Genomic DNA, 57,671 nt, shown 5'->3' on the forward strand with positions numbered 1-57,671 from the left:
GCGCTCGGCGCCGCGGCCGAGCGCGCCGACGCGCTGGCGCAGGCCGAGCTCAATCGCACGCAGGAGCGTGCGCAGGCCTCCGCCGCGCTGCTCGACACGCTGCTCGAGCACCACCGGCGCTGGGAAGACGAGCTCCTCCCCCGCCACCTCGCCATGCGCGAGCGTTACCTGGCCGCCTACGAGGCCGGCGCCCTGCCTTTACGCGAGATCCTCACCCTGGAGCGCGAACTCAGCGAGGCCGAAGACGCCCGCACCGCGCTCCTGGCCGACCTGCTCTCGGCCACCACCGAGGCCCTCGAACTTCTAAACTTTCATCATCCTGACGCCGCCGGCGCCGAGGAGGTTGTATGCGCACGCTGATCTTTTTGTTCATGCTCACCACCCTGTTGATTGCGGGCGGTTGTGAGTCTTCCGAGTCTTCGACGTCTTCCGAATCTGGCGAAAACGCGCACGATTCACATGATCATAGCAAGGCCGCGTCGCAACCGATCACCGCACACGCCGACGACTGGTGCGGCGGACACGACATCCCCGAGTCCATGTGCACCAAATGCAACCCCGAGCTCATCGATAAGTTCAAGGCTCAAGGCGACTGGTGTGAGGCCCACGGATTCCCCGAGTCCGCATGCCCGCAGTGCAACCCCGTCTCGCCACCTGGCGAGCAGGCCTCGGCGAACACCATCACCGCACACGCCAACGACTGGTGCGGCGGACACGACATCCCCGAGTCCATGTGCACCAAATGCAACCCCGAGCTCATCGATAAGTTCAAGGCTCAAGGCGACTGGTGCGAAGCCCACGGATTCCCCGAGTCCGCATGCCCGCAGTGCAACCCTGTGACGCCACCTTCCCGCAGCACCAGCACCAGCGCGGGTCACGATCACGATCACGACCACGGTGGCCAGACCCAGAGCTCCGGCGCGCATCTCGCCACCGCCCAACCCGGCGACTGGTGCGCCGGCCACAACATCCCCGAGTCCAAATGCACCAAATGCAACCCGGAGCTCGCCGAGGGCTTTCAGGCCGAGGGCGACTGGTGCGCCGAACACGGCTTCCCCGAGTCGGCCTGCCCCTACTGCAACCCGGTGGCCCCTCCCACCGCCGGCGTGGTCCTGCACACCGCCGACCACGAAGACCTGGCGGGCTTAATGACCGCCCCGGCCCGCGCCGATCAGCGCAGCGAGGGCCTGAGCGCCCCGGCCCGCTTTAGCTTTAACGCCGACCGCGTCGCCGAGGTGCGCACGCTGCAGCCGGGCATCGTGCGCGAGATCCTCGTACAGCCCGGAGAGCGTGTGGAGGCCGGCCAGGCGCTCATCAAGGTGGAGAGCGCCCAGGCCAGCGACCAGCAGGCCGAGCTTCTGGCCGCCCGCCAGGCCCTGCGCACCGCCGAGTCGCATCTGGAGCGTCAGCAAACACTGCGCGAGCAGGGCATCAATGGCCAGCGCGACGTGGAGCTCGCCATGACTGAAGCCGAGCGCGCCCGGGCCCGTGTGCGCACCGCCGAGGCCGCGCTGCGCTTAAGCGGCTCGGTCGATGCCCGCGGCCAACTCACCCTGCGCGCCCCCATCGCCGGGGAGGTCGTCGAGCGCAACGTCATCGCCGGGAGCTATACGTCGGCGGAGATGGCGCTGATGACCATCGCCGATCGGAGCGCGATGTGGGCGGAGGTCTTTGTGCCCGCCTCACAGAGCCGAGCGCTGGCCCTGGGCCAGCGCGTGCGGCTAAGCCCCGAGCAGGCACCCGAGGTCGAAGTCACCGGCCAGGTGGCGCAGATCGCCACCCGCGTCGATCCCGCCACCGGCAACCTGCGCGTGCGCCTGGAGCTCGACCCCGCCGATCTTCCCCTGCGTGACGGCCAACTCGCCCATGCCACCATCGAGACCGGCCAACCCACGCGCGCCATGCGCATCCCCCGCGAGGCCGTGCAACGCTTCAACGACCAGCGCATCGTCTTTGTGCGCGAGCGCCAGGGCGTCTACCAGACCCGTAAGGTGGAGATCGTGGCCTCCGAGCGCGACACCCTCTGGGTCGCCGGCGAACTGAGCCCCGATGAGCCGGTGATCACCACCGGCGCCTTCGTGCTTCTCACCGAGCTTCGCGCCGACGATATCGGCGTGGGCTGCACCCACTAAAGGAGCGGCCTATGCTCAAAAAACTCATCGATCTCTGCCTCACCCACCGCCCGGTGGTGCTCTTGCTCACACTCATCGCCGTGGCGTTCGGGGCGCTGGCGCTGCGCGATCTTCCCTTTGACGCCTTCCCCGAGACCGCCCCGGCGCTGGTCAGCGTCAACACCAACGCCGAGGGCCTCTCCGCCGAGGAGGTCGAACTTCAGGTCACGCGCCCCCTGGAGCAGGCCATCGGCGGGATGCCCGGCCTTGTGCACGTGCGCTCCATCTCGCGCTTTGGCTTTTCGCAGGTCACCGCCCTCTTCGACAACGAGTCCGACCTCCTGGAGAGCCGCCAGCTCGTGGCCGAGCGCGTCGCCGCCGTCGAGCTCCCCGCCCACGTCGAGCGCCCCGCGCTCGGGCCCATCTCCAGTGGGCTCGGCGAGGTCTTTCAGTATGTGCTGGTCAGCCCCGGCCGTGAGTTGGGGGAGCTGCGCACGCTGCATGACTACAAGATTCGCCCGCGCCTCTTAAGCGTGCCGGGCGTCGCCGAGGTCAACACCTGGGGCGGCAACGAGCCGCAGATCGAGGTGATCGTCGATCCGCTCACCCTCCAGGCCCGCGGGCTGACCCTCGACGACATCGAGCAGGTCCTGCGCGACAACCACCTCAGCGTGGGCGGCGGGCTGATCACCGAGTCGTCGGAGTCGATGGTGGTCCACGGCCGCGGACGCCTCCGCTCCACAGACGCCATCGCCAACCTCCCCATCACCACCGACGCTTCCGAGGGTGGCGCCAACCTTTTGCGCCTGGGCGATGTGGCCGACGTTCAGCGCGGCCACGCCATCCGCCGCGGCGCGATGACCGCCTTCGGCCAGGGCGAACACGTCATGGGCCTGGCCTTTGCGCTCCCGGGCGAAAACACCCGCGAGATCGCCCGCGCCCTGGAGGCGCGCCTTGGCGAGGTGCAGGCCGACCTGCCCGACGACATCGAGCTGCGCGTCGTCTACCAGCGCACCGAGCTCATCGACAACGTGCTCGACACCGTGCGCAACAACCTCCTGGAAGGCGCGCTCCTGGTCATCGCCATCCTCTTCATGCTCATGGGCAACCTGCGCGCCGGGCTGATCGTGGCGCTGGCCATCCCCCTCTCGATGCTCTTTGCTTTCAACCTGATGCTGCAGTTCGGCGTGGCCGGAAGCCTGATGAGCCTGGGCGCCATCGACTTTGGCCTGATCGTCGACAGCTCGGTCATTATGGTCGAGAACGCCGAGCGCCGCCTCTCGGAGGCCCCCGAGGGGGCCGACCGCCTGGAAGTCGTGCGCGACGCGGCCACCGAAGTGCGCCGCCCGACCCTTTTTGGCGAGCTGATCATCGCCAGCGTCTATCTTCCGATCCTGGCGCTCGAAGGGGTTGAGGGCGCGCTCTTTCGCCCGATGGCGCTGACCATGATCTTTGCGCTGGCCGGCTCGATGCTCCTCTCGCTGACGCTGACGCCGGTGCTCGCGAGCTACGCGCTGACCCGCGGCGCGCATCGCAAAGAGCCGGCGTTGGCCCGCGGGCTCAAGCGCCTCTACGCCCCGATTTTGGAGCGCGCGCTTCACCGCCGCTGGACGGTCATCGCCCTGGGCGTGGGCTGCATCCTCGGCGCCGGCGCCCTCTCCACCACCCTGGGCGCGCGCTTTATTCCGCGCCTCGATGAGATGGCCATCACCGCCAACACCGTGCGCCTGGCCGGCGTCTCGCTCGATGAGACCCTGCGCTACAACCAGCGCCTGGAGCAGCACCTGATGGAGGCGTACCCCGACGAGATCCGCCACGTCTGGACCCGCACCGGCACTGGCGAGGTCGCCACCGACCCGATGGGCCTGGAGGTCAGCGATGTCTTCATGGTGCTGCACCCCCGCGATCAGTGGACCCGCGTAAGCACCCAGGACGAGCTCACCGAAGAGCTGCGCGTCTTCTTTGAGAACGTCCCGGGCATTCGCACCACCCTCTCCCAGCCCATTGAGCTGCGCGTCAACGAGCTCAGCGCCGGGCTGCGCAGCGAGCTGGGCATCCGTCTCTTCGGCGACGACCTGGAAACCCTGCGCGACAAGGGCCAGGAGCTGATGACAGTGCTGGCCAGCGTCGAAGGCATCGCCAGCCTGAGCACCGAACAGCTCCTGGGCCAGCACGTGGTCGACATTGAAGTCGATCATGTGCGCGCCGCCCGCGCGGGTCTAAGCGCCCGCGAGGTTTTAAAGGCCGTGGAGCTCATCGGCGGCCGCCCCCTTGGCGAGTTCTATGAAGGGGAGGTGCGCCAGCCGCTCGTGCTGCGCGTCGACGAGCGCCTGCGCGAACAACCCGAGCTTCTGGAAGATGTTGTGCTCAACGCCCCCACCGGTACGGTGCGCCTGGGCGATGTGGCCACGATCACGGTGCGCCCCACCGCGTCGGCGCTCAACCGCGACTGGGGCCAGCGCCGCCTGCTCATCCAGGCCGAGCTGCAGACCGAAGACGTCATGAGCGTCGTCCAAAACGCCCGCCAGGCCGTCGCCGACAACTTCGACGCTCCGCCCGGCTACCACGTCGACTTCAGCGGCGAGTTTGAGAACTACGAGCGCGCCAAGACTCGCCTGATGGTGCTCATTCCGCTTACGTTGCTGCTGGTGCTCACGCTCCTCTACCTGACCTACGGTCGCTTGAGCGACACGCTGCGCGTCTTCAGCGGCGTGCCTTTTGCGGCCGTCGGCGGGGTGCTGGCGCTCTGGCTGCGCGGGCTTCCCTTTAGCATCTCGGCGGCCGTGGGTTTTGTGGCGCTGATGGGCATCGCCGTGCTCGGCGACATCGTGCTCGTCTCCACCATCCGCCGCTACACCGCCGAGGGTCTGAAAACCCTGGAGGCGGTCCGCCAGGCGGCGCTGGTGCGCCTGCGCCCGGTCATCATGACGGGCCTTGTGGCAGCGGTTGGCTTCATTCCCATGGCGCTCAGCGTGGGCGTGGGCGCGGAGGTGCAGCGCCCCCTGGCCACCGTGGTCATCGGCGGGGTGATCACCTCCACCCTCTCCACGCTCATTGTGCTGCCGGTGCTTTATCTGGTGTTTCAGTCGGCGCGTTCTCGAGAGCGTTAACGTTTTTGATGTCGGATGTCTGCACCCACAAACGCCAGCTCGGAGCCCCGAGCTGGCGTTTTTTGCCACCACGTCCCCCGACTCAGCCCCCTGAGCTTGCGCACTCACCACCTGAGTCCGGCCACTCAGCCCCCTTAGCTCCCGTTCTCGATACCCAGATCCCCAACTCAGGCCCCCTTAGCTCCCGTTCTCGATACCCAGATCCGCAACTCAGCCTCCTTAGCTCCCGTTCTCGATACCCGAGTCCGGCCACTCAGGCCCCTTAGTTCCTGTTCTCGATACCCAGATCCGCGACTCAGCTCCCTGACCTCCACTTCTCGGCACCCGAGTCCGGCGACTCAGACCCCTTAGCTGTGGTTGGGTGGTTGGGTGGTTGGGTGGTTGTGGAGCGCCGGGGTTCGCGACGTCGGTCGATTCGTGAGTGCGGTCAGGGGTTCCCGCAAAATAAAAAACCCGAGCGCATCCAGGGCCGACGAAACGTTCTTCGCAAAATAAAAAACCCGAGCGCATCCAGGGCGGGGCTGGCAAGGAGATAGGGATGAAGCTGTAGCAGCGCCCCCTTAACTCCTCGAATTTGTTGCACACGAAAAGGCGGTGGTTACAGCTTTGAACCCGCAGTCACACTTCAATGAGAGGGGAAATAGGCCGCGCTTCATGCGGGCCCCCCGATTCGAACATCAGATCACACTGGGAGGAAATGAATGAAAAATTCGCTCAGTCGTAGGTCGTACCCTGTCGCGTCATCGCCCCGTCACGTCACCTGGCTCAAGCTCTGGAGTGTGAGCTGCCTCTCTCTGGCCCTGATGCTGATGGTCAGCTGCTCCTCAACAAGCCCCAACGTCACGCCGCAGGGCCGCCAGGCCAGCGCCGAGACCCGCGCGCTGGGCGCGGGCGCCGAGGTGCTTCAGGGCGCCGGCGCCCCCTCCGCCCTCGACATTCACCTGGTGGGCTTTCACCCCATGGCCGACGACCCCTCGATCCAGATGGAGGCCCACCACTTCTGCCGGCAGGTCAACGAGGACTTTGCCCAGTGCGCCGTCTTCGACAGCGACGGAGGCGACGCCAACTTGAACGGCATCGAGTACATCATCTCCTCGCTGCTCTACGAGCAGCTGCCCGAGGAGGAGAAGCAGTACTGGCACCCCCACAACTACGAGATCCTCTCCGGCCAGCTCGTCGCCCCGGGGCTTCCCGACGCCGCCGAGACGGCGCTGATGGAGGGCAAGATCAACAGCTACGGCAAGACCTTCCACCTCTGGAACACCGGCAGCGCCGCCGTCGAAGGCGATGAGCTCCCCATGGGCGCCCCCATGCTCGCCTGGTCCTTCAACGCCGACGGGGAGATCGATGAGACCCTGCTCGTAGCCCGCGACGAAGCGATGAACATCGACACCAACCAGATCCGCCAGGAGCGTGCCGTGCTCATCGACATGGCCGAGCCTCAGGAGGGCGTCGACATGCTGGCCGGTGCCTTCCCCGACCGCGAAAAACCGGTGGGCATCGAAGACCGCGAGAACAGCCGCCAGGGCCGCGGCGGCGGACCCATCACCCCCTCCGAGGAGAAAAAAGACTCGGAGGAGAAGAAGGACGAGTCCAGAGACACGCAAGAGAACAGCGACGAGAGCTCCGGCGACTGAGTTTTTCGATCTGGGTCGCTCGGCACTTCTCGCAAAATAAAATACCCGAGCGCATCCAGGGCGGCGATGGCAAGGAGCAAGGACAAAGCTGTAGCAGCGCTACCGCGAGGACGCAGCGACACAGCCAGCGTCGTCCTGGGAGCGCTCAACACCCAACCCGAGCGCATCCAGGGCGACGCCTGACAAGGAGATAGGGATGAAGCTGTAGCAACGCTACCGCGAATCCCTATCGACGCCGTCAGCGTCGTCCTGGGGCGCTCGGCGCTCAGAAGTCTTCGTCGAACGTAACCTCCCCCCCGACCGCGACCTGATAGGCGGAGACGCGGCGCTCAAAGAAGTTGGTCACCTCCTGAACGTCCTGCAGGTCCATAAAACTCAGCGGGTTCTTCGTGCCAAAGATCTCGGGCATCTCCAGGGTGCGCAGGCGCTGGTCGGCGCAATGCTCCAGGTAAGCGCGCACATCCTCCACGCTGAGCCCGGCCACCCCACCTCCGAGCAGATCCTCGGCGAAGAGGGCCTCGCAGTCGACGGCCTCCCGGATCATCGTCTGCACTTCCCCGGTGAGCTCCTCGTCAAAGAGCTCCGGCTCCTCCCGGCGAACCGTGCGCACCACCTCGAAGGCAAACTCCATATGGGCGCTCTCATCGCGAAACACCCAGCTCGTGCCGGCGGCAAGCCCGTGCAAGAGCCCCCGCGAACGCATGAAATACACGTAGGCAAAGGCCCCGAAGAAGAAGAGCCCCTCGATGCACGCCGCAAAACAGATCAGGTTGAGCAAAAACTGCCGCCGATGCGCCCGTGTCTCCAGCCGGTCGAGCCCTTCGATCGAGTCCATCCAGCGCATGCAAAAATCGGCCTTAGCTCGAATCGAAGGAATCGTTTCAATGGCCGCAAATGCCTGGTGACGCTCCTCAGGATCCGGCACATAGGTGTCGAGCAAGGTCAGGTAAAACTGGACGTGAAGCGCCTCCTCGTAGAGCTGGCGGGCCAGATACATCCGCGCCTCCGGGGCGTTGATGTGCTGGTAGAGGTTGAGCACAAGGTTGTTGGCCACGATCGAGTCCCCGGTGGCAAAAAACGCCACCAGCCGCTGCACCATATGCGTCTCGGCCTCGGTGAGCTTGTCGCGCAGGTCGTTGACATCGCTCGAAAAATCAACCTCCTCCACCGTCCAGGTGTTCTTAATCGCGTCGCGATACATCTGGTAAAAACTCGGGTACGTCATCGGGCGAAGGGTCAGGCAAAAGCCCGGATCCAGAAGATTGGCGGGTCGTTGAATGCTCATTGGCAGGCCTCACAGATCTCGGGGTTTTCCAGGGAACAGGCGATCGCCTCGCGCGAAGGCACCTCGACGGTCGTCTTGGTGATCCGCGTGGCCGGACGCGAGCGCAGGTAGTAGGTCGTCTTCAGGCCACGCTTCCAGGCATAGAGGTACATCGAGGAGAGCTGTCCCAGGGTGGGGCTCTCAATAAAGAGGTTGAGCGACTGGCTCTGGTCGATAAACGCGCCGCGATCGGCGGCCATCCCGATAAGCGAGCGCATCGGGAGCTCCCAGGCCGTGCGATACACCTGCCGAAGCTCCTCGGGCAGCTCGTCGATAGCTTGCACCGAGCCCTCCGAGTTCTTGAGGCGAGCGCGCATCCGCTCATCCCAGAGTCCCAGCCTCTGGAGCTCGGCGACCAGGTAGCGGTTGACCTGAACAAAGTCCCCCGAGAGCGTCTCCCGCTTAAAGAGATTCGATACCTGGGGCTCGATGCACTCGTAGCACCCGGCGATCGAGGCGATGGTTGCCGTCGGCGCGATCGCGCAGAGCAGCGAGTTTCGAAGCCCCACCTCCTGAATCCGGGCCCGGAGCGCCTCCCAGCGCGCGGGCTCCTCGGGGCTCACACCCCACAGATCAAACTGCAGCTGCCCGCGCGCAGCCCGCGTCTCTTCAAACGCGGCGTGCGCCCCGTGAGCCTCGGCCAGATCGGCCGAGGTGGCGAGGGCATGGTAATAGATCTCCTCAGAGATCCGCTTCGAGATCGCCTGCGCCTTCGGGCTGTCGAAGGGAAGCTTCATCTGAAAAAACACATCCTGAAGCCCCATCAACCCCAGCCCCACCGGACGCCACCGATCATTGGACGCCGCCGTCGATGGGATCGGGTAGTAGTTAAGGTCGATGACCCGATCCAGACCTACCACCGCGGTGCGCACCGACTGCGCAAGCTTGTCGTAATCGACCACCACCTCCCCCTGATCGTTTTTCAGGGTGTGCCTGGCGAGGTTGATCGAGCCCAGGTTGCAGACCGCTGTCTCCTTTGCAGAGCTCACCTCAATGATCTCGGTGCAGAGGTTGGAGAGGTGAACCCGCGCGCCCTCCTCGACAGTCTGATTGCAGGTCCGGTTGCTCGCGTCCTTAAAGGTCATCCACCCGTTGCCGGTCTGTGCCAGCGTTCGCATCATCCGCCCGTAGAGATCTCGCGCACGCACCTCGCGCACCGCCAGCCCCTCCTTCTCAGCCTGCTCGTAGCGCCGATCAAACGCCTCCCCATAGAGATCCGGAAGCTCCGGCACCTCCTTCGGATCAAAGAGACTCCAGGATTCATCGGCCTCCACCCGTCGCATAAAGAGATCCGGGATCCAGTTGGCGATGTTCAGGTTGTGGGTGCGCGCGGCTTCATCGCCGGTGTTATCCCGTAGCTCCAGAAACTCCTCGATATCGGCGTGCCACGGCTCCAGGTACACGCAACACGCTCCCTTGCGCTTGCCCCCCTGATTGACCGCCGAGACCGACGCATCCAGCGTCTTAAGCCAGGGCACAATCCCGTTGGATCTTCCGTTGGTGCTCGCAATAAGAGAGCCCCGCGAGCGCACCCGATGAAACGCCGTGCCAATCCCACCCGAGAATTTTGAGAGCAGCGCGATGTCGGTATAGCGCTGGTAGATCGCTTCGAGCTCATCGGCCGGGGAGTCGAGCAGAAAACAACTGGAGAGCTGCTCAAAACATGTGCCGGCGTTAAAGAGCGTCGGAGAGCTCGGCAGGTACTCCAGCCTGGAGAGCAGCGCGTAGAGCTTTTTGACCTGCGCCATATCCTCACTCAACGCGCACGCGATCCGCAGAAAGAAGTACTGCGGCTCCTCCATCACTCGCCGACTCTGTGGATGCCGCTGCAGGTAGCGATCGTAGAGTGTTTTGATCCCAAAATACTCAAAATATGCATCGCGGCTGCGATCGATGAGCGCGTCGAGCTCGTCGTGATGGGCGTCGACAAAACCTTTGAGCCGCGCGTTGTAGCGCCCGACCTCATAGCCCCGCTCCACACAGCGCGAGAAGCTGGTGATCCCCTCGCTCTGCAGATCATCCCCAATCCGCTGCGCCAGCAGCCGCGCGGCCAGCTTCGAGTACTGCGGCTCCTCCAACATCATCGACGAGGCGACCTGGATCGAGAGATCGTCGAGCTCCCGGGTCGACGCCCCATCAAATAGACCGCCGATCGTGCGCACCGCCACCCGCGTCGGATCCACGCGGCTCAGTCCGCCGGCGCAGCGGCCGATCGCGGCGACAATTCGCTCCAGGTCAACGCGTTCATAGCTGCCGTCGCGCTTGACGACACGCATCCCTCCCTCGTCTTTTCCCCCCTTAATCTCGTCGCTCTCTTCGGGCACTGTTGCTGAAGTGGTGGTCATCTCTCATCCCTCGCTGCTCGGGTCATACGCGGGAACGACCAACCTCTTCAGAGCTCTCGGGTGCTGGACACAAAAGCTCCTCCAAAGTCGACCAGCGCTCCCGCGAGCGAAATGGGGCTTTTAGAAGCGTCGTAACGCTCACCTCTCTAAAAGCTCCCGAGTCGAACTGACGTGGGATGTCTCCCCGACGTCAGGCGCTGGCAGGTCTTCGGGCTCTTGAGCTCGCCATTGAAACATGGCTCCTACTGCCCACCGCTTCCCAGGCTTTTTAGCCCAGTGCCATTGGTGGGGGTCGTTCTCAAATACCGCTGCGGGGCAGCTCCGGAGTCGCACCGGATTCCCTCTTCGGCGTCGCGATCATCTCGCGACACACCAGCACGCGAACTACATATAGGGGATACCCCCGGGGGTCAACCACATGATGTTGTGGATTGAAGGCATATTGGCGGCACGTGGGCTTAGACCATCAGCCTCCATATAGATGGGCGTTCCAGCGCGTGGCGACGCGTGAGTCTTTGCGGCGAGTCGTTTTGAAAAGAACGACGCCCCCCTGGACTTCGGCCTTCACCATCACGCGGGAAGAGCTCGAAAAGGAGGGGGGCGTTGTCTGATCATGGAGATGTTTCTGGCCTGCTCAGCGCGCTCCGCTGCTGCGCAGCCAGGGCCTAAAACTCCACCCGGTCGCCCGGGCGCAGGTTGCCGTCGTAGCCCGGATCGGCGTCTTTCTTCTGGCGCGCCTTGCGCGCGTTCCACGCCGCGCTCCCCAGAAAGGCCGGCGCGGCCACCACACATAAGGGGCACATCACCGTGCCAAAAGCCGCCAGCCCCGCCACGCTCAGCGCTCCCATCGCACCGCCAAAGAAGGTGTGCTCGCGCGCCCGGCGGCTGTACTCACACTCGGGCTCTTCGGCTCCCTTCACGTGGATCCTCGACCCGTCTTCATTCGTCGCGTTTCGCTTCACCATCTCTGCCTCCTCATACCGCACCTTGTCATATCCGAACGCAGCCAGGGCGATGCCTGACGGCGTCCTGGGGCGCTCGACACCCCACACGCAGCTCTCACTGAGAAAACAACGCCCACCCCACGAACCTTCCGCTACGCATCCTCACGTGTTCACAGACTTCTTGCCCTCAACAACTCACCCGACTCCCCTGAACAAAACACCCTCATTTAAAATAAATGATCCATTTACGATCGACCCTGGACAAAAGAGGCTGTGGAAAACTCTGTGAGAAACCCTGTGTTTAAGCTGTTAATCCACATTTGGAAAACCTGGGGCCTACGTCGCGCTCAGACTCTCCCCAGAGCTCCCACACACTTTCCCCGATCCGAATGTGGATAAATAGTCGAAGTATTTTGGCCCTTTAGCGCACCTCTCCACATTTCCACAGGCCCTACTTCTTCTACGTACCTCAAACACACCAAACCTTTTTTGTCTTTTGGTAGAAGATCCGTGTCTGTGGAAAACTCCCGGACCTCGAAGGGGCGCAAGCTCGCGAGTTACAAGGGCGATTGCCACTTGAAACCCTCTCCAACCTGTGGTGGATTGTCAGGGCTTACGAGCCGGGAAATTTATAAAGAACCCAAACCTCTCCGCGGAGACGCGCTCCATGAAGATTCGCATTTCCAGCAAGACGCTCACCGACGAGCTCTTCAAACTTCAAGGCGTCGTCAGCCACCGCAGCACGCTGGCCATTCTGTCCAACGCGCTCCTGGTGGCCGAGGGCAACACGCTGACCCTGCATGCCACCGACCTGGACATCTCCGTGTCCACCTCCTGCGAATGCGAGGTGCTGGAGCCGGGCAAGGTCACCCTGCAGGCCCGCAGCCTCTTCGACATTGTCAAAAACCTCGAAGAAGACACCCTCTCGCTGGAGACCGAGGAGAACCACTGGGCCAAGCTCAAGAGCGGTAACGTCAACTGCCGCATCGTCGGCACCCACGCCGATGAGTTCCCGCACCTGCTCGACATCGCCGGGGTGGAGCTCTTCCCGATTGGCACCCGTCGCCTGCTCGACATGATCGAGAAGACCCTCTTCAGCGTCTCCACCGACGACGCCCGCGCCAACCTCACCGGTGCCTTCTTCAAGGTCACCAACGAGAAGACGCTTCTGATGGTCTCCACCGACGGCCACCGCCTCTCGAAGATCGAGACGAAGCCCGAAGAATTCGACGCCGGCGGCGACATCCCCTCCGCGCTCAACAAAGGCATCATCATCCCCCGCAAAGGGCTCGCCGAAATCAAACGCACCGTCGATGCGAAGAGCGATGAGCTCAGCTTTGGCATCATCGACAACAACATCGTCTTTAAGAGCGGCCCGATGAGCCTCTCGGTGCGCCTGATCGAGGGCAGCTTTCCCGACTTCACCCAGGTTCTGCCGAAAGAGAGCGAGCACCGCGCCATCGTCGAAAAAGACGTCTTCCAGCAGGCGCTCAAGTTCGTGAGCCTCTTCGCCAGCTCCAAGACCAACAACGTGCGCATCTCGCTGAGCGACGACGGCCTGGAGCTCTACGCCTCCGACCCCGACCGCGGCGAAGCCACCAAAGTCGTCCCGATGCAGTACAGCGGCCAGGCCGTCAAAGCCGGCTTCAACTACCGCTACCTCAACGACGTCGTCAGCGCGCTGGACGGCTCCGAGGTCTCCATCGAGATCATCGACACCCTCTCCCCCACCCTCATCCGCGACACCCAGCGCGACGAGATGCTCTTCGTCGTCATGCCCATGCGCCTCTGATCTTTTCGATTAGGGTTTTTCAATTAAGGGAGTTGTTCCGAATCTGGAAGCTTCCTGAGTAAATGAATTAGCGCGCGCCTCCGACGACCTTCGCCGGGGGCGTTCGCGTTTTCTGCTCAGGGCATCAGCGCTCTCTTTGAATCCACTCGCCACATCACCCCCGAGATGTCTTAACGATGCTTCTGGAAGCCCTTCGACTGCGCGATTTTCGCAACCTGCAGCACGTGATGTTGACGCCCAACCCGCGTTTTAACGTGATTGCCGGTCCCAACGGTCAGGGCAAAACCAACCTCCTGGAAGCCATCTACCTCTTGAGCGCGGTGAAGAGCTTTCGGCCCGGCACGACCAACCGCGCGCTGATTCATTTCGAGCGCACCGAGGCCACCCTGGAAGCCCGCGTGGAGCGCGGAGGCCACGAGCGCCTGGTGCGCCTGGAGATCTCCGAGCGCGGCAAGAAGGTGTTTTTGAATGAGGGGCAAGTCCGCAATATCTCGGACTTTTTCGGCACCCTGAACGTCGTGATCTTCGGGCCGGATGACATCGGCATTCTGCGCGGCTCACCCTCGGAGCGGCGGCGTTTTATGGACCGCGCCATCTTCAACGCCCACCCCGCTTTTGGCACCGAATCCACCCACTACGAGGATGTGCTCAAGCACCGCAACGCGCTCTTAAAAGAGCCGCGTCAGGACGCCGCCCTGCGTGCGGTCTACGACGAGCAGCTCATCACCTACGGCGCCCAGATCCTGCGCCGTCGCCTGGACTTCATCACCCACTTTCGACCCGTGCTCACCCGCACCTTCGCGACGATCTTTGACCCCTCGCTCGCTGCCGACCTGCGCTACGCCCCGAGCTGGCTTGAGGAGGGGGACGAGCGCTTCGATGAGGCCGAGGCCTTAAGCTCCCCGCAGTACCTGGAGCGTGCCCTGGAACAGGCCTTAAGGCGCACCGAGCGGGACGAGCGCGAGCGCGGCTACACCCTGATCGGCCCCCACCGCGACGACCTCCACACCACGCTCGGCGGCCACGACGTGCGCACCTTTGGCAGCCAGGGCCAGACCCGCGCCTTCGTGCTCGCCATGAAGATCGCCGAGATCACCTACCTGGAAGAGCGCTACCATTTTGCGCCCATCCTCCTGCTCGACGACGTCTCCAGCGAGCTCGACCGAGAGCGTAACCGCCTGCTCTTCGACTTTCTGCGCGCCCGCACTCAGGGGCAGGTCTTCATCACCACCACCCACCGCGATTTTATTCTGCTCGACCAGAATTTGAGTATTTTTGACGTGCAGGGCGGTCAGGTCATCGAGCGTGTCTCGGACGACGCGTGATTACCCCGACCGAAGAAACCCTCGTACCGCTCAATACGATGGTCCGAAGCGAGCGACGCGGCTTTCACCGGTTGAAACACCCCTGTCGAAGTGAACGACGCGGCCTTCGCCGGTTAAAACACCCGTGTCGAAGCGAACGACGCGACCTCCGCCGGTTGAAATAGCCTTCGTGAAGCGAGCGAGAAGGTCTCCGCTGGTTGAAATAGCCTTCGCCAGGCGAGCGTGATGGCTTTCGCCGGTGAACATAGCTTTCACGAAGCGAATCGCATGCCTTTCGCCGGATAAAAGAGGTGTTACGAAGCAAGTGACGCCCCTGTTTGAAACGCAACGAGCCCCGTCGAAGGGAATGGCGTGGCTCGTTCATCCGGCGAGACACGCGTCGAAGGGAATCCCTCACCTCTTTTAGACGGGCCATGACGCGTTGAGCGCTTTGACAAAGGTGCTTCAACCGGCGGACACCTCGACACAGCGAATGTCAGGGCGCGTTCAAAACGAAATCACGTGCCGGACTGCCCGACACTGCTATTTTAATTTAAAACCATCGCGTCGAAGCGCATCGAATAAGGCGATCGACGCTTTTGAGCCTCAACGCCTGAAGAGAGCAAAACCATGATTCTGGAGCTTAGCCGGGGATTTCGACACGGCGACGAGGTCGAGCTGACCATCGACAAAATGAACGAGCGGGGCCTGGGCGTCGCCTTTGTCGAGACGGTCATCGGCCCGCAGAAGATGGAGAAGCGCTACGAGGTCTTTGTGCGCAAGGCCATCCCCGGCGACCGGGTGCGCGTGCGCATCGACAAGACGCGCCGCAAGCGCGCCTCGGCCACCCTGCTGGAGATCCTGGAGCCCTCGTCGCTGCGCATCGAGCCCCGCTGCCGCCATTTTGGCACCCGCGAAGAGGCCGGTAAGGGCTGCGGCGGCTGCACCCTGCAGTCGATGCGCTACCGCCATCAGCTCGCCATCAAAGAGCGTCTGATCAAAGAGAATTTTCAGCGCGTGGGCCTCGATCCCGGCCTGGTGCTGCCGCTCAAAGGCATGGAGGAGCCCTGGTACTATCGCAACAAGATGGAGTTCACCTTTGGCGACGACGCCGAGCGCCACTTCGCGCTGGGGCTCTACCCCTCGGGCTACAAGTTCGAGATCCTTCATGTGCAGGAGTGTCACCTGCAGTCGGAGTTCGTCTCGCGTTTTGTGCCGGCGATGGGAAGTTTCTGCGCCTCGGTGGGGCTGGAGCCCTACCACAGCCGCCGCGATGAGGGGTGGCTGCGCAACCTCACGATCCGCGAGGGCAAACGCACCGGTGAGGTGATGGTGGAGCTGATGACCAGCCCGGCGACGGAGGTGCGCCTGGGGGAGGAGGCGGTCGATGCGGAGCAGGCCGCGCGCGCGGTGATGCAGGAGGCCCAACGCCTGGCCTCGGAGCTCGGGCGGCCCGTCACCTCCTTCTACTGGTCGCGCTACATCGCCGAGAAAGGCAGCCCCACGCGCATCGAAGAGACGTTGCTCGCCGGCGCCCCCGTCTTGAGCGAGGAGATGCACCTGCCGGGAGAGCAAAGGTTGCGTTTTGAGATTCATCCCCGGGCGTTTTTTCAGCCGAATACTCTGCAGGCCGAGCAGCTCTACACCGAGGTCATCGAGCGCGCCGGGTTGCTCGACGCCGACAACCCCCGTCGCCCCAAAACCGTGCTCGACCTCTACTGCGGCACCGGCACCATCGGTCTCTGCCTCTCGCCATACGCCGAGCGCGTGTTGGGCATTGAGCTGCAGCCCGACGCCGTCGACAACGCGCGCAAAAACGCCGTCGACAATGGCATCGATAACGCCTCCTTCTTTGTGGGCGATGTGGGCAAGGTGCTCGCCAGCCCCGAGTTCATCAAGGCCCGCGGCGACGCCATCGACCTGGTGGTGGTCGACCCGCCGCGCTCCGGGCTTTTTGACCAGGCCATTGAGCAGATTCTGGAGATTGCCGCCCCCACGCTGGTCTACGTCTCCTGCAACCCCAAAACTCTGGCCGACAACCTCGTCGCCCTCACCGAAGGCGGCTACCAGCTGGAGGTGGTGCAGCCGGTCGACCTCTTCCCGCAGACCTACCACGTGGAGAACGTCGCGCTTTTAACGCGTAAACCTTCACCCTGAGATGTTCGAGCGGGGAGGCGCACCCACCGCAATCGCAAAGCGGGTGCCCACCACCCGCCACCGTAGGGGGACCCCTTGTGGGTCCCCGCCCTGGGAGTTCCGGAGGGGCACAAGACCCCTCCCTACGGATTGGGTGGGTTTTCCATAAAAAAACCTTGTGGGAATTTGCGATTGCCCTGGAGGCGCACCCACCGCGGCTTTGCGGCGCGCCCGGGCGCTGGTAGCGTGGGCGCTCGCCAGGCAGCTCGCGTCGCTTGAGTCTGCGTGGCCGAAGAGGCCCCGAGAACTCGCCAGCGCGACGGTTTTGGTGGGAGTGGAAACGTTGATGAAGATGAGGTCGCTATGAACTTCGAGCTGCTCGTTATTCTGGTGATCGTGGGCTTCGGGATCGCCGCTTTTTTCGTGGTGTTTCAAAACATCTCGCGCATGCAGGAACTTATGAAGACGAAATCCTACTGGCGAGCGCTCGCCGAAAGTTTCAACCTCAAGCATGACACCACGGGTTCCTCGCATGTGGAGCGGCTGGTGGGCTCGCACCGCGCCTGCCCGCTGATCCTCACGGGCACGGGCGACCCCCTGAGCGAGGGGTACGAGCTGGAGGCGGAGATCGATCTCGTCAAAGCGCTGCATAAGACGCTGACGCTTATCAGCGAGCCCGACCCGCAGCAGCCTCCCACCATCAACACCGTCTACGCCGAGGGGCCTTCGCAGGCCCACGAGCTCCTGCAGGCCCCCACGCTTCGCACGGCCTGGGATGAGGCCGCCGCCTTCGCCGGTCACATCGAGCTGCGCGACGCCACCCTGCGCCTCAAGCGTCGCGGTCCGCTCAGCGACGCGACGATCCTCGAAGAGCTCACCGAGCTGGCCGTCAGCCTGGCCATCGTGCTGGAGAATCAGGCCGGCAAGTTCCCCACCCTCGCTGCCGAGGGGCGCAAACTCCCCGGCCCCGCCGCCCAGGCCGGCCGTTTGCCTGTATCCGGCGAGCTGCACTCGCGGAGTACGAGCCCGATGAAGGGGGACTTTTTTGAGGAGAAAGCGGGCTTCCCGGTGCGCGGTGAGTGGGACCGTTCGGAAGAGTTCCGGGTGCCCGCCGAGGGCAAAAAAGAGGCGGAAGCGAAGCGCAAGAAAGCGGCTGACGACGATCTGAAGCTTCTCGATGAGGATGATGGCGACCTCTTTTGAGGTTATGGGAGCCCGAGCTCGGCGCAACCTCACCCGCCCCCACCTCAGACGACTGGACAGCGCCCCGCGCCCCACTACACTGAGCGCCGACTTCGGGTTTCTCTTGCAGGCAGTCGGCCCATGACCTCATCCCCCCCTTCATCGCAGCTCATCGACCGTTTTGGACGCGCGCACCGCTCGCTGCGCGTCTCGGTCACCGACCGCTGCAATCTGCGCTGCTCCTACTGCATGCCGGCCGAGGGGCTGCCCTGCGCGCCGCGCTCCGAACTCTTAACCTTTGAAGACATCACCTTTGTGGTGGGCGTGGCCTGCGAGCTGGGCGTCGATAAGATTCGCCTGACCGGCGGCGAGCCGCTTTTGCGCCGGGATGTGCCGGAGCTGATCAGGATGCTCAAGGGGGAGACGGCGGTGGCCGATGTCGCGCTGACGACCAACGGGCTCCTGCTCGATCGCAAGGCCGCCGAGCTCAAAGCCGCCGGGCTCGACCGGGTCAACATCAGCCTGGACTCGCTCGATCCGCAGCGTTTTCGCGAGATCACCCGCAACGGCACGTTTGAGAAAGCCTGGGCCGGGCTGGAGGCGGCGCTTTCGAGCGGCTTTGATCCGGTGCGCGTCAACACCCTGCTCCTGGCCGGCGTCAACGACGATGAGCTCGACCGCTGGATCGAGCTCACCCGCACCCACCCGGTCGATGTGCGTTTTATGGAGATCATGCCCATTGGCGAGGGGGCGCTGCACGCCAGGGCCGGCCGCTTTGTGAACCTCACCGAGCTCATCGCCGAGCTGATGGCCACGCGCGGTCTTCAGGTCGATGAGGCGAAGATCGGGAACGGTCCGGCGCGCTACTACCGGGCGCCCGGCGCGCGGGGTCGGATGGGCTTTATCACGCCGATCTCCAACCCCTACTGCGACACCTGCGCGCGGCTGAGGCTGACGTCGACCGGCGAGTTGCGGGCGTGCCTGGCGGTCGACGATCAGCATGAGCTTAAAGAGGCTACCCGGCTTCGGGATCGTGAGGCGTTGAAGGCTATCTTTGAGCGCGCCGTCTTCCAGAAACCCGCCGGCCACCAGTGGCGCAAAGGTCACGTGACCGCCGCGGGCATGTCGGCCCTGGGAGGTTGAGATGAAGATCCACGTGCGATTTTTCGCCGGACTCGCCAGCCGCGCCGGCTGCCGCGAATCTTTTATTCAGGTTGCGCCGCAGGGCGATGAGGATGGGGAGGTGTGTGTGGCCGACGCCCTCTCGACCATCGAGCACGACTTTCCCTCCCTGGCTTCGATGCTCGCGCGGGTGGCGGTGGCGCTGGATGACACGATCGTCTCGGCCTCGGCGCCCCTTTATGAAGACGCGACCCTCGACCTGCTTCCGCCCGTCAGCGGGGGCACCGACCTCCCCGCCAGCCCGTCGCGCTGGCTCTCCGAGACCCCGCTCGATCTGAGCGCCTTGTTGGCCGAATGTGAAGATCCGGCCGGCGGCGGCCTGGTGGTTTTCAGCGGCGATGTGCGCAACCACCACGAAGGCCGCCGGGGGGTCACTGCCATCACCTATGAGGCGCACCCGGCGATTGCCGCGCGCGTTTTAAGCGAGCTCGAAGCCGAGATTTTGCAGCGTTTTGAGGTGCTGCGCTGCCGCATCCAGCATCGCACCGGGCGAGTGGAGGTGGGCCAGGCTTCGGTGCTCGTGGTCTGCCGCGCCGCCCACCGCGCCGCCGCCTTTGAGGCCGCCCGCTACGCCATCGATACGCTTAAAGTAAAAACCCCCATCTGGAAGCTTGAGCATTACACCGACGGCTCGGAGCGCTACCTCGACGGCACCCCGCTTCAGCCCGAGGACGAGGGTTAACACCACCCCAAAACGCTACGGCCTCGACCCCTTGCTTCGCGCCGAGCTTCTTCAACTCGCCGGATCGCACTCGCTGCTCGGCGGATCGCCGACGGTATCGACTTACCTGGATTGAGAATCTGCGTATGAAAGACATCACCCACAAACCCACCAGTGAGCGGTTTGCGCGCGCCTCGGCGATGCTGCGCATCGACGCGGCCATTCTTGAGGCGACCGACCACGGGCGTAAGACCGATAAGGGAGACGCCATCGAGGCCTCGCGCGTGGCGGGGATCATGGCCGTCAAACGCACCTGGGAGGCGCTGCCTTTCTGCCATCCGCTGCCCATCACCGCCTGTGACGTGCATTTTGAGTTCTTGCCCGAGGGCATCTACCTGGAGGTCACCGCCACCACCGTCGGTCAGACGGGCGTGGAGATGGAGGCACTTTACGCGGCCAGCGTCGCGGCGATGAACCTCTATGACATGCTCAAGCCGCACGCGTCTGCGGACACCGGGCTGATCAGCGTCACCGACATCAAGCTCGTCGAGAAACGCGGAGGAAAGAGCGATTTTCGCGATCCGGTCAGCGTGCGCGCCGCCATCGTCGTCACCTGCGATGCGGTGGTGCAGGGCTTTAAAGACGACAAAGCCGGGCGCATCGTGCGCGATCGTCTGCTCAAGCGGGAGGGCGTCGATATTTTTGATTATATCCTGCTGGGCAACGATCCGGGCCCGATCGAGGCGACGATCGACGATCTTCTGGCAAGAGAGCTCGATCTGATCATCACCGTCGGCGGCACGGGACTTGAGCCTTACGCCCGTACCGTCGAGGTGGTGCAGTCGCGTATTCAACGCCCCATCCCCGGGATCATGGAGGCCGCCCGCGCCCACGGTCAGGCGCGCACCCCGCGCGCGCTCATCTCCCGCGGGGTCGCCGGCCAGGCCGGCCACACCCTGCTGGTGACCCTGCCCGGATCCACCGCCGGCGCCACCCAGAGCTGTGACGCGATGCTCACCGGCCTGCTCGAAGCGGTGCGCCCCGCCCACTAAAGGCGCTCACGCAGGCCGAGGTGAACGTTCTTAAGAGCGCGCGTGGGCCGGCTTCGCCCGCTCCACGCGCGTGAAACGCGTGGGCCTCCTGCTTCCAATTCAGGCTCTGTTTCACGTGAAACGCACGAGCGTGGGTCGTGCTAAAGGGGTGATTTTGAAGCTGAATTCAGACCGGCGTTCGCCAGATCGTTGATGACCAGAATACCTTTGCCGGGGTGCCGATCGCCGATCTTGCTCCCCCCGGCTCGCTCGGGGTAAACCGGGCCCCTGAGCGCTGCTGCTGACGCAGCGGGCGCCGGCCTCTTCGCCCCTCCACCTCTCTTATTGCCTCCTCGCTTCGGGTACACGTTATGGCCTCTAAACTCGATCTCGATCCCCGCATCATCGACCGCGCGCGCCAGGCCGCCAGCGACATCGCCGACACCATGGACGCGTTTATTCGCGAGCGCACCACCGTGGCCGTCGAGCGCACCACCCTGCGCCTGCTCGGCGTCGACGGGGTCGATGAGGATGATGTGCCCCTGCCCAACGTCGTGGTCGAGCACGCCCTGCAGGCCGGCGTGCTCTCTGAGGGCATCACCCGGCATATCGTGCGGGCGATGCTTCACACCGGTCGCGACGCCCAGACGGTGAGCGAGGCCATCGCCGAGGGAGATCTGGACGTGAGCGAGCTGCCGCTGATCGATGAGGCGCAGATTCAGGAGCTTGGCGAGGAGCTGGCCGCCGAGGCGATGGCGCGCATTTCGGCGCGACGCGCCGAGCGCGATGATTTTCTAAATCGTTATGAAAAACGCCCCGCGCCTCTGCATTACGTGATCGTGGCTACCGGCAATATCTATGAAGACGCCGTCCAGGCCCGCACCGCCGCTCGCCAGGGCGCCGACATCATCGCGGTGATCCGCTCGACCGGGCAGAGCCTGCTCGACTTTGTGCCCTACGGCCCCACCACCGAGGGTTTTGGCGGCACCTACGCCACTCAGGCCAACTTTAAGATCATGCGCGAGGCGCTCGATGAGGTCGGCGAGGAGCTGGGGAGGTATATCCACCTCTGCAATTATTGCAGCGGGTTGTGCATGCCCGAGATCGCCGCGATGGGCGCGATCGAGCGCCTGGACATGATGCTCAACGACGCCCTCTACGGCATCCTCTTTCGCGACATCAACCCCCAGCGCACCTTCGTCGACCAGTATTTTAGCCGCATGATCAACTCGGCGGCCGGCATTGTGATCAACACCGGCGAGGATAATTATCTGACCACCGCCGACGCCGTGGAAGCCGCCCACACGGTGACCGCCAGCCAGTTCATCAACGAGCAGTTCGCGCTGCGCAGTGGCCTGCCGCCGGCACAGATGGGCCTGGGCCACGCCATGGAGATGGACCCCACCATCGAAAACGGCTTTCTCTTTGAGCTCGCTCAGGCCCAGCTCGCACGCGAGCTCTTCCCCCAGGCGCCGCTCAAGTACATGCCGCCGACCAAATACATGACCGGCAACATTTTTCGCGGTCATATCCAGGACGCCCTCTTCAACCTCATCGGCGGCTGGACCGGTCAGGGCATTCAGCTTCTGGGCATGATGACCGAGGCGATGCACACCCCGCATATGGGCGACCGCTACCTGGCGCTGGAGAACGCCCACTACGTCATGAACAACACCCGTCAGCTTGGCGAGGAGATCGAGTTCAAGTCGGACGGCATCATCCAGCGCCGCGCCCGGCAGGTGCTCGCCGAGGCCTGCCAGCTTCTCGAAGATGTGCGCGATAAGGGGATGTTCGACACCCTGGCCGCCGGCACCTTTGCCGACGTCTTCCGCCCCGTCGATGGTGGCAAGGGCTTGAGCGGCGTGCTGCGCCGTGCCCCCGATTATTTTAATCCGGTGGAAGAGGCGCTGCGAAAGTCGCTGGACCTCACCCCCTGAGCCGGGGTACATAAAAGGCCTTCAAACCATGTTGTGGGCCCGACTTTTTCGTTGATCTCTTGTGATCGGAGATTTCTATGTCGATGTATTCTCGTAGCTTCGTTTCGGCGCTAATCGTTGCGCTTGCCTTTGCGTTTTCAACCCCCGCTTATGCCCAGACGACGGCCGATGAAGAGGCCGCGGCTGCTACGTTTTCCGTTTCCACAAGTTCATATTATGCAGGTTTTATTACTACATACGCATCTATTTTTACGATTCCAATCGGTTTGACAGTTCTTATTGTAGTGTTGTTGACGCGCTCCTCCTCGGAGATGGAGTCGTACATCGAAGAGAACAATGTCGCGCTGCAGCACGATCTGCACATGGGCGGCGGTGAGACGACCGCCGAGCTGGCGAAGATTTTCAATGTGCCGGCCGATCAGCACGCCGAATTTGCGCAGGTGCTCAGCGAGAACCGCAGCGAGCTTCTTCCCCTGACCGACGTCGATACGTTGACCCCGGAGCGGGCCGGCACCTTCGTGCGCGTGATCTACGATGCGCTGATGGAGAAGCCCGAGTTCGCGCAGCACCTGCCGCGCGTGGACGCTTAAGTTCTCTGACATACCCTCGGTCGGCTTTTTTTGGCGTGTTGCGGACCGGCTGGCGAGTTGAAATGACCGGGCCTCTTTGTGGGGCCCGTTTTTTATGTGTTTGGTGACGCCCTGGATACGCTCGGGTCGGGGGGGCCCGCGAAAAGATGTGGTCAGGTGGTCAGGTGGTTGGGTGGTTGTGGGGCGCCGGTGGTTCGCGATGTGGGGCGATTCGTGGGGGCGTTGGGGGGCATGCGAAGGGTTGTGACGGCGAGTTAGCAGAGTAAAAGGGGAGCCAAGGGGTCTGAGTGGTCGCTCTTTTGATGAAGTGCATAAAACGCATACGCCCTGCGTCGATGGGCTGCTACGCTCCTCTTTCTATGGCGTGATGATGCGGTTTGGGTGTGGTGTATCGGGATAAACGTGTTGTTCTGGAGGTCGTAGATGTCGTCTCGTTCGTCGTTCGTTTCAATTCTGCTCGCGATGGTGGTTTCTCTGGCTCTGGTCACGCATTCCAGCGAGGCGCATGCCCAGGAGGGCGGCGCGACCTTTGCCTATCTGGGATTTTATGGCGCGATCTCGAGCTACACCGGTCTGACCACGACGGTGGCCGGCGGGGTCACCCTCACGGTGATGTTGCTCGTGAAGTCCTCGGCCGACATTGAGAATTATGTCGATCAGAACGCGGTCGCCCTTCAGCATGACCTCTATATGGGAGGCGGCGAATCCCTGGGCGACCTGGCGACGATCTTCAACGTGCCGGACGAAGCGCACGGGCGCTTTGCCTCGGCGCTCTATCACGAGCGCGACACCCTCTCGGCCCTGATGAACACCGCGGATTTTGATCGCCCTCGGGCCGGTCAGTTTCTGGCGGTGGTCCTCGACGCGATGCAAAAGGACGCGGTGCTGGCCGCCTCGATGCCGCATTTTGAGGGCTGAAGCGCGTTCGGTACCGGCGGATGTCTGCCAGACCATTCACGACGCCAGCCACCGGGGGTTCACGATGTGGGGAGATTCGTGTGGGCGTTGGGGGCACACGAAGGGATGTGGTTGGGTGGTTAGGTGGTTGGGTGGTTGGGTGGTTGTGGGGCGCCGGTGGTTCGCGATGTGGGGTGATTCGTGGGGGCGTTGGGGGGCACGCGAAAGGGCTTAGCTGTCGATTTACCTGAGTAAAACGGGAGCTAAGGGGTCTGAGTAGCCGATTTACCTGAGTAGAACGGTAGCTAAGGGGTCTGAGTAGCCGATTTACCTGAGTAGAACGGTAGCTAAGGGGTCTGAGTCGCCGATTTACCTGAGTAGAACGGGCACTAAGGGGTCTGAGTCGCCATTTTACCTGAGTAGAAGGGGAGCTAAGGGGTCTGAGTCGCCGATTTACCTGAGTAGAAGGGGAGCTAAGGGGTCTGAGTCGCCGATTTACCTGAGTAGAAGGGGAGCTAAGGGGTCTGAGTCGCCGATTTACCTGTGCCGAGCGCCCCGGGACGACGCTGGCTGTGTCGCTACGTCGTCGCGGTGGCGCTGCCACAGCTTCCTCCTTGCTCCTTGCTGGACGTCGCCCTGGATGCGCTCGGGCTTTTTTTCATGCGGGAGAAGGCTGAGTGGCTGATTTACCCGGGTAGAACGGGCGCCAGGGGGCTGACCGGCGCGTCGTCGGGCATTGCGGTGCCTCGCTGCTTGCGTGCTGTCGCGCTGCTCGGTAGCGTCAACGGGTCGTCGAAACACTCTTTCTCGACCCGCTTTGCGGGTGCTGTCGTGGAGCTCCCAGGTATGCAGTGGCACCGGTTTCGATCCAATACGTCCAGATATGCAATGGCATCGTCCCGCATGACGCGAGCATCGAAGGTGGCGGTGTGCGCGGCGGCGCTGACGATGCTCGTGGCCTCCCCGGGCTTTGCGCAGTCGGAGCCGACCAATGGCACGCCCTGGTTTGACGATATCTTCTCGCTCTCGACCTCGACGACGACCACGGCGGTGGTGGTGGGGGCGGTGATTCTGACGGTGAACCTGGTCAACGAGACCAGCGCCGCGCTGGATGTGTACCTCGACGATAACGCGGTGGCGGTGCAGCAGGATCTGCACCTCGGGGGCGGCGCGGCCACAGCCGACCTGGCGAGGATCTTTGGCGTGCCCTCGCAGGGGCATGAGGCCTTTGCGCAGCTGCTTTTTGAGGCGCGCCACGAGCTCTCGCCACTCTGCGCGCCCCCGAGCGATGACCTCGCCTCCCGGGAGCGCGCCCACGCCTTCGCCGCTCATGTCTTCGGGGCGATGGCGCAGCACGCCACCCTGGCCGGGCATCTCCCGCAGCGCGAGGGCTGACGCGCTCCCGACCATGAACCTGCCGGGGCAGCGACGTCGGGAGCCAAAAGCGCCCTGGATTGTTGAAGCCAATACACACGTTATCCTTCGGGCGGTCCTCGCCAGGCACCTTTGCCTCTGCGGCGACTCGCCACATCTTTAACGTGCAGCCCGCGCTTTTAAGTGCAGCTTCGAGCAGCCCCGAGCCTTCTATGAGCGAATTTTTGAAAACAGCCGCCGAGATTGCCGGTGAGACCGGCAAAAACCTCTGGAAAGAGATCGGCGAAGACGCCCTCAAGAAGGCCGTCTCCACCTTTGTTGGCGAGGGTGTGAAGGCGATGGTGGACCTCTGGAAGACGCGGCGCGTGAAAGAGCTGGAGCGGGAGTTTAAAGCGCGGGCGAAGGAAGATGAGGCGGCGGCCTCGCCAGCGGTCGAATCGCCCAAAGCGTCGGAGCCGACGCCCGAGCCCGCACCTGAGCCAGAGCCCGCACCTGAGCCAGAGCCCGCACCTGAGCCAGAGCCCGCACCTCCCGCCGACCCGGACCTCCCTCAGGATGACCCTCGCTGAGCTGGCGGGTGGCTACGCCTTGCAACCCCCGACAATTAAAGTAGGTTGACCGGTCTTAACCCGCGCTCCGGCCGCATCATTTGCGCCGGTAGATGCGGTGTTTACCCTGCTCACCCCGGACCCTCTTGTTGTTGGGAGTTAGACCTTATGGATCCGATCTTACTTGCCCTTGGCATGGTCATCGCCGGCCTGGTGCTCCTGTACTTCGGCGCCGAAGCGCTCGTCGGGGGCGCGAGCTCGCTGGCGCTGCGTCTGGGCATCACCCCGCTGATCGTCGGTCTGACGGTGGTGTCCTTTGGCACCAGCGCCCCGGAGCTGCTGGTGGGCCTTATCGGCAGCGATGACGTCAACCTGGGGAACGTCGTCGGCTCCAACATCGCCAACATCATGCTGATCCTGGGGGCGGCGGCCACGATCAGCCCGCTGAAGATCGAGAGCCGGGTGGTCACCCACGAGCTCCCGATCATGCTGGCGGCCACCGGCCTCTTTATCGGGCTCTCGCTCGACGGCGCGCTGACGCGCATCGATGGCATCATCCTGCTTCTGGCCATGGTCGGCTACATCGCCTACATGTTCGCCGGTGCTCGCCGCGATATGAAGCGCATGGAGGCGATCGTCGGCGATGAACTGAGCGACGTGGATCCCAACCAGCGCAAACCCATCGTCGATGTGCTGCTGATGGTCGGCGGCATCGTGGGTCTGGCGCTCGGGGCGAGTTGGATGGTCAATGGGTCGACGACGATCGCGTCGTCGATGGGGGTCTCGGAGCTTGTTATCGCGCTGTCGATCGTGGCGATCGGCACAAGCCTCCCGGAGCTGGCCACCTCGGTGGTCGCGGCCTTCCGCGGGGAGGCAGACATCTCGGTGGGCAACGTGGTGGGCTCCAACGTCTTTAACCTGCTCTTTGTGATGGGCGTGGTCGCCTGCTTTGGTACGATTGTGGTGGGCGAAGATGCCCTGCGCATCGACCTCTGGGTGATGGCCGCCATCAGCGTGTTGCTCTGGCCGCTTCTGCGCACGGGGCATAGTCTCAAGCGCTGGGAAGGCATCCTGATGGTCGTCGGTTACGTGGCGTATCTGGTATCCATGTTCATGCGCTGACCCCCTTTTGGGGCCGCGTCACCTGCGGGCGCGGCTTGCTCTCGTTCCTCCCTCTCCCCCCCTCCACATTCTATGATCCAGACCCCCTCTTCGCTGCGAATCGCGCTGGCTCAGATCAACTTCAAGGTCGGGGATCTCGACCGAAACGTCGCGCGCATTCGTGACGAGGTGGAGCGCGCGCGCGCCGCCGGTGCCGAGCTGCTGGTGACCTCGGAGCTGGCGCTCACGGGCTATCCGCCCCGCGATCTCTTGCATCGTGACGAGCTCATCGACGCCCAGCTCAAGACCCTGGAGGCGCTGGCCACGCTGACCGACGACGACTTTGGCATGATCGTCGGTTATGCCGATCGTAACCCTCGCCAGGGGGGACGCCGCCTGGTCAACGCGGCGGCCTTCTGTGTGGGGGGGCGCGTCAAAGAGCGCATCTTTAAACAGCTCTTGCCCGAGTACGACGTCTTTGATGAGGCGCGTTATTTTGAGCCCGGCGGCGAGTCGCCGATCTTGAGTTTTAAGGGTGTGCGCCTGGGGGTGAGCATTTGTGAAGATGCCTGGGCCCCGGTCGAGCACTGGGAGCAGCCGCGCTATAAGGGCGATCCGGTGGCGGCGCTGGTGGCCAACGGGGCGCAGGTCTTGATCAACATCTCGGCCAGCCCTTTTGCCCGGGGCAAACGCGCGATGCGCGAGGCGATGCTCTGCGAGCACGCCGCGCGTCATAAACGGCCGCTGATCTTTGTGAACCAGGTCGGCGCCACCGATGAGCTGATCTTCGAGGGGGCGTCGGTGGCCATCGACGCCGAGGGACGCATCGCCCATCGCCTCTCGGATTTCAGCTCCGCCTGCGAGATCGTGGAGGTCAACACCTCCGGGGAGGTCGTGGGGCCGCAGGAGGGCTCGGGCTCGGTGCGCGATGCGATTGGCGAGCTGCGCGCGGCGCTGGTGCTGGGCACCCGCGATTACGTGCGAAAGTCGGGCTTTCAGCAGGTGCTCCTGGGGCTCTCCGGTGGCATCGACTCGGCGGTGACCGCCGTGATCGCCGCCGACGCCCTGGGGCCGGAGAACGTGCACGCCGTGGCGATGCCTTCGCGCTACTCCTCGCGCCATAGCCGCGATGACGCGCGCACCCTGGCCAACAACCTGGGCATTGAGTTCGATGAGATCGGCATCGAGCAGCCTTATACGAGCTTTCTCGATGTGCTCACCCCGCATTTTAAGGGCAAAGATTTTGATGTGACCGAGGAGAACCTTCAGGCGCGCATCCGCGGGGTGTACCTGATGGGGCTGAGCAACAAATTTGGAAAGCTCGTGCTCTCGTGTGGCAACAAAAGCGAGCTGGCGGTGGGCTATTCGACCCTTTATGGCGATATGTGCGGGGCGCTGGCAGTGATCGGCGATGTGCCCAAGATGCAGGTCTACGCCCTGGCCGAGGAGTACAACCGCCTGGCGGGCTATGAGGTGGTGCCGCGCAGCATCATCGAGAAGGCGCCCTCGGCGGAGCTTCGTCCCGACCAGCGCGATGAGGACAGCCTGCCGCCCTACCCGGTGCTCGACGCCATCGTGGATCGTTATGTCGAAGATCGGCAGGGCATCGCCCAGATCATCGAGGCGGGCTTTGAGCGCCGCGATGTGGAGCGGGTGGTGGGCCTGATTCAGCGCAACGAATACAAACGCTGGCAGGCTCCGCCGGTGCTTAAAGTGACGGCGAAGGCCTTTGGGTCGGGCTGGCGCTATCCGCTGGCGGCCAGCCACGGTTGATCGGCAACTGACTCGATCTTCGGGGGGAGCCGGGCAGCGTGGAACAGGTCTTTACGTGGCCTGCGGGGTGCAGCGGGCCCGATGTTGTTTAAGTTCGCCGGGGAGTTGCGACGTCGTACGTGCGTTTTCACGTGAAACACCACCTGTGGAGCGTTTATGGAGAGCTGGCGGCGGTATTTGAGACATCTGGCACCGCGCCCCGATGCGCAGCAGCCTTTTTACCCGGAGCGCGTGGAGCCGGTGGGGCCGGCGCTCTTGCCGACGATGGATCTGTTGAGCGCGGCTTATGTGGGGGGCCGTCTGATCGAAGCGCTGGCGCTGCGCGGCGGCACCAGGGTGCGGGCCGGGGCCGCCGGCGCCCTCTTGAAACGCTTAAGCCGCGCGTTACCCGAGGAGGTTGTTAACCACTGCGAAGCCGAGGCCGAGCGCGCGCTCTCCTGGCTTCATGAAGCCGAGACCCTCCCCGAGCCCCCCTCCCCGCAGCACCCGGAGCTCGATCTGATGCTCTCCAGCGACGTCAAAAGCCGCCTTGAGGTGGCGCAGCGCGCGCTGGAGGAGGGCCAGGGCCTGGAGCTGGAGCGCTACGACGCCGAGCAGCACCTCTGGTTTCGCCACCGCGCCACCCCCCTGGAGCTTATCGACGCCGGCGCCGGCGATCTGCAGAGCGCGCTTCGCCTGCGCGATGAGCGCGGCGATACGCTGGAGGTTCCCCTCAAGGCCATCCGCTGGCTGATGCCCGTGGCGCTGTCCTCCAAAACGAAGGATGCGGCCACTAAGGGAGCCACCTCCTCGGAGGCGCCGCCGCAGGGCGGGGAGCTCTTGAGTTTTCCCTTCGGCCGCAGCAAAGACCGCCCCACCCTCCTCGACGATCTGGAGTCGGAGGCCGAGAGCGACGCTCCGAACTCCCCCGACGAGCCCGGTTAGGGCGCGACGTTCGCGTGGTATGAGGCCGCAAGACGCTGGTTTTCTAGATGGAAAAAAGGGGGGGGAGCGGGCGGATCTCGGCGTAATACAATCCCCCTTCATTGCGATCGCCCGAACACCTGTGGGACTATGCGAGCCGGTCGGCGCGGTTGAGATACGTAGCCCGGCGGCTGACCTTGAACCTCAGCGTTTCTTTTTTTGAACGACCGGAGAGACCCCGTGCGTCAACGCCCTGCCCTACTTCTTTCTCGTTCGCCAGCTCGCCATGTGCTTGCGTCCGGTCTGCGCCGCGCCGCGCTGCTCCTTCTTGTGGCCGGCGGCGTGGCGATGAGCTCGGCCTGCACCACCGGGGCAACCCGCACAGATGAGGCCGGCATCGAGACGCCGACGAGCACCTTTGACGCCGATCCCACCCTGATCCGCGTGCGCGACGGGGAGCTCATCGATACCGAGTCGCTCGACTCGAAAGAGGTCTTTGAGAACGCGTATCTCGACTTTCAGGCCCGGCGCTACGAAGACGCCCTGCAGAACTACCAGATCATCATCGACTACTTTGAGGACAGCCGCTTTATTCTGCCCTCCCTCTACAACGCCGGGCTGGCCCTGGAGCACCTGGAGCAGTGGGAGGACGCCGCCCTGCTCTACCGCCGCATCCTCGATGATTTTCCGGAGAGCGAAGAGTCGATCAACGCGAGCTTTCGCCTGGGGAAATCGCTGCATGAGGCCGGCCGCTATGAGGAGGTCGTCGAGATCATGCTCAGCCTGGGGCTGCGCGATTTGAGTCATTTCGACACGGTGGAGGCCCACGTGCGCCGCGGCAACGCGCTGCTGGAGCTTGAGCAGTGGTCCGAGGCCGAAGACGCCTTCCAGGCCGCCGTGGACTTAAACCGCCGCGCCCCGGGCGATGAGAAGCTTTTGGAGAACAGCCACTTCATCGTGCAGGCCTACTTCGGACTCGGAACGAGTTTCCACGGGCGGATGGATGAGGTGAAACTGGTGCTTCCTACCGAGCGCATGACCGAAGATCTCAACACCAAGGCCGATCTTCACCAGAGCGCCCAGGCCAACTACCTGCGCGCTTTGCGCCAGCATCACCCCTACTGGTCGGTGGCCGCGGGCTACAAGATCGGCCGTCTCTACCAGGATTTTTATTTGGATATCTTCTCAGCCGAGATCCCCGAGGGGCTCAACGAGGAGCAGATCACGATCTACTTTGAGGAGCTGCGCGAGACGATCCGCGTGGTGATGGAGCGCGCGCTCAGCGTGTACGAGCGCAACTTAGGGCTGGCGCGGCGCATCGTGCAGTCGCCGGATGCGGCGGCCTGGATCGACGCCACCGCTCTGCATCTCGAGCGGATGCGCGCCCTTCTCGACGATCCGATGGTGCATCGCCGCGCCGAGCAGATCGTGCTGGCCGGCGGCTCGCTGGAAGAGGAGCTTTTCAACGTGCCGGCCTTTGCCCGCGAGCATGTGCGCCAGGCCCTGGCCAGAGCGCGCGATGCCGCCCGTGAGGCCTCCCCTCCCGCAGTCGCCCTCCAAGAGGCTGACCGCCACGAGGCTGACCCCTCGGTGCACGCCCGGCCCTTGCTCCCCCGGACCGCGCTGCGGTACTAAGATTCCGACATCGAGGCCCCGAAGCCCTCTGGCTTCGGGGCCTGCGACCCAACCCCTCGAGGGCGAAAGCGCATCGTAGAAACACCACGATGTGGGTCCTGGCGCGCACGATACGCACACTCGCCAGGGACCGCCCTCTCCCCCCTGATTGAAAAAATGGAGGCGTTTTGAGTACTGACGTGGTGGATGCCTTTTTCGAAAAAAATCAGCAGCGTTTTCTCGATGAGCTCTTTGAGTTCTTGCGCATCCCCAGCGTCTCCACCGACCCGGAGAACGCCGGCGATGTGCGCCGCTGCGCGGAGTGGTTGATCGACCACCTCAAGGGGATTGGCCTGAAGACGGTGGAGCTGCACGAAACCCCGGGTCACCCCATCGTCTACGCCGAGCATCTGACGCAGGACGATGCGCCGACGATCCTGATTTACGGCCACTACGACGTGCAGCCCCCCGATCCGCTGGATCTGTGGACGACGCCGCCCTTTGAGCCGCAGGTGCGCGAGGGCAAGATCTTTGCCCGCGGGGCCACCGACGATAAGGGCCAGCTCTTCTGCCACGTCAAAGGCCTGGAGGCCTGGCTGGCCACCGAGGGCGACCTGCCGGTGAACATCAAACTCTTGATCGAGGGCGAAGAAGAGGTCGGGAGCGTGAACCTCGACCACTGGATCGAGGCCCACCAGGAGCGCCTTTCGTGTGACGCGGTGGTGATCAGCGACTCCTCGATGTTTGGTCCCGGGCAGCCTTCGATCACCTACGGGCTGCGCGGGCTGGCGTACCTGGAGATGACGGTGGAGGGCCCCGATCACGACCTGCACTCCGGGCTCTTTGGCGGGGCGATCCCCAACCCGATCAACGAGCTGGCGCGCATCATCGCCAAACTTCATGACGCCCAGGGTCGCGTGGCCATCCCGGGCTTTTATGACGATGTGATTGAACTGACCGAGGAGGAGCGCGCCGACTTTGCCGCCCTCCCCTTCGATGAGTCCGGGTTTTTGAAAGAGTCCGGGGCGGCGGGCCTCAAGGGTGAGGCCGGCTTCACCACGCTGGAGCGCATCTGGGCGCGGCCCACGCTGGATTGCAACGGCATCTGGGGCGGCTTTACGGGCGTGGGCGCCAAGACGGTGCTGCCCTCCAAAGCCCACGCCAAGTTCAGCTGCCGCCTGGTGCCCGGTCAGGATCCCGACCGCATCGCCCAGCTCGCTGAAGACTTTGTGCGGGAGCTTGTGGATCCGGCGCTGCGCGTGAGCGTGCGCCCGCACCACGGCGGAAAGCCCGTGCTCACCGAGCGCGACGCCCCCACGGTACAGGCCGCCCTGCGCGCGCTGAGCCGGGTCTGGGGCACCGACGCGGTGTTTACCCGTGGCGGAGGTTCGATTCCGGTGGTCGCGACCTTCTCTGAGATCCTCGGCGTGCCTACCGTGCTGATGGGCCTGGGATTGTCGGACGACCGCCTGCACAGCCCCGATGAGAAATTCAACGTGGAGAACTTCTATGCCGGCGTGCGCGCCAGCGCCTACCTTTTGCACGAAGCGGGGCAGCCGGCCGAATGAATCGGAACCCGCGATGAGATCGAGCTCGCCCAGCGTATCAAAGCGCCGGCCCGGTTTGGCCCTCGCGCTCGTTGTCCTGGCGTGTGTGGGGCTCGGAGCGCCGGGGTGCGAGCCGGCTCCCGAGGTCGATGCGGATGTGGCCCGGCGTCACGCCGAACTCCGCGCTCGCCAGTGGGCGGATACGGTCAAGCGCGCGGCCGATGAACGCATCTTCTTGCACCCGAACTCCGAGCGTCAGCGCGCCGCCCGGAAGGCTCAGCTGATGCTCGACGAGCTGATTGAGCGCGCACCCAAAACGCGTCAGGAGCGCCCTGCTCAACACCCTCAGGGTGAGCCCCAACGCGAGAAGGAGGAGTGATGAAAACCTTTGCGATCCTGGGCAGCCTCTTTGGCATGCTCGCTGTGGTCACCGGCGCCTTTGGTGCGCACGCGTTGGCCGATAAGGTCGACGCCCGCATGCTGGAGATCTGGCAGACGGCGGCCCATTACCAGATCGTGCACGCCCTGGCGCTCTTTGCGGCGGCCTGGCTCGTGAGCCAGACCCAGTCCACCGCGGCGATCACCGCCGGGTGGTGTTTTACGGCCGGGATCCTGGTGTTCAGCGGCTCGTTGTACCTGATGGTGTTTACCGGCGCGCGCTGGCTGGGGGCGATCACGCCCATCGGCGGCACCGCGATGATTGTTGGATGGTTCTGCTGCATGCTCGCAGCTCTTAAACTGGGGAGTTGATCCCGTGGTTGATGTCGTGATGTTGGGTCAGCGTCTGCTGAACCTCGAAGATATTGAAGATGTCGTCTACCACCGAAAACCGGTGGAGCTTGCCCCCGATGCGATCACCCGCATCGATGAGGCCGCCGCCTACGTGCGCCAGATGGCCGAGAGCGGCCAGGCCGTCTACGGGGTGACCACCGGCTTTGGTGCCAACCGCGACCGGGTGATCCGCCCGCAGGACGCCGAGCGCCTGCAGGAGAACCTGATCATGAGTCACGCCTGCGGCGTGGGCCCCGCGCTCGATGTGGACGTGGTGCGCGCGATGATGCTCTTGCGCATCAACGCCCTGGCGCAGGGAAACTCCGGGATCCGCACCTCCACGCTGAACCTGCTCATCGAGATGCTCAACCGCGGCGTGCACCCCATCGTCCCGGAGCTCGGGAGCGTGGGCGCAAGCGGTGACCTCTGCCCCCTGGCCCATATGTGCCTGCCGATCATCGGGCTCGGTGAGGTGCAGGTCGAAGGGGTGACCTACACCGCCGAAGAGGGCATGAGCCGCGCGGGTCTGGAGCCGGTGCGTTTGACCTACAAAGAAGGCCTGGCGCTCCTCAACGGCACCCAGGCGATGACGGCGCTGGGCGTGGTCGTCGCCCTCTCCCTTCGCCCGCTGCTCGACTGCGCCGACGCCATCGGCGCGATGAGCCTGGAGGCCGTCGGCGGGCGGATGGAGGCGCTCGACCCGCGCATTCACGCCATCCGCCGTCGCCCCGGCCAGATGCTCAGCGCGGGCCATGTGCGCTACATGGTCGAGGGCAGCGAGCTTGCCGGCGCCTCCCCGGGCACCGTCGAGGGCAAGGTCGAGTACGTGCAGGACTCCTATTGTCTGCGCTGCATGCCCCAGGTGCACGGGGCCTGCCGCGACGTGCTCCACCACGTGATCAACGTGCTGATGACCGAGGCCAACGCCGTCACCGACAACCCGCTCGTCTTTGTGCCCGACGCCTTCCAGGACGGCGCGATCCTCTCCGGCGGCAACTTCCACGGCCAGCCCGTGGCCATGGCGCTCGATTACCTCAAGCTCGCCATCGCCGAGATCGGCTCCATCTCGGAGCGCCGCAGCGCCAAGCTCACCGACAAGTACTTCTCCGAAGGTCTGCCGGCCTTTCTGGTCAACGAGCCCGGGCTGAACTCGGGCATGATGATCCCCCAGTACGTCGCCGCCGCGCTTGTGTCGGAGAACAAGAGCCAGAGCCACCCGGCCAGCGTCGACTCCATTCCCACCAGCGCCAACATGGAAGACCACGTGTCGATGGGCATGCACGCCGGTCTGCACGCCTACCGCATCATGACCAACGTCGAGCGCATTCTGGCCATCGAATACCTGATCGCCGGCCAGGCCCTCGACCTGCGCGAGGGCTACCAGCTCGGAACACGCACCGCCAAAGCGCTCGAGAGCCTGCGCCAAAAGGTCAGCTTCATGAGCGAAGACCGCGTGCTCTACACCGACATCAACCACGCCACCGAGCTCATCCGCCGCGGTATTCCGGCCGATTGTCTGGCCGACTACGAGACGGATCATGAGGCGATCCTCGCAGAGTAACCGGGCCTGGCGAGTGGGGTGACGACGAAGGGCGATGCACGACCGAGGGTCGTGCGTCGTCCTTTTTTTGCGCTGAGTTTCTGCGCCTGAGTGGCCGATTTACCTGAGTACAACGAGAGCTAAGGGGTCTGAGTGGCCGATTTACCCGGGTAAAACGAGAGCTAAGGGGCCTGAGTTGTCGATTTACTTGAGTAAAACGAGAGCTAAGGGGCCTGAGTTGCCGATTTACCTGAGTAAAAGGGGAGCTAAGGGGTCTGAGTGGCCGATTTACCTGAGTAAAAGGGGAGGTAAGGGGTCTGAGTCGCCAATTTACCTGAGTAAAACGAGAGCTAAGGGGTCTGAGTAGGCGTTCTGTTGTGAACAGAACCCGGGCTAAGGGGTCTGAGTAGCGCTTCTGTTGGGAACAGAACGAGAGGTAAGGGGTCTGAGTAGGCGTTCTGTTGTGGACAGAACCCGCACTAAGTCACCTCAGTGGCGGACCTCACCTCCCCGACCCACTCGCCGACCCCCCCCCCCCCCACCATGCACCCGCCTAATTAATTGAAATCATTGAAAAAATTCGTCGGGGAGGAGGCCGCGGCCGAGGGAGCTGTGGTGGCGGGGGTCTTCGTCGGGTGGCGAGGGGGTGTCTTCGGGATCGATGACGAAGGCGACGAGATCGTCGTAGGTCTGAAAAACGCGCTCGGGTAAAAGGCCCAGCGTGTCGAGCACGCGGTGGGGGGCACCGGCCTTACGCGCCTTATCCAACAGCTCGCCGGTGTGGGCTGGGTACTCCACGTCGGCGATGTATTCGGTGACCTCGTTGAGGAGTTTGTTGGTGGCGCGGTCGTTTTTCAGGCGTTCCATCGCGGGGCTCCTGACCGGGTTTGGGAGAGGGGGTGGGGCAGCGACCATGGCGCGGGATGTCTCAGTGGGCGGCCTTGTTGGGGAGGCTGCTGCTGCCTTTGAAGATGGAGGTCGAGCTATGCGGCTCGTTCTGGGGGTCGAATTTGTAGCCCAGGAGCGCTTTTCGCAGCTCGTTCTGGTCCTGGTAGGTGTGTTCGGGGATGTCGCCCAGGGCCTTCATGGTGCGCTCGGAAGCGCCGGCGTTGCGGAACTGGCTTAAGAGATCTTCGGTGTAGATGGGGAAGGTCACCTCGGCGATAAGCGCGTCGATCTCGTCGGGGGAGAGGCGAGTGGGCTTGCGGTCGGAGAAGTGCATGGGGGACTCCGGAGGGCGGTGGAAAAGGGTCAGCGTCTGCCAGAAACGTGCGCACGACCGGCCGGAGACGAAGCGGAAGGGATGGCGATGTCCGACCCAGGGTTGCGGATGGGGCGCATAAAAAAAGGGCGATGTCCGTCTCTCGGTCGGACATCGCCCCGGGGTGGCGCGGTGATGAGGTAGGTGCGGGTTAGCCGCCGACGGCCTGCTGGCAGATGATGGATTGGCCACAGGTCTCGCGCTCGTAGCAGGTGGCGTCGGCGGAGCAGGAATCGACCACGGCGTCGCCTTCGTCGCAGGCCGGCGATGGCGTCGGCAGTTCACCACAGGCTTCCGCATCTTCACAGTTGATGGTCTGGCCACAGGCCTCGCGCACGTAGCATGGGGCGCCTTCGGGGCAGGCGTCGACCAGGGCGTCGCCCTCGTTGCACACCGGAACTTCGTTGCAACTCCCGGCTTCCTGACACACGAACGTGACATCGCAGGCGATGCGCTCGTAGCAGGTAGCGTCCTCGGGGCAGGAGTCGACCTGAATGTCGTCTTCGGCGCAGCCCGGCTCGTCATCGCAGACATGTGGATCCTCACAGAGAATCGTCGCGCCGCATTCGGTCACCTCATAGCACTCCCCGCCGGGGATGCACGATTCCACCTCTTCGTGACCGGGCTCGCACTGCGGGATGGCCGCACAGTCGGTGGGTATGTCCTGGCAGAAGATGGTGGAGCCGCAGAGGGTGTTTTCGTGGCAGCTCTCGTCGCCTTCCTCGCAGCTCTCGACCTCGGTCTGGTCGGCGTTGCAGGCGGGGTAGGCGTCGCACTGGCCTATGGCGTCGTCGCCGCAGGCGCTCAAGGTGAGGCTTAAGAGGAGGGCGGCGCTTAAGCGGCGCAGAGTTTTGACGATCATCACTAAGCTCGGGGGCAGGGAGCGCATCAAGGCGCCGAATTCACATCCAGAGAATGCCCCGAGCTGTAGCGAAGACGTGAGTCCCGAATCAAGCACCATGCCCTGGAGTCAGCCCCACCGGCGTTGCGGGATTCGGCCCTGATGACACATTTAAAAATCCGCAAAAAGGGCGGTGCGGGCTTTGTTGAGGCCGGCCAGAGAGTGAATGTCCCGGTTGAAGTAGGGAACTTGCAGGATCGGCATCGTTTTGGGGAGCCGATCGCCCATCAGCGCGATGCTGGTGGCGTCCTGGGTGGCGCGGAGCTCAAACTGGGAGGCGTTCTCCAACAAAAGCTCGGCCAGGGCGGTGGGTTCGAGGGCCTCGTCGAGCGCGGGCAGCGGGGGCGCTTCGAGGGCTGTGCCCAGCTCCTCGGGCGGCAGCGCCAGGGCCTCCTCGCTGACCCAGCGGGGGTGCACGCGGTTGACGATGAAGGCGTCGACGTGCAGGGCGTCGCGGTCGAGTTTTTCGTAAAAGTAGAGCGCTTCTTCGACGGTGAGGCTGTCGGGGGCGGTGACGACCACAAAACCCGTGGCCGAGCTTTTGAGCAGATCGATGACGCCGCGGGCGCGCTCTTCAAAGCCCTCAAAGAGCGAGGAGAAGGTTTTGAGAAACACGCCGAGCTCGCTTAAGAGCTCTCCGCCGGTGAATTTGCCCAGGGTGCGCATCACGTAGTTCGTGCCGAGGGAGACGATGCCCATACCGGAGCGCCCGGAGAGCACGCCGGGTTTGTAGAGCCACTGCAGGGCGCGGGAGCTCACGGCGTCGACCAGGCGCTCGGGGGCTTCCAGAAAGTCCAGCGCGTGGGTGGTGGGCGGGGTATCGAGCACGATCAGGTCAAACTCGCCAGACTCGACGAGCTCATGGAGGCGCTCCGAGGCGGCGTACTCCTGGGTGCCGGCCAGGCTGGTGGAGAAGTAGTGGTAAAAGCGGTTGTCGAGGATGGCGTCGCGGGTTTTGGGGTCGGGGGCGTGGCGCTGCACGAGGCGATCGAAGGAGTCCTTCATGTCGAGCATCATCGCCCAGAGCTCACCCTTTGGCTCAAGACCGAGCTCTTTAAAACGCTCCAGGGGGATCTGCTGCATCTCGCTGCCCAGGGCCTCGATCCCTAAGGAGTTGGCGAGGCGGCGAGCGGGGTCGATGGTCATGACGAGGACGCGGCGGCCGCTGATGGCGGCGTTGAGCCCGATGACGGCGCTGGAGGTGGTCTTGCCCACGCCGCCGGAGCCCACGCAGATCACGACCTGTCGCTCGGAGATCACGCGCTCAAAGTGTCGGGAGGCCGGGGCCTCATCGTCGGTGCGGGCCATGGGAGGGATCCTTCAAAAAGGTCGCCAGAAGCGCTCAAATGTCGTCGGGGAACTCAGCGTCGGGGAACTCAGCCCGCGGAGCTTGAGGAGCGGTCGGCGGCGTCTTCGGCGGGGTTGGCAAGCGCGGGGAGCTCGCGGGAGAGGTGCGCGGCGATCTCGTCGATCGTGGCAAAGCTCATGCGGTCGTGGAAGTAGAAGGGGACTTCGATCATGGGGGCGTCGGCCTGCTCGCGCAGCAGATCGAGGTATTCTTGCTGCATGGCGACCCGGGCGTTTCGGAAACGCGCCGCCTCCAGAAAACCGGCGGCCGGGTGGGTCTGGGCCTGCGCGTCGCCGGCGTCGGCGGCGGCCTGCAACGCAGCGTGGGCCTCGTTGAGGTGGGCGACCTGCGCCTCGTCAAAGAGCGGGCGGTAGACGGCATTGGCGAGCACCACGCCGATGGGCACGCCCATCTCTTCGCGCACCACCCGCGCCAGCTCCAGGGTCTCGTTGACGGGCATGTCTTCGGCCAGGGTCACCAGGTTGATGGCCGTGCGCTCCGGGTCTTGCAGCAAGTCGAGGATGCGCTGGGCTTCCTCGAACATCAGCCCGGACTTCACAAGGCTGGTGATCACCGAGGGAATTTTCAGGAAGAAAATACCGTGGCCGGTGGCCGGGGCATCCACGATGATCTTATCCCACTTCGGGCGGCCGGCCTCGTCGGTCTCGTTGACGTGGTAGTAGGCCTTGCCCAGCATCACCAGCTCGTTGAGGCCGGGGATCACTTTGAGAAAGGAGCTGACGATGCGGTTCTCGAAGACGGCGCGGTAGACGAGCTTGATCTTGAGGATCATCAGCGCGTATTCGCGCATCGCCGCGGCCGGGGTGACGTTGACGGCAAAGAGGTTGTCGTCGACCTCGCGGATCTCGTGGTCGACTTCGCCGGCGCCAAAAAGCGTGCTGATCTTGCCCTTGACGTTGAGCTCCATCAAAAGCGTGCGTTCGCCCTGGCGAGCGCAGCTGAGCGCGAAGGCCGCGGCCAGCGTGGTTTTGCCCACGCCGCCTTTGCCGCTGAAGAGAAAAAATCGCCGGTTGTAGAGGTCTGGGGAGGACACGTCGGGCTCACCGAGAGAGGGGGAGCAGCTGGGAGGGGCCCGGCCGGGAGGGCGCGCGACGCGCGGCCGGCGGTGGGGCCTGTGAGGCAGGCGGAATCTAATCAGGAACGCGCACAACCGCAAGGCCCTGCGGGTCTGGCGAGATGGGCAACGTACCCTTGCTTGACGCCGGTGGAACGAAGCGGCGCTGGAGCTTGTTCCGCACGCAACCTATAAGGCGGTGAGCGCCCTCGGTGAAGGATCTCTTTTGGGAGAGGTTCACGAGAGGGAAGCGCGGGCCGCCGACTTTAAACGATGCAACGATGGACGTGAGGCAGGTGATGGCGATATCGCAGAACATTCGGGCGAACTTTGAGGCGCGTGGCGCCGTGTTTGGCGACGAAGGTCAGGTTCGTTTTGTGGGGGAGCAGCGCGATGAGGATCAGGCCGGGGTCGACGCGGTGCTCGAGGAGGGGCTGGGCTGGGTGGCCCGAAGCCCGCGCGAGACGCTGACGATTGCGGGCGATGACGCCATCCCCTGGCTGCAGGGCCTGGTGACCAGCGACCTGATGGGGCTGGCCGAGGAGGGCAAGGGTCAGCGCACGGCCTGGGTCAGCCACACCGGCAGATTTGTGGGGGAGGCCCGGCTGATGCATTTCCCCGAGATGCTGCTGGTGGATATGGAGCCCGGCACGCTGGCCGGCGGGCTGATGAGCCACCTGCGTCGCCATATTATTCTGGAAAAGGTCACGCTTAAGGATCGCAGCGCGGAGACCTTTGTGCTGGGGCTCTACGGCCGGGGGGCGGCCCAGGTGCTGGCGCAGTGCGGGTCGTGGGCGCATCGGATGGCGCCGGGGAGCGTCGCGATGTTCGGGGGCACCTGGGGGGAGGTCGCAGGACGTGGCGTGGTGGTGCAGCGGGTGCCCTGGTCGCCCGAAGAAGCCTATGAGCTGCGCCTGGATCCGGCGGATGTGCTCGGGGTGATGGCGGCGGTGGAGGAGGCCGTGGGTCGGCCGCTGGCGATGTGCGGGGAGGCGGGCTTTGAGCGGCTTCGCCTGGCTGCCGGGGTGCCGCGCTTCGGGGTGGAGTTGCACGAGAAGGTGATTCCCCTGGAGGCCGGCTTTGAAGACGCGATCGCCTACGACAAGGGGTGTTATCTGGGCCAGGAGATCATCGCCAGGCTGGATACGCGCGGCACGCCGGCGAAGATGCTGCGGCGAGTGAGTTTGAAGGCCGAGGAGGCGCCGGAGGTGGGGGCGGATGTGGAGGCGCTTATTGATGGGGAGTGGGTCAAGAAGGGGGAGCTTGTCAGCGTGGCCCGCGACGTGGGTGGGGCGTTGTACCGGGGGCTGGTCTTTATGAAACGTGGGGCGTATGAGGTGGGGCAGACGATACGCGCCGGTGAGCTCGAGGGTGAGCTTGAGCCTCTTTTAACGCTGCCGGGTGCGTAGTAGCGTGCGCCGGCTCCCGCGCGCTATTCGGGTGCGCAGAGAGTCAGGTGTTTTGAACCTTTTGCGAGTGCAGACGCGATGGCAAAACTGACGGTCGATGAGGCCACGCTCAAGCGGTTTGAGGGAGAGGTCCCGAGGCACGTGGCCGTGATCATGGACGGCAATGGGCGCTGGGCGGTGCAGCGGGGGATGGCGCGGATTCGCGGCCACCATGAGGGTGCGAACGCGGTGCGCCGCGTGGTGGAGAGCTGCCGCTACCTGGGGGTGGAGATCCTGACGCTCTATGCGTTCAGCTCCCAGAACTGGGGTCGGCCGCGCGATGAGGTCAGCGGGCTGATGACGCTCTTTGATCTCTACATCAAAAAAGAGCGCAAACGCCTTTTGCAGAACGGCATCCGCATGCAGGTGATCGGCGACCGCGAGCGCCTCTCTCCGAAGTTGCAAAAAGCCATCGGGGAGCTGGAGGCGCGCAGCGCCGAGAACAACGGGATGATCCTGCAGGTGGCCGTGAGCTACGGCGGCCGTGAAGAGATCACCCAGGCGGCGCGTAACATCGCGCGCGACGCGGTGGCTGGAAAACTCGACGTCGACGCCATCAATGAAGATACGATCAGCGATTACCTCTACACCCGGGGGCGCCTCGATCCGGACCTTGTGATCCGCACCAGCGGGGAGTGCCGGGTCTCGAACTTTTTGTTGTGGCAGATCGCGTACAGCGAGCTCTTCATCACCGAGACGCTCTGGCCGGACTTTGATGAGACGAAGCTGATCGAGGCCTTTGAGGATTACAGCCGACGCCAGCGACGCTTCGGGCAAACTGGCGAGCAGATCGAGGATGAGGAGGGGGCCGAGGGCCCCGACACCAGCGAGAGCGAGGGTTGAGATGAGCGCGTTTTTTGATCTTTTCGAGAAGCCTAAAGGGCCGGGCGCCACGGAGACGCCGGCGGTGGCGTTGACCATCGCCGGCAGCGACAGCGGGGGCGGGGCAGGCATTCAGGCCGACTTAAAGACCTTTGCGGCCTGCGGGGTCTTTGGCACGAGCGTGCTCACGCTGCTCACCGCCCAGAACACCGTGGGGGTGAGCTCGGTGGAGATGGTCTCGGAGACGATGGTGCGCGCGCAGCTCGACGCGGTGCTGGGCGATCTTAAACCCACCGCCGCCAAGACCGGGGCGCTGGGCAACGAGGTGATGATCGGGTGCGTGGTGGAGTATCTCGAAGATCATCCGATGGAGCGCCTGGTGGTTGATCCGGTGATGATCTCCAAGCACGGGGAGCCCTTGATGCCGCCCTCGGCCTTTGTGGCGCTGCGCGAGAAGCTGTTGCGCCACGCGCTGATCGTGACGCCCAACCGTTTTGAGGCCGGGCATCTGAGCGGCATGAAGGAGGTCGAGAGCGTGCAGGATATGAAAGAGGCCGCCAAACGGCTGCACGGCGCCGGCGCGAAGAACGTGGTGATCAAGGGCGGGCATTTTGAGCGCATCGTGCGCGACGTGTTTTATGACGGCTCGGGCTTTGTGGAGTTCGGGGCGGATCGGGTGGACTCCAAACGGGTGCACGGCTCGGGGTGTACCTTCTCGGCGGCGATCTGCGCGCGGCTTTCTCGGGGTGATGCGCTGGTGGATGCGGTGGCCTTTGCCCGCGAATTCATCAGCGAGGCGATCGAGAAGGCGCCGAAGATCGGGGAGGGAATTTCGCCGGTGAATCCGATGCACGGGGTGTGGCGGTGAGCAGCAACGGGTCGGTTGCGAGTGGCGAGTCGGCCGCGCGGCTGACGCTGGGAGAGGTGGCCCGCTGGGCGAACGGGCGGCTCGACGGGGGCGATCCGGACACGGCGATCAGCGAAGTGGTGGTGGATTCGCGGCGACTTCTGGCCACGGGCGCGCTTTTTGTGGCGCTGGAGGGGCCGCGTTTTGACGGGCATGCCTACGTGCGCCAGGCTCTGGAGTCGGGGGCGGGCGCGGCGCTTGTGCATCACGGGCGTCGGGAGGAGTTCGGCGAAGGCGCCTTGATTCGGGTGGCGGACACGCGGGCGGCGTTGCAGGCGATCGCGGCGGCCTGGCGCGCGAAGTTCGACATTCCGGTGGTGGCGATCACCGGCTCCAACGGCAAAACGATCGTCAAAGATATGCTGGCGAGCATGCTGGCGCGGGGCCATACGGTGCACGCCAGCCCCGGGAGCTACAACTCGCAGGTGGGGGTGCCGCTGACGCTGCTGGGCATTCGCCCGGTGCACGATGTGGCGCTGATCGAGGTGGGCATCAGCCAGCGCGGGGAGATGGCCCGGCAGGTGGCGATGGTGCAGCCGACCCACGGGATTCTGACGAATATCGGCTCGGCGCACGCCGCCGGTCTGGGGGATGCGCGGGGGATCGCCGAAGAAAAGATGCGTCTTTTTGAGGGGTTGGAGCCCGGCCGACTGGTCGTTTTGAGGGAGGTTTTCGATGCATTTTCGGACCTGTTTCACGTGAAACCGCATCTGGTGGAGGTGGGGATCGCAGGGGATGGGGAGGCCGATCCGGCGCTCGCGGAGAGTGGTGGTGCGGGTGGGCTGGAGGGGGAGCTTGCCGGCGCGGAGCGTGACACCGATGAGACTCGGGAGGAGGCTGAAGGGCGCCCAACGACTGGCGATGGCGAGGATGGGTTAAGCGTTGCTCGCCAGGTGCGGGCCCTGGCCTCGGGCTGGCGATTTGAGCTGGCGCTGGCGGGCAACGGCAGCCGGGTGGTGCGCCTGCGGGTGCCCGGAGCGCATAATGTGCAGAACGCCTCGGTGGCCGCGGCGATGGCCGGGATTCTGGGCGCCTCGATGAACGAGGTGGTCGGCGGGCTGGAGCGTTTTGAGCTCAGCGAGATGCGCCTGCAGATGCACACGACGAGCGGGGGCGTGACGCTGATCAACGACGCGTACAACGCCGACCCCTCCAGCGCGCGGGCGGCGCTGGAGGTGCTGCGCAACTTCTCGGCCGGTCAGCGCAGCGTGGCGATCCTGGGGGATATGCTCGATCTGGGCGCCCGGGCCGAGGAGGCGCATCGGGAGCTGGGGAGGACGGTGGCGCGCCATCAGATCGACGCGCTTTACCTGCTCGGTGAGCTCGCAAAATACATTGGCGAGGGGGCGGTGGAGGCGGGCATGGACCCGGAGCGCATCCACCAGGCCGGGGGGTTGGAGGCGCTCAACCGCGTGCTGGAGGAGCGGCTGGTGGCCGGCGATGTGGTGCTCTTTAAGGCCAGCCGCACCATCGGGCTCGACCGCGCGGCGCACCATCTTCTGGAGAGCGTGGCGCCCACGCGCCTGTCGATCGATCTGGGGGCGATCCGCGACAATTACCACGCGCTCAGTCGTCATCTGGGCGATGAGGTGGGGGTGATGGCCGTGGTCAAGAGTTTTGGCTACGGCAATGACGCCACCCGCGTCTCGCAGTTGCTGGCGCGCCAGGGGATCCGCGCGCTGGCGGTGGCGTACCCGGATGAGGCGATTCCGCTGAGGCGCCGGGGCATTCGTTTGCCGATTTTAGTGACCAACGTGCAGGCGGCGGAGGCCGATAAGATCGTCAAATACGATCTGACCGCGTTGATTTATGCGCTGCCCGTGGCTCGCGCGCTGCAAATGCAGGCGCGCCGCGCCGGCAGGGAGGTCGATGTGCACCTGGAGATCGACAGCGGCATGCGCCGGGTGGGGCTGCGCCCGGAGGATGCGGTGGCCTTTGGCAAAAAGGTCGCCGGGATGAGCGGGCTGCGCATCGGCGGGGTGATGACGCACCTGGCCGCCGCCGACGATCCGAACGAAGACGCGTTCACCCACCGCCAGCTCGACGCGTTTGACGGGGTGCTCGAGGGTCTGCGGGCCGCGGGCGTGCCCACAGGCGTTGTGCACGCGGCGAACACCGCGGCGGCCTGGCGCCACAGGCGCGCGCGATACTCGATGGTGCGGGTGGGGCTCGGGCTTTACGGGCTGCACCCCTCGGAGGCGGTGGGCGATGTGGCGCGTGGGGTGCGCCCGGCGCTGCGCTTTACGACGCGGATTTTGCATCTTCAGCAGGTGGAGCCCGGCGATACGGTGGGCTACGGGCGCACCTGGCGCTGTGAGGGGCAGGCGCGCCGTCTGGCGACGATCGCGGTGGGGTACAACGATGGCTTCCCGCGCTTTTTGTCCAACGGTGGTGAGGTGATGGTGGGGGGACGACGTTGCCCGGTGGTGGGCAACGTGTGCATGGATGTGGCGATGATCGACGTCACCGACGCCGGCGCGGTGCGCGTGGGCGATGAGGTGCTGCTCTTTGGAGAAGCCTCACCGGAGGGCCCGGCGATCGCGGTGGAGGAGTGGGCGGAGCGGGGCCAGACCATCTCGTACGAGCTGCTCTGTCGCATCTCGCCACGGGTACGGCGGATCTTTTTGACCGAATGAGGCGTGACGCGTCGTCCTCGGCTCGCCCGCCACCCTTGTTTGTTTCATTGTTCTCCCAACGTGCAAAACACGCTCGCCGCGCCCGGTGAGGGTGCGCAGATTTGAGGACGATCCAGAAAGTTGGGAAGGGGGTCGACGTCGCCAGCGTCCGAGTTGTGGGGCTGAGCGCCGAGTTCTGCTGGAAGAGCGCCGCTGACTTGCTTGTTGCGTAACCGGGCTTATGTTAACTTTGTGCCGTAGGCCCGTACTACGCCGTGAGCAAACGCGGACGCCGCTCGAAGCAGCAGACCTGGCGTCAAAGACAGCGCAGGGCGTAAAAAACAACCAACCCTTGAGGAGGTCATTATTCGCCGGAGCAATCATAACGATCGCAATAACGCGGGACATCGCGTCAACCACTCCATTCGCGCATCCGAAGTTCGGGTGATCTCGCCGGATGGCGAGCAGCTGGGGATCATGCATCCCAATGAGGCTCGCGATAAGGCCAAAGAGTTTGGTCTGGATCTGGTGGAGGTCGCGCCCAACTCGCGCCCGCCGGTCTGTCGCATCATGGATTTTGGTAAGTACCAGTACGACCAGTCCAAGAAAGCGGCCGCATCGCGCTCAACGCGCGTGCAGCTCAAGACCGTGCAGCTGCGTCCGAACACCGACGACCACGACATGGACGTGAAGTTGCGCCGCGCCAAGAAGTTTTTGGAGGGCGGCAACCAGGTGCGATTTGTCATGCGTATGCGAGGCCGCGAGCGCGCCTACACCCAGCGTTGGGTGGAGCATCTTGGCGAGCTGCTGGCAGATTTTTCCGAGAACTACGAGACGCCCATCAATGTGGTGTCGTCTCCGCGAGGAGAAGGCTGGAGGATCCACGCGATCGTCGAGCCTGCTTCGACCTCATAAGGGTTACGCCGTTCGCCGGTGCGCGCCTGTGAGGGCGCGCTGGCGAGCGGGTGAACGAGGCGGCCGATGTTGAGCATCGGGCGCGCTAACGTAAAAGATCCGGCGATCGCGAGGCGATCGCCGGATCTTTTTTTGGGGCGATTTGGCCGGGTGGCGGCGTTGCCCCAGATCGAAGCGCGACGTATGATGCGGCCGCATCTGCCGGAATCGACAAAAAGGCAACCCACAGGCGTTGATAAACGTGATGGATCAGCGAGCAGCAATCGACACATTGAGGGCGCGCTTTGAGGCGCTCTCCGAGCCCGAAAGCGCCCATAGCGAAGGCAGCGCGAAGATCGCGCAGGGCCTGGCCGACATCATCGGCGAGCTCGATGATGAGGGTGCCGACGCTACTCGTCTCGACGTGATCGTGCGCGGGCTCTCGGGCCTGGCCGACTTTTTGAGCGCGCGCCAGGCGGCCAGCAGCAAGGCGCCGGCCAAGGTCAAGGCTTCAGGCGGCGCAGCCGCCGGGCTGGAGCAGTTTGTGGAGGCCTTCCAGCAGGAGGCCAGCCGTCGGCTCACCGGGCTGTCGATCGCGATGATGGGGATCTTTAGCGAGCACGGCTCTGAAGAGGCCCTGCAGCAGTCGACCTCGCACCTGCACGCGATCCGCGGCGGTGCGGCGATGCTGGGCTTAAAGCCCGTGGCCGAAGTCACCGGGACGATGGAGCAGGTGCTCGTGGCGATGCGTAAGGTCGAGCCGAGCAAACGCGCCTGGCCCACCAAGACTCTGCTGCGTGGCTATGCGCTTATTGAGGACGCCGCCCGTGAGAAGGGCGCGCGCATCGATGAGATGCAGGCCGATGAGATCGTGCAGGAACTTCGCAAAACCCTCGGCGAGCTCGGGCAGACCCGGCAGGCCGGGGAGTCGAAGAGCGGCGCGGCGGTGCTCGTGCCGGCCAAACAGGCCTCCGGAGCGAAGACCTCGCCCGAGGCGGGCGCCGAGGCCAACGAGGTTGCGGAGATTCCGGCCGAGATTGAGGGCGTGGCTGAGGTCACCGACGTGGAAGACGGGCCGGCGCCGGAGGTGCTGGAGCAGCGCATTCTGGTGGTCGACGACATCCCCACCATCGCGGCGAGCGTGGGCTTTTTGCTCTCGGATCTGGAGGTGCCCATCGACATCGCCGAGAATGGCGAGGAGGCGCTTCAGATGCTGCAGGAGCAGGCCTACTCGCTGGTGATCTCGGATGTGGATATGCCGCGGATGGACGGGGTGGCGCTCACGCGGATGGTGCGTTCGACGCCGGGGCTCGACCATATCCCGGTGATTCTGCTCACGAGCCTGGATCACCCGGAGCAGCGCGAGGCGGGCCTTAAAGCCGGCGCGATCGACTACCTGATCAAGGGCTCGATTGGCGGCGGGGAGCTTGTGAACCGCGTGCAGGAGATCCTCACCGTGGCGCCTTATGTGGAGCGTCAGGAGACGGTGCGCAAGCAGCGCATCCTGGTGGCGGAAGACACCGAGACGGTGGCCGCTTCGATCGCGTTTGTGCTCTCGGAGGGGCCCTACGATATTGTGCTGGCGACCGACGGCAAAGATGCGCTCTCGCGGATCAAGCAGGCCGACTACGACCTGTTGATCACCGACATGCAGATGCCCTATATGAGCGGCACGGAGCTTGTGCGCGCGGTGCGCGGGCTGGGCACCTTTGACGATCTTCCGATCGTGATGCTCACAAGTGTGCAAGATGAAGAGGAGATCGCGCAGGCGGTCTCAGCCGGGGTGAATCGCTACTTGATTAAGGGCGAGATCGCCGGCGGGAAGTTACTCAACCTGGTGGAAGAGCTGCTGGCCGCCGATCGCGAGTCGCTCGGTGTCTAGGCGGCGGTGAGGCCAGAGGAAAGGGATTCATGGCGCGGGTATTGATCGTTGAAGACAGTCCGTTGATCGTGCAGATGCTCACGATGGTGTGCCAGGGGGCGGGCCATGAGGTGGTGGCATGCGAGCGCTTCGGGGAGGTCGGCCAGGTGGCCGGACAGGGCTTTGATGTGGTGATCACGGATCTGAACCTGCCGGAGGTTCCGGGTGACGATACGGTGGTGGCGCTGCGGGCGATTGAGGCCCTGGCGAGCCTGCCGGTGATCATTGTGTCGGGGCGTCCGCGGGCGGAGCTGGAGCAGATCGCCGCGGAGCGCGGGGCGCAGGGGGCGCTGTCGAAAGATGACGGCATGCCGGTGATCGCTGCGGAGCTTCCGCCGATGATCGCCAATCTGGTCGGTTGAGCGCGACCGACGACTCAGGACGCGACAAAAGGGGCGGGGCAGCATCGTAAGAGGGCCAGCGCGCGTTTTGCGCGCGGGTCGTCGCGCGGGACCAGCCGGCAGAGCTCGGTGATGGCGTGGCGCGCGGCGTCGGGCTCCGAGCAGATGACCTGAACTTCAGCCAGGGCAAGCCAGGTCTGCGGGCGGCGATCGCCGTGGCGCGTGGCCTGCGTGAGCGCCTGCGCCGCGTCGCTTAGCCGCCCGCGTCGCCACAAGGACTCGCCGAGGTAGTACCAGGCCGAGCCGTCGGTGGCGTCGAGGCTCAGCAGACCGCGGGTCAGGGCCTCGCTTTTGTGGAGGTGCCCGCGCTCCAGATTCCAGTAGGCGAGCTGCAGGATGGCGCGGCGCGCGCTTTCGTCGATAGGGGGTGGGGTGGTCATGGGTGCCCCGGGTGTGGGCGCGACTCGGCGTCGCGCAGGCTGTAGACGTGGCGCAAAATCTCGGCCACCGGCTCAAAGAAGGCTTCGGGAATCTCGGTGTCTTCGCCCAGCTCGACCAGGGCGCGGGCCAGCGAGATGTTCTGAACGACGGGGATGTTGTGGCGGTAGGCCGCGCGTTTGATGACCTGGGCGGTCACGCCGCGGCCGCAGGCGACGATGGTGGGCGCGCGCATCGCGTTCTGGTCGTAGCTGATGGCCACGGCCACGTGGGTGGGGTTGACGACGACGGCGTCCGCGTCGCGCACGCGGGCCAGGCCGTTGCCGGCGGTGAGCTCGCGGTGAAGTTGTTTGCGTTTGCCCTTGAGCTGGCCGTCGCCTTCGCTCTCTTTGTGCTCGCGTTTGATCTCGTGTTTGGCCATGCGCAGTCCTTTCGTGAAGTTGTAGCGCTGCAAGAGAAGATCGCAGATGCCAAAAACGACCAGGCCGGCGACCAGGTGGGTGGTGAGCTCGAAGGTGGCCTGAGAGAGGCCGCTCAACGCGCCGAGCAGCGAGCCGCCCGGGGCGCGGGAGACCGGTGGCAGCCAGTCGCCCAGGATGCCGTAGCCGACAAACCCCATCAGGCTGAGCTTGAGCAGGTTCTTGATCAGCTCGACGAGGCGATCTTTGGAGACGAGCTTTTTGGCGCCCTGGATGGGGTCGAGGCGCTGCGGATCGGGGATCAGGGGCTTGAGAACGAGCATCGCGCCGACCTGCAGGTAGGTGGCCAGGGCGGCGGCGATAAAGGCTGTGCCGAGCACCGGCGCGAGCGCGCGGGCCAGACTCATCAGGGCTTCCCGGGGGAGGGGGCCGATGTGCGTCGCGTCGAGGTCGGGGCGCGTGGCCAGCTCGATGGCGCGGGCGCTTAAGCTGGCGAGCTCCAGGGCGATGCGCGGCAGGGTGAGGGTGAGGGTGGCCAGGGCGATGAGCATCACCGCGACGCCGGTAAACTCCTGAGATTTGGCGACTTTTCCGTCCTTTCGGGCGTCGCGCAGCTTTTTGGGAGTGGGATCTTCGGTTTTTTCGCTCACGGTGCGCCTCCCTTCATCGCGGGCAGCGCGTGCAGGAGCGCCAGGTCGTCGAGGGCGCTGTCCACAAAGAGATCGAGGAGCACGTCGAGGCCGAGCAGCATGACGGCTACGGCGATGGCGGCCTTTAGTGGCATACCCAGGAAGAAGACGTTGATCTGGGGGGCGGACTTGTTCACCAGCGCCAGGAAAACGTTGACGAGCAAGATCGCGGCGATGACCGGGAAGGCCATGAGCACGCCAAGCGCGATGGCCTCGACGCTTAAGCGCAGGATGAGGTCGGCGGTCTCGGCGAAGATCATCGCGCCTTCGCCCACCGGCGCCGGAAGCAGGGCCTGGGGGGGCAGGCGCTCAAAACTTTTGGCCAGGCCCCACAAAAAGATGCGGTGGCCGCCCAGGGTGAAGAAGGTGACGATGCTCAGCTGCAACAGGAAGTTCGTGCTTGGCGAGACGCGCTCGGGGAGCTGGGGGGCGAGGCTTGTGGCCTGGGTGAGCCCGGCGTTGTTGTCGATGAGCTGGCCGGCGACTTTGATGGCCTCAAAGCTCAATGAGGCGACAAAGGCCAGGGTGAAGCCCACGAGCACCTCTTTGAGCAGGAGCAGGGTGAGCAGCGCGCTGCTTTCGGGAAGCGCGCTGCCTGCGCCCTGCATCCAGACGGTGGGGAAGATCAGTGTGCCGAGTGTGACCGCCAACGCGAGTTTGACCGTCTGCGGGGTGGCCTTTCCGCCGAAGTAGGGCACGATCTGCACAATCGGGATCAGGCGCGCGGCGATGAGCGCGGCCAATGCCACGGCCTCAAAGGCCATCGTCTGCAGGGCAGTGTTTTGTAGAAAGGCGGCGAGCTCGCTCATGGGCGCGTCTTCGGGGGCAGAGAGGGGGGCTTAGAAGTAGTTGGGAAAGCCCTCGAAGAGCGCGTGGGTAAAGCGCACGAGCTGACTTCCGATCCAGGGGCCGGCGATGGCCAGGCTGGCGAAGACGGCGACGAGCTTGGGCACGAAGGTGAGCGTCTGCTCCTGGATCTGGGTGGTGGCCTGCACGACGCTCACTGCCAGGCCCACGCCCATGCTGGCGATAAGCGGCGGGGCGGAGGTCAGAAGCACAAGCCACAGGCCCTCGCGGGCCACCTGGAGGATGTAATCTTCCACGCGAAACTCCGGGGTGAGGGCGTCAGACGTAGCCGAGGATCAGGCCCTTGACGACGAGGTACCAACCGTCGACGAGCACGAAGAGCAGGAGCTTAAAGGGCAGACTCACCGTGGTGGGGCTGAGCATGTGCATCCCTAAGCTGAGCAGGATGTTGGCCACCACCAGGTCGACGATGATGAAGGGCACAAAGAGGATAAATCCGATGGTAAACGCCTCTTTGAGCTCGGTGATGACGAAGGCGGGCACGACGACCAGGAGATCTTCGGCGGCGACGTTTTTATGCTGTTCGGGAGGGCGGAGCTCGATGGCGAGCTCGTGCAGCAGCAGGCGATCTTCGGGGTCGGCGTGGCGCATCAAAAAGGCACGAAGCGGCGCGGCGCCGGCCTGGCCGGCCTCCTCCATGCTGCTGAAGTTCACCTGCAGCTCCCCGGCCTCATAGGCGTCGATGTGGGGGCGGAGCTCGGTGAAGATGTCGTGGCCGACCGGCGCCATGATGTAGATGCTCAAGAGGATCGCCAGGCCGGTGATCACCGTGTTGGGCGGGACCTGCTGCGCGCCGATGGCGGTGCGCAGGATCGAGAGCACCACGGCGACCTTCACAAAGCTCGTGACCAGGATGAGCGCGAAGGGCAGAAGCGCCATGCCAGCCAGAAGCGCGGTCAGCGCCAGGGGGCTTCCGCCGGTGGGTGGGAGCGGTCCGGCCACGGGCTCAGCGCTGGCCAGCGCAGGCGCCAGCATGGCGATCGCAGCGATGAGGGGGGCGATGAAGCGAAGAGACACGATGAGCTCCGCGGGCTCGGGTCGTCTGAGGTCAGTCAGGCTGTGTCTCTTATTGTCGTGGAGCGCGCGGAGGTTTTGCGTGGGGTGGCGTTTTTTTCGATCTTTTTTGATCCGTTCAGCGCCCGGGGTGGGCGTTGCTCGGGGGCTCGAACGGGGTGATCTCGGCCTGCGGTGCGGGGATCAGGACATCGGGATCGAGGCCATTGAGGCTGATGTCGGCGGCGATCGCGTCGGGCGCGGGGTCGAGTTCGCCGGGGAGCTCCGGCCGAAGCTCGGAGGAGGATGTCGACGCGGGGGGCGTTTGCCAGGGGGCGGGGTCGAGCTTACCGACCGGGTTGATGCCCTGCTCGGTGCTGGCCAGCAGCCAGTACTCGCCGGCGGTGCGCACCACCAGCAGAGAGCGGCGAGGCTCGATGAGCTGACGTTCCAGAAGCTCGATGCGGCCGGGGTCTGTGGGTTGGCGCTGGCCGAGGTGCCTGGCGAGCAGGCGCAGCGCGGCGTAGGCCAGCGCGAGCACGGCAACGAGCACGATGAGCGTGCGAAGGATCAACCATCCATACGCCATGGGGACCTCTCCCTGAAGGGTCAACTTCTGTATTGTGGAGGGGAGAGGATGGCATAGGTGGCGGTCGGAGCGCCAGAGGGCCCCGGGCCGCCCCCGGAGAGATAACGCTCACTCCCCGGCGATCTCCTGGCTCGACACCAGGGCAAAGATCGCATCCCTGAGCTCGCCGGCCTGCTGCAAGAGCTCGGCTTGTTCTTCGGGCTCCATCTGGTCGAGGGCTTTTTCGACCTCGTTGAGGGCGCGTTTGAGGTGCTTGAGGGGGTTGGGCGCGGGGGTCTCGCGCAGGTGCTCGGGGACGGCCTCTTTGAACTCTTTGCGCAGCTCGCGGGCGTTGCGTTCGCCGCGCAGGGCGGCGTCTTTGAGCTCCAGGTAGGTTTCTTGAGGCACGCGCTCATCGGCGTAGTCGGCATAACCTTTGGCCATGACCGAGACGGTGTCCATATCGGGCATGACGCGGGCGGGGGCGTCGGCGGGGCGGTTTTTGGGCAGGTATTCGGGGGCCTCTTCAGCGAGCCAGCTGTAGCCTTCGAGGAGCTTGCGGGCGGTGGCGCGGCTGATGTCCAGCTCGGTGGCGCAGTAGGCAAAGACGGTGCGGTAGCCCCACTCTTTGAACGCGTCGTTGTCGACGACTTCGCTCAAGTACTCGGCCAGGTCGACCCAGGCGGAGCGAAACTCCACCGAGCCTTTGAGGGCCTGGTAGCGCAGGTCGCTCTCATCGAGGGTGTCGAGCATGGCCTTGAGGCGGCCTTCGAGCGTTTCTTGATCCAGTCCTTCACTCATTGTGCACTCCGGGGGTTCGAGGTCTGTGTCGGGGGTGGGTGTACCGAAAGTTGGGTGGGTGTGCCAGTGCGATGGCGACGGCGCCGAGCAGGGTGGTGGGCGGGGTGAACGCGTGCCTGTGCCGGACGCTGTGGGGTATGTTTGTGTCGTAAGTGTTTGTTTTTGTTGTCTTATTGATGGTGGTCGGCGAGTGATATTGATGCTCGACGCTGGGAGAGGCAAGGCGGTAGACTGGGGGGCGATACTCCTCCATAAGCGAGCGGGGCGGGCGCAATGGAATCGTGACGTTCTGATCGGAGAGTATTACGCCGTGAGCTATCGTTGACGCCGCGTCTGCTTCGTTGAGACCACCTCGGGCGGCGTTGCAAAGCCTCGACGATGCTAATGCATCGCCTGCGTTTTGCGCCTTGCCCGAGACGTTCTCAACCTCGCAGCCATCGACGTCAGCTTCTGCTCACAGCGTAGTATGGGGTGAGGCCAGACGGTGCTCTTTAACTCGCTTGAGTTTGCGGTCTTTTTCGGGGTGGTTTGCGCGCTTTATTTCGCGCTGGGTCAACGCTGGCGGTGGATGCTGCTGCTGGTGGCGAGCTACGTGTTCTACATGCAGTGGAACGCGAGCTACGCGTTTTTGATCCTGGCGTCGACGTGTGTGGACTACGTGGCGGGGCGAGCGATGGGGGCGTCGGAGAGTCGGCGTCGTCAGACGGGGATCTTGCTGGGGAGTCTGAGCTTTAACCTGGGGATGCTCTTTACGTTCAAGTACTGGAGCTTTTTTCATACGAGCCTGGCCGCGGCGCTGGGGGCGGTGGGGGTGAGTTATGCGCCGCCACAGCTCGATGTGCTGCTGCCGGTGGGGATCTCGTTTTATACCTTTCAGACGTTGAGCTACACGATCGACATCTGGCGGGGGGAGCTCAAGCCGGAGCGGCATTTTGGCAAGTTTGCGCTCTTTGTGACCTTCTTTCCGCAGCTGATCGCCGGGCCGATTGGGCGGGCGAAGCCCTTTTGCCGCAGCTCGATCGGGAGGTGGCGTTCGATTTTGAGCGGGTGCAGTCCGGGTTGCAGCTGATGGGGTGGGGGCTCTTTAAGAAGGTGGTCATTGCCGACAACCTCTCGGTGTATGTGGACGCAGTCTACGGCAACCCCCAGGCGCATTCGGGGTGGACGCTGGGGTTTGCGACCTACGCGTTTGCGTTTCAGATCTACTGCGACTTTTCGGGGTATTCGGACATCGCGATCGGGGCGGCGAAGGTGCTGGGGTTTGACCTGATGAAGAACTTTGAGCGGCCGTATTTTTCGCAGTCGATCACGGAGTTCTGGCGGCGCTGGCATATCTCGCTTTCGAGCTGGCTGCGGGACTATTTGTATATTTCGGTGGGGGGGAATCGGCGGGGGAGGTGGAAGACGTATCGTAACCTGATGATCACGATGGTGTTGGGTGGGTTGTGGCACGGGGCGAGTTGGAATTTTGTGATCTGGGGGACCTTGCAGGGGGTGATGCTGGCGGCGTCGCGCATCACACTTCCCTGGCGCGATAAGATGGCGAAACGATTGGGGATTCCGGCGATGGCGGTGTCCGGTTGGCGGATGCTCATCACGTTCCATCTGGTGTGTTTGAGCTGGATCTTTTTCCGGGCGGCGACCTTTGATGATGCGATGGTGATCCTCGGGCGCATTGCGGGGGTGATGCCGGGGCCGGAAGGGCTGGCGTTGTTGGACCTCAATATTCTGTTGAGCGCGGCGGTCGGGCTGGTGGTGATGTTCGGGGTGCAGGTGTTGCAGGAGCGTAAGGGGAGCGGGCGCGCGTGGCTGGCGCAGCGGCCGGTGGCGGTGCGCTGGGGGGCGTATGTGGCGTTGGCGCTGGGGATCACGCTCTTCGGGGCGGAGGGTGCCGGGCAGTTTATCTACTTCCAGTTTTGAGCGTGAGTAACGAGCGGGTGCGGCGATGAAGTCAAAACAATGGGCGTGGGTGGCGGGGTTTCTGGCGGTGCTGGTGCTCGCCGACCTGGGCGTGGGTGCGCTGCTGCGGACGATGAGCGCGCGGGTGCGCACCGGGGAGGGGATGGGGCAGGTGCGGGCGGCGGTGGAGGGGGAGCCCATCGATCTGCTGGTGCTGGGGAGCTCGCGTGCGCGCCATCATGTGGATACGGATTGGTTGAGCGAGGAGTTGGGGGTTCGGGCGCTAAATCTGGGGGCGAATGGGCAGGGGACCTATTACGCGTATATGGTGCTGGCGATGCTGGTGGAGGCCGGGCAGGTGCCCGACGCGGTGCTTTTGCAGGTGGAGCCCCGCGATCTTCGGGAGCCGCGGCTGGCGCGGGCGCGCATTCTTACGCCGGCCTATGACGCGTATGAGGTCGCGCGTCGGGAGCTTCCGAAGATGGGGACGTGGGCGGGGGTGAAGTTGTGGTCGGCGACCTACCGCTACAACCACCGGGTGTTTGAGGTGGTACGGCATGCGTTTTTTGCGCCGGAGGGGGGCGGGACGGGGTTTGTGGGTCGCGTGGGGGCGTATCGGGAGGTGGAGGCGGCGCCTTATGATGTGGAGGGGGCGCGGCTCGACGCGGAGGGGTGGGCGTTTTATGAGGCGTTTGTGGATCTGGCGGTCGCGCAGGGCGTGGAGGTGGTGATCTTTGAGGGGCCGCGGCTTCGAGAGGGGCGCGATGTGTGGGAGGCAAAGGCGGCCGAGGCGCTCGAAGATCTTGCGGCGGAGCATGCGGGAGTGGCGTGGCGGCCCTGGGATGAGGCGCGTTTTGAGGAGCTTGAGGATCGCGCGCTCTGGTATGATCCGGGGTATCTGAACGCGGAGGGGGCGCGGCGATTTACGGCGTTGATTTCGCAGACGGAGGCGTTTGAAGCGCTGGGTGTGGGGCGATAGGTTTTTCTAAGTGGTTGATATGAAAGGTGTTTCACGTGAAACGGCGGCGTTGTGAGTGAGGTGGAGCGGATCACGGTGGTGATTCCGACGCTGGAGGAGGCCGGCAGGCTGGGGCGTATGCTCGACGCGTTGAGGATGCAGCGGGGCGTGGCGCTGGAGGTGGTAGTGGCCGACGGGGGCTCGGAGGATGGCACGGTGGAGGTCGCGCGTAGAGCCGGGGTGCGCGTTGTGGAGGTGGGGCGGGCGGGGCGAGGGGTGCAGATGAACGCGGGGGCAAAGGAGAGTGAGGGGGAGTGGTTGTTGTTTTTGCATGCGGACAGCGTGCCGGCGGATGGGGATCTGTTGAGGGACGCTCTGGAGCGGATGCGCCGGGAGGAAGGGAGAGGGGTATCGGAGCGTGTGGTGGGGCATTTTTCGCTGAGGTTTGAGGGGGAGGGGCGCCGGGCGCGGCGGAGGTTTTACCGGGGGTTGGAGCGGAAGTCGGCGTTGAACCGGGCGCTGACGACCAACGGGGATCAGGGGATGCTGATGCGCCGGGCGACCTTTGAGACGGTGGGGGGCTTTGAGGAGGGGCTGGGGTATCTCGAAGATCAGCGTTTTGTGGCGGCGCTGGAGAGGATGGGGGGGCGCCGGGTGACGCTGGGGGGGTATGTGCGGACCTCGACGCGGCGTTTTGAGGTGGAGGGGGTGGGGGCGCGTTACGCGACGATGACCCTGATCATGATGGCGGAGGCGGTGGGGCTGGAGGCCTTTTTAAGTGAGGAGGAGCAGGTGTATGCGCCGCAACATCGGGCCGGGAGGTTGCGCTTTTTGCAGCAGGCAAAGGCGTTCGGATCGGCGCTTCTGGCGGGGGATTGCGACGAGGTGCGGGGAAGAATTGCGGCGCTCGTGGCGTTGGGTTGGCGCAATCTCTGGCAGATCCCCTTTGGGATCGATGTGTGGTTGTGGCCGACGCCCCACGGACCGACGCCGCTGACCGACGCCTGGGATCGGGCGGTCGGTGCTGGCGAGCGAGTTTGTGGTGAAGGTGGCCCTGGCGTAGAGTGCGCGTCGAGGTGACGTAGCCCCGCGCCCGGAGCCGTGGATGCGATCGAGGATCGACCGAGTTCGACGTGGATCGACGCGGCGCAA

Annotated in this window: 49 protein-coding genes, 1 pseudogene and 1 riboswitch; of the genes and pseudogenes, 35 read left to right on the top strand and 15 right to left on the bottom strand. The window is 64.4% G+C overall.

Translation table 11 applies throughout. The features are described from left to right. From FRC96_RS21770 to FRC96_RS03870, 4 genes and pseudogenes are all read left to right on the top strand, one after another. Nucleotides 1-360 (top strand): annotated as a pseudogene (locus tag FRC96_RS21770) (hypothetical protein); the annotation flags it as partial. Then, the gene (locus FRC96_RS03860) at nt 348-2,132 is read left to right on the top strand and encodes an efflux RND transporter periplasmic adaptor subunit (protein ID WP_146972888.1); all 1,785 of its coding nucleotides are present in this window, start codon (nt 348-350) and stop codon (nt 2,130-2,132) included. The pseudogene FRC96_RS21770 and the gene FRC96_RS03860, both read left to right, overlap by 13 nt. Before the next feature lie 11 nt (nt 2,133-2,143). Continuing rightward, nucleotides 2,144-5,221: an efflux RND transporter permease subunit gene (locus FRC96_RS03865; protein ID WP_146972891.1), complete on the top strand. Its 3,078-nt coding sequence runs from the start codon at nt 2,144-2,146 to the stop codon at nt 5,219-5,221. Between the two features lie 701 nt (nt 5,222-5,922). Continuing rightward, nucleotides 5,923-6,858, top strand: a complete 936-nt coding sequence (locus FRC96_RS03870; protein ID WP_230469851.1) for an OBAP family protein — start codon at nt 5,923-5,925, stop codon at nt 6,856-6,858. A 265-nt stretch (nt 6,859-7,123) separates the two neighbouring features. On the opposite strand, the gene FRC96_RS03875 is transcribed toward FRC96_RS03870, so the two are convergent. From FRC96_RS03875 to FRC96_RS03885, 3 genes are all read right to left on the bottom strand, one after another. Then, nucleotides 7,124-8,143 carry a ribonucleotide-diphosphate reductase subunit beta gene (locus FRC96_RS03875; protein WP_146972894.1) on the bottom strand — a complete coding sequence of 340 codons (1,020 nt, stop codon included), beginning with the start codon at nt 8,141-8,143 and terminating at the stop codon, nt 7,124-7,126. Beyond that, nucleotides 8,140-10,527, bottom strand: a complete 2,388-nt coding sequence (locus FRC96_RS03880) for a ribonucleoside-diphosphate reductase subunit alpha (protein ID WP_146972896.1) — start codon at nt 10,525-10,527, stop codon at nt 8,140-8,142. Before FRC96_RS03880 ends, FRC96_RS03875 begins: the two co-directional genes overlap by 4 nt. A 182-nt stretch (nt 10,528-10,709) precedes the next feature. Beyond that, nucleotides 10,710-10,919: riboswitch (cobalamin riboswitch) on the bottom strand. Nucleotides 10,920-11,192: 273 nt separating this feature from the next. After that, on the bottom strand, nt 11,193-11,492 hold the full coding sequence (locus tag FRC96_RS03885; protein ID WP_146972899.1) for a hypothetical protein: 300 nt from the start codon (nt 11,490-11,492) through the stop codon (nt 11,193-11,195). A gap of 646 nt (nt 11,493-12,138) precedes the next feature. On the opposite strand from FRC96_RS03885, the gene dnaN reads away from it, so the two are divergent. From dnaN to hutH, 20 genes are all read left to right on the top strand, one after another. Further along, nucleotides 12,139-13,263 carry a DNA polymerase III subunit beta gene (dnaN, locus tag FRC96_RS03890; protein ID WP_146972901.1) on the top strand — a complete coding sequence of 375 codons (1,125 nt, stop codon included), beginning with the start codon at nt 12,139-12,141 and terminating at the stop codon, nt 13,261-13,263. Between the two features lie 176 nt (nt 13,264-13,439). Then, nucleotides 13,440-14,588 carry a DNA replication/repair protein RecF gene (gene recF, locus FRC96_RS03895; protein ID WP_146972903.1) on the top strand — a complete coding sequence of 383 codons (1,149 nt, stop codon included), beginning with the start codon at nt 13,440-13,442 and terminating at the stop codon, nt 14,586-14,588. A gap of 609 nt (nt 14,589-15,197) precedes the next feature. Then, nucleotides 15,198-16,724, top strand: a complete 1,527-nt coding sequence (locus FRC96_RS03900) for a class I SAM-dependent RNA methyltransferase (protein WP_146972906.1) — start codon at nt 15,198-15,200, stop codon at nt 16,722-16,724. Nucleotides 16,725-16,988: 264 nt separating this feature from the next. Then, the gene (locus FRC96_RS03905) at nt 16,989-17,906 is read left to right on the top strand and encodes a hypothetical protein (RefSeq protein ID WP_146972909.1); all 918 of its coding nucleotides are present in this window, start codon (nt 16,989-16,991) and stop codon (nt 17,904-17,906) included. Between the two features lie 120 nt (nt 17,907-18,026). Continuing rightward, nucleotides 18,027-19,028 carry a GTP 3',8-cyclase MoaA gene (gene moaA / locus FRC96_RS03910; protein WP_146972911.1) on the top strand — a complete coding sequence of 334 codons (1,002 nt, stop codon included), beginning with the start codon at nt 18,027-18,029 and terminating at the stop codon, nt 19,026-19,028. Nucleotide 19,029: 1 nt separating this feature from the next. Then, complete coding sequence (locus tag FRC96_RS03915; RefSeq protein WP_146972913.1) at nt 19,030-19,749, top strand: molybdenum cofactor biosynthesis protein MoaE; 720 nt, start codon at nt 19,030-19,032, stop codon at nt 19,747-19,749. 125 nt (nt 19,750-19,874) lie between these two features. Beyond that, nucleotides 19,875-20,780 (top strand): cyclic pyranopterin monophosphate synthase MoaC, encoded by a 906-nt coding sequence (locus FRC96_RS03920; protein ID WP_146972916.1) that lies wholly within the window; start codon nt 19,875-19,877, stop codon nt 20,778-20,780. Between the two features lie 350 nt (nt 20,781-21,130). Further along, nucleotides 21,131-22,696: a lysine 5,6-aminomutase subunit alpha gene (locus FRC96_RS03925; RefSeq protein WP_146972919.1), complete on the top strand. Its 1,566-nt coding sequence runs from the start codon at nt 21,131-21,133 to the stop codon at nt 22,694-22,696. Nucleotides 22,697-22,773: 77 nt separating this feature from the next. After that, nucleotides 22,774-23,286, top strand: coding sequence for a DUF3015 family protein (locus tag FRC96_RS03930; protein WP_146972921.1), 513 nt, complete (start codon nt 22,774-22,776; stop codon nt 23,284-23,286). A gap of 423 nt (nt 23,287-23,709) precedes the next feature. Then, on the top strand, nt 23,710-24,204 hold the full coding sequence (locus FRC96_RS03935; RefSeq protein WP_146972924.1) for a DUF3015 family protein: 495 nt from the start codon (nt 23,710-23,712) through the stop codon (nt 24,202-24,204). An 882-nt stretch (nt 24,205-25,086) separates the two neighbouring features. After that, a complete protein-coding gene (locus FRC96_RS03940) occupies nt 25,087-25,578 on the top strand; it encodes a hypothetical protein (protein ID WP_146972926.1) in 492 nt (163 codons plus the stop codon). Between the two features lie 191 nt (nt 25,579-25,769). Next, nucleotides 25,770-26,126, top strand: coding sequence for a hypothetical protein (locus tag FRC96_RS21775; protein ID WP_230469852.1), 357 nt, complete (start codon nt 25,770-25,772; stop codon nt 26,124-26,126). Between the two features lie 147 nt (nt 26,127-26,273). Further along, the gene (locus FRC96_RS03950) at nt 26,274-27,227 is read left to right on the top strand and encodes a calcium/sodium antiporter (protein WP_146972928.1); all 954 of its coding nucleotides are present in this window, start codon (nt 26,274-26,276) and stop codon (nt 27,225-27,227) included. A gap of 72 nt (nt 27,228-27,299) precedes the next feature. Next, a complete protein-coding gene (locus FRC96_RS03955; RefSeq protein ID WP_146972931.1) occupies nt 27,300-28,979 on the top strand; it encodes an NAD+ synthase in 1,680 nt (559 codons plus the stop codon). A 156-nt stretch (nt 28,980-29,135) separates the two neighbouring features. Then, nucleotides 29,136-29,903, top strand: coding sequence for a hypothetical protein (locus FRC96_RS03960; protein WP_146972934.1), 768 nt, complete (start codon nt 29,136-29,138; stop codon nt 29,901-29,903). Between the two features lie 219 nt (nt 29,904-30,122). Then, on the top strand, nt 30,123-31,517 hold the full coding sequence (locus tag FRC96_RS03965; RefSeq protein ID WP_146972936.1) for a tetratricopeptide repeat protein: 1,395 nt from the start codon (nt 30,123-30,125) through the stop codon (nt 31,515-31,517). A gap of 167 nt (nt 31,518-31,684) precedes the next feature. Further along, nucleotides 31,685-33,064 (top strand): dipeptidase, encoded by a 1,380-nt coding sequence (locus FRC96_RS03970; protein WP_230469853.1) that lies wholly within the window; start codon nt 31,685-31,687, stop codon nt 33,062-33,064. Nucleotides 33,065-33,119: 55 nt separating this feature from the next. Continuing rightward, nucleotides 33,120-33,422, top strand: coding sequence for a hypothetical protein (locus FRC96_RS03975; protein WP_146972939.1), 303 nt, complete (start codon nt 33,120-33,122; stop codon nt 33,420-33,422). Further along, nucleotides 33,422-33,793 carry a DUF423 domain-containing protein gene (locus FRC96_RS03980; RefSeq protein ID WP_146972941.1) on the top strand — a complete coding sequence of 124 codons (372 nt, stop codon included), beginning with the start codon at nt 33,422-33,424 and terminating at the stop codon, nt 33,791-33,793. Before FRC96_RS03975 ends, FRC96_RS03980 begins: the two co-directional genes overlap by 1 nt. Before the next feature lie 19 nt (nt 33,794-33,812). After that, on the top strand, nt 33,813-35,375 hold the full coding sequence (gene hutH, locus FRC96_RS03985; RefSeq protein WP_146973066.1) for a histidine ammonia-lyase: 1,563 nt from the start codon (nt 33,813-33,815) through the stop codon (nt 35,373-35,375). 546 nt (nt 35,376-35,921) lie between these two features. Here the strand turns inward: hutH and FRC96_RS03990 are convergent. From FRC96_RS03990 to FRC96_RS04005, 5 genes are all read right to left on the bottom strand, one after another. Next, nucleotides 35,922-36,221 carry a DUF2795 domain-containing protein gene (locus tag FRC96_RS03990; RefSeq protein ID WP_230469855.1) on the bottom strand — a complete coding sequence of 100 codons (300 nt, stop codon included), beginning with the start codon at nt 36,219-36,221 and terminating at the stop codon, nt 35,922-35,924. Between the two features lie 61 nt (nt 36,222-36,282). Next, complete coding sequence (locus tag FRC96_RS21780; RefSeq protein ID WP_230469856.1) at nt 36,283-36,576, bottom strand: DUF2795 domain-containing protein; 294 nt, start codon at nt 36,574-36,576, stop codon at nt 36,283-36,285. A 190-nt stretch (nt 36,577-36,766) separates the two neighbouring features. Continuing rightward, the gene (locus FRC96_RS21785) at nt 36,767-37,477 is read right to left on the bottom strand and encodes a hypothetical protein (RefSeq protein ID WP_230469857.1); all 711 of its coding nucleotides are present in this window, start codon (nt 37,475-37,477) and stop codon (nt 36,767-36,769) included. A 150-nt stretch (nt 37,478-37,627) separates the two neighbouring features. Next, complete coding sequence (locus FRC96_RS04000) at nt 37,628-38,824, bottom strand: ArsA family ATPase (RefSeq protein ID WP_146972949.1); 1,197 nt, start codon at nt 38,822-38,824, stop codon at nt 37,628-37,630. 68 nt (nt 38,825-38,892) lie between these two features. Further along, on the bottom strand, nt 38,893-39,918 hold the full coding sequence (locus tag FRC96_RS04005; protein WP_230469858.1) for an ArsA family ATPase: 1,026 nt from the start codon (nt 39,916-39,918) through the stop codon (nt 38,893-38,895). A gap of 320 nt (nt 39,919-40,238) precedes the next feature. Here FRC96_RS04005 and FRC96_RS04010 point away from each other — a divergent pair, with 320 nt between their 5' ends. The 7 genes from FRC96_RS04010 (at nt 40,239) to FRC96_RS04040 (ending at nt 48,908) form a co-directional block, all read left to right on the top strand. Further along, entirely contained in the window at nt 40,239-41,348 is a 1,110-nt protein-coding gene (locus tag FRC96_RS04010) for a YgfZ/GcvT domain-containing protein (RefSeq protein WP_146972955.1), read from the top strand. A 78-nt stretch (nt 41,349-41,426) separates the two neighbouring features. Then, a complete protein-coding gene (locus FRC96_RS04015) occupies nt 41,427-42,230 on the top strand; it encodes an isoprenyl transferase (RefSeq protein WP_146972957.1) in 804 nt (267 codons plus the stop codon). A gap of 1 nt (nt 42,231) precedes the next feature. Next, nucleotides 42,232-43,077 (top strand): bifunctional hydroxymethylpyrimidine kinase/phosphomethylpyrimidine kinase, encoded by an 846-nt coding sequence (gene thiD / locus FRC96_RS04020; RefSeq protein ID WP_146972960.1) that lies wholly within the window; start codon nt 42,232-42,234, stop codon nt 43,075-43,077. Beyond that, the gene (alr, locus tag FRC96_RS04025; protein WP_146972963.1) at nt 43,074-45,752 is read left to right on the top strand and encodes an alanine racemase; all 2,679 of its coding nucleotides are present in this window, start codon (nt 43,074-43,076) and stop codon (nt 45,750-45,752) included. The genes thiD and alr overlap by 4 nt, the downstream gene beginning before the upstream one ends. A 345-nt stretch (nt 45,753-46,097) precedes the next feature. After that, entirely contained in the window at nt 46,098-46,646 is a 549-nt protein-coding gene (gene infC, locus FRC96_RS04030) for a translation initiation factor IF-3 (protein WP_283808883.1), read from the top strand. 244 nt (nt 46,647-46,890) lie between these two features. Next, nucleotides 46,891-48,507 carry a response regulator gene (locus FRC96_RS04035; RefSeq protein ID WP_146972968.1) on the top strand — a complete coding sequence of 539 codons (1,617 nt, stop codon included), beginning with the start codon at nt 46,891-46,893 and terminating at the stop codon, nt 48,505-48,507. 29 nt (nt 48,508-48,536) lie between these two features. Further along, nucleotides 48,537-48,908, top strand: coding sequence for a response regulator (locus FRC96_RS04040; protein ID WP_146972971.1), 372 nt, complete (start codon nt 48,537-48,539; stop codon nt 48,906-48,908). 14 nt (nt 48,909-48,922) lie between these two features. On the opposite strand, the gene FRC96_RS04045 is transcribed toward FRC96_RS04040, so the two are convergent. From FRC96_RS04045 to FRC96_RS04075, 7 genes are all read right to left on the bottom strand, one after another. Then, the gene (locus tag FRC96_RS04045; RefSeq protein WP_146972974.1) at nt 48,923-49,327 is read right to left on the bottom strand and encodes a tetratricopeptide repeat protein; all 405 of its coding nucleotides are present in this window, start codon (nt 49,325-49,327) and stop codon (nt 48,923-48,925) included. Beyond that, nucleotides 49,324-50,394 carry an EscU/YscU/HrcU family type III secretion system export apparatus switch protein gene (locus FRC96_RS04050; protein WP_146972977.1) on the bottom strand — a complete coding sequence of 357 codons (1,071 nt, stop codon included), beginning with the start codon at nt 50,392-50,394 and terminating at the stop codon, nt 49,324-49,326. The genes FRC96_RS04045 and FRC96_RS04050 overlap by 4 nt, the downstream gene beginning before the upstream one ends. After that, a complete protein-coding gene (locus tag FRC96_RS04055; RefSeq protein WP_146972979.1) occupies nt 50,391-51,242 on the bottom strand; it encodes a flagellar biosynthetic protein FliR in 852 nt (283 codons plus the stop codon). The genes FRC96_RS04050 and FRC96_RS04055 overlap by 4 nt, the downstream gene beginning before the upstream one ends. A 30-nt stretch (nt 51,243-51,272) precedes the next feature. Next, on the bottom strand, nt 51,273-51,536 hold the full coding sequence (gene fliQ, locus FRC96_RS04060; RefSeq protein WP_146972982.1) for a flagellar biosynthesis protein FliQ: 264 nt from the start codon (nt 51,534-51,536) through the stop codon (nt 51,273-51,275). Between the two features lie 22 nt (nt 51,537-51,558). Beyond that, entirely contained in the window at nt 51,559-52,317 is a 759-nt protein-coding gene (sctR, locus tag FRC96_RS04065) for a type III secretion system export apparatus subunit SctR (RefSeq protein ID WP_230469859.1), read from the bottom strand. A 115-nt stretch (nt 52,318-52,432) separates the two neighbouring features. Further along, the gene (locus FRC96_RS04070) at nt 52,433-52,882 is read right to left on the bottom strand and encodes a flagellar biosynthetic protein FliO (RefSeq protein ID WP_146972985.1); all 450 of its coding nucleotides are present in this window, start codon (nt 52,880-52,882) and stop codon (nt 52,433-52,435) included. A gap of 108 nt (nt 52,883-52,990) precedes the next feature. Continuing rightward, on the bottom strand, nt 52,991-53,662 hold the full coding sequence (locus FRC96_RS04075; protein WP_146972988.1) for a hypothetical protein: 672 nt from the start codon (nt 53,660-53,662) through the stop codon (nt 52,991-52,993). Nucleotides 53,663-54,146: 484 nt separating this feature from the next. Between FRC96_RS04075 and FRC96_RS21790 the strand changes: the two genes are divergently transcribed. Genes FRC96_RS21790 through FRC96_RS04090 form a run of 4 tightly spaced genes read left to right on the top strand, consistent with a single transcriptional unit; the run spans nt 54,147 to nt 57,599 of the window. After that, a complete protein-coding gene (locus tag FRC96_RS21790) occupies nt 54,147-54,731 on the top strand; it encodes a hypothetical protein (RefSeq protein ID WP_230469860.1) in 585 nt (194 codons plus the stop codon). Further along, nucleotides 54,689-55,582 carry an MBOAT family O-acyltransferase gene (locus FRC96_RS21795; protein ID WP_230469861.1) on the top strand — a complete coding sequence of 298 codons (894 nt, stop codon included), beginning with the start codon at nt 54,689-54,691 and terminating at the stop codon, nt 55,580-55,582. The genes FRC96_RS21790 and FRC96_RS21795 overlap by 43 nt, the downstream gene beginning before the upstream one ends. A gap of 25 nt (nt 55,583-55,607) precedes the next feature. Further along, nucleotides 55,608-56,540 carry a hypothetical protein gene (locus FRC96_RS04085; RefSeq protein WP_146972991.1) on the top strand — a complete coding sequence of 311 codons (933 nt, stop codon included), beginning with the start codon at nt 55,608-55,610 and terminating at the stop codon, nt 56,538-56,540. A 51-nt stretch (nt 56,541-56,591) separates the two neighbouring features. Then, nucleotides 56,592-57,599, top strand: coding sequence for a TIGR04283 family arsenosugar biosynthesis glycosyltransferase (locus tag FRC96_RS04090; RefSeq protein WP_146972994.1), 1,008 nt, complete (start codon nt 56,592-56,594; stop codon nt 57,597-57,599). Nucleotides 57,600-57,671: the final 72 nt, after the last annotated feature.

Source organism: Lujinxingia vulgaris (assembly GCF_007997005.1).
Lineage (GTDB): Bacteria > Myxococcota_A > Bradymonadia > Bradymonadales > Bradymonadaceae > Lujinxingia.

Coding starts and splice junctions, on each gene's coding strand:
- FRC96_RS03980 (WP_146972941.1), top strand. CDS start 33,422: ATGAAAACCTTTGCGATCCTGGGCAGCCTCTTTGGCATGCTCGCTGTG.
- FRC96_RS21775 (WP_230469852.1), top strand. CDS start 25,770: ATGAGCGAATTTTTGAAAACAGCCGCCGAGATTGCCGGTGAGACCGGC.
- FRC96_RS04085 (WP_146972991.1), top strand. CDS start 55,608: ATGAAGTCAAAACAATGGGCGTGGGTGGCGGGGTTTCTGGCGGTGCTG.
- dnaN (WP_146972901.1), top strand. CDS start 12,139: ATGAAGATTCGCATTTCCAGCAAGACGCTCACCGACGAGCTCTTCAAA.
- FRC96_RS03860 (WP_146972888.1), top strand. CDS start 348: ATGCGCACGCTGATCTTTTTGTTCATGCTCACCACCCTGTTGATTGCG.
- FRC96_RS04070 (WP_146972985.1), bottom strand. CDS start 52,882: ATGGCGTATGGATGGTTGATCCTTCGCACGCTCATCGTGCTCGTTGCC.
- FRC96_RS03940 (WP_146972926.1), top strand. CDS start 25,087: ATGACGCGAGCATCGAAGGTGGCGGTGTGCGCGGCGGCGCTGACGATG.
- FRC96_RS04000 (WP_146972949.1), bottom strand. CDS start 38,824: ATGGCCCGCACCGACGATGAGGCCCCGGCCTCCCGACACTTTGAGCGC.
- moaA (WP_146972911.1), top strand. CDS start 18,027: ATGACCTCATCCCCCCCTTCATCGCAGCTCATCGACCGTTTTGGACGC.
- FRC96_RS03915 (WP_146972913.1), top strand. CDS start 19,030: ATGAAGATCCACGTGCGATTTTTCGCCGGACTCGCCAGCCGCGCCGGC.
- FRC96_RS03870 (WP_230469851.1), top strand. CDS start 5,923: ATGAAAAATTCGCTCAGTCGTAGGTCGTACCCTGTCGCGTCATCGCCC.
- FRC96_RS21780 (WP_230469856.1), bottom strand. CDS start 36,576: ATGCACTTCTCCGACCGCAAGCCCACTCGCCTCTCCCCCGACGAGATC.
- FRC96_RS04075 (WP_146972988.1), bottom strand. CDS start 53,662: ATGAGTGAAGGACTGGATCAAGAAACGCTCGAAGGCCGCCTCAAGGCC.
- FRC96_RS03900 (WP_146972906.1), top strand. CDS start 15,198: ATGATTCTGGAGCTTAGCCGGGGATTTCGACACGGCGACGAGGTCGAG.
- FRC96_RS04055 (WP_146972979.1), bottom strand. CDS start 51,242: ATGAGCGAGCTCGCCGCCTTTCTACAAAACACTGCCCTGCAGACGATG.
- FRC96_RS03955 (WP_146972931.1), top strand. CDS start 27,300: ATGATCCAGACCCCCTCTTCGCTGCGAATCGCGCTGGCTCAGATCAAC.
- FRC96_RS03875 (WP_146972894.1), bottom strand. CDS start 8,143: ATGAGCATTCAACGACCCGCCAATCTTCTGGATCCGGGCTTTTGCCTG.
- FRC96_RS03935 (WP_146972924.1), top strand. CDS start 23,710: ATGTCGTCTCGTTCGTCGTTCGTTTCAATTCTGCTCGCGATGGTGGTT.
- FRC96_RS04015 (WP_146972957.1), top strand. CDS start 41,427: ATGGCAAAACTGACGGTCGATGAGGCCACGCTCAAGCGGTTTGAGGGA.
- FRC96_RS04040 (WP_146972971.1), top strand. CDS start 48,537: ATGGCGCGGGTATTGATCGTTGAAGACAGTCCGTTGATCGTGCAGATG.
- FRC96_RS04045 (WP_146972974.1), bottom strand. CDS start 49,327: ATGACCACCCCACCCCCTATCGACGAAAGCGCGCGCCGCGCCATCCTG.
- FRC96_RS03880 (WP_146972896.1), bottom strand. CDS start 10,527: ATGACCACCACTTCAGCAACAGTGCCCGAAGAGAGCGACGAGATTAAG.
- FRC96_RS21785 (WP_230469857.1), bottom strand. CDS start 37,477: ATGATCGTCAAAACTCTGCGCCGCTTAAGCGCCGCCCTCCTCTTAAGC.
- FRC96_RS04035 (WP_146972968.1), top strand. CDS start 46,891: ATGGATCAGCGAGCAGCAATCGACACATTGAGGGCGCGCTTTGAGGCG.
- recF (WP_146972903.1), top strand. CDS start 13,440: ATGCTTCTGGAAGCCCTTCGACTGCGCGATTTTCGCAACCTGCAGCAC.
- FRC96_RS03920 (WP_146972916.1), top strand. CDS start 19,875: ATGAAAGACATCACCCACAAACCCACCAGTGAGCGGTTTGCGCGCGCC.
- FRC96_RS03865 (WP_146972891.1), top strand. CDS start 2,144: ATGCTCAAAAAACTCATCGATCTCTGCCTCACCCACCGCCCGGTGGTG.
- FRC96_RS03990 (WP_230469855.1), bottom strand. CDS start 36,221: ATGGAACGCCTGAAAAACGACCGCGCCACCAACAAACTCCTCAACGAG.
- FRC96_RS03930 (WP_146972921.1), top strand. CDS start 22,774: ATGTCGATGTATTCTCGTAGCTTCGTTTCGGCGCTAATCGTTGCGCTT.
- thiD (WP_146972960.1), top strand. CDS start 42,232: ATGAGCGCGTTTTTTGATCTTTTCGAGAAGCCTAAAGGGCCGGGCGCC.
- FRC96_RS03950 (WP_146972928.1), top strand. CDS start 26,274: ATGGATCCGATCTTACTTGCCCTTGGCATGGTCATCGCCGGCCTGGTG.
- FRC96_RS03960 (WP_146972934.1), top strand. CDS start 29,136: ATGGAGAGCTGGCGGCGGTATTTGAGACATCTGGCACCGCGCCCCGAT.
- FRC96_RS03885 (WP_146972899.1), bottom strand. CDS start 11,492: ATGGTGAAGCGAAACGCGACGAATGAAGACGGGTCGAGGATCCACGTG.
- FRC96_RS03925 (WP_146972919.1), top strand. CDS start 21,131: ATGGCCTCTAAACTCGATCTCGATCCCCGCATCATCGACCGCGCGCGC.
- hutH (WP_146973066.1), top strand. CDS start 33,813: ATGTTGGGTCAGCGTCTGCTGAACCTCGAAGATATTGAAGATGTCGTC.
- FRC96_RS04010 (WP_146972955.1), top strand. CDS start 40,239: ATGGCGATATCGCAGAACATTCGGGCGAACTTTGAGGCGCGTGGCGCC.